A 57,236-nucleotide genomic window follows, 5' to 3' on the forward strand; every position below is an offset into this window, starting at 1 on the left:
CGTTCAACTCATAACATTTCGCCGGGCAGATGTGGGTCAGCGCGAGCAAGTTCGCGCTTGGCCTCTCGTGCGGTCGCACTTTGATATGCGGACGGCCGGAATCCACCAAGTAGCGGTTCTGGTAAAGCTTGTCCTCGACACGTGACTTCGTCACTGCGATCGTCATTTCGTCTCCCCTCAGCGCCACGCCAATGCGAGGCGGACCGCGTCGCTGACCAGCCCCCAGCGCGCGCGCGCCTTGATGAAGGCCGCCGTGGTCGCCTTTTCCTTCTCGATCTTCGGCGTGCCGTCGACACGCATGAAGTTCTGCGCGGCTTGCGACATCAACCGCGGATAAGTCGTGAAGTAATTGCAGGAATTGGTGTGGAGCAAGGCCGGCATGTCTTTGTATTTCCTTAGGTCCTTGACCACGAAGGACTTGTCCAGCATGGCTTTGTAAAGGGCGAGATTCCGTTTGGTCATAGGACCGTTGCGGCTCCTGACCTCGATGATTGCCTCAGCCGCGATGCGGCCGGAGGTCATGGCGAGGTTCGAACCCTCGCGGTGAATGGCGTTGTTCAGTTGCGCGGCATCGCCGACCACGACCCAACCGTCGCCAAAGAGCTGCGGAATAGCCTTGTAGCCGCCTTCGGGAATGAGATGCGCGGAATATTCTTTCACTTCCGAGCCGGCGATCAGCGGCCGGATCGAAGGATGGCTTTTTAGGGCGTCGAGGAGGACGTAAGGGCTCTCGACCATCGCGGCGAAATCGGAGACGAGGCAGCCAATGCCCAGTGAGATAGACTCCTTGTTGGTGTAGAGGAAGCCGAGCCCGGCCATGCTGCGGGAGGTCGTGCCCACCGCCTCGATCACGCAGCCTTCATCGCCTTTGAGGCCGAACCGCTGCTCAATGACCTCTTCGGGCAGGAAATGCATTTCCTTGACGGCGAGCGCCACGGTTTGCGGCTTCGGCATCTCGCGCAGGCCGGCCCGGGTGCCAAGCAGTCCGCAGACACCTTCTGCGAGGACGACCACGTCCGCGTAGATGGCTCCGCCGGCCCGGTCTGTGCGGACGCCGATCACCCTGTCCTTGGCGTCACGGATGAGTTCCGTCACGGTCGTCTCGCACAGAACCGTCGCGCCGGCCTCGCGCACCTTACGCGAAAACCATTTATCGAACTGGGCACGGATGATCGTGTAGCGGTTGGGCTTCGCCTCATTGAAGTCGTCCGACCGATAGTGAATCCCGGTATGGGATGTGTCGTCCATCACCCAAAGCCGCTGTTCAACCAAATGCCGCTCGAGAGGCGCATCGTCCCGGAAATCCGGGATGATCTTCTCCAGCATGTTCGCGTACATGATGGCACCCTGGACATTCTTGGAGCCCGGATATTCACCCCGCTCCAACTGCAGCACCTTCAGGCCGTGGCTGGCCATGGTGTAAGCAGCTGCGTTTCCGGACATGCCGGCCCCAATAACAATGGCGTCGAATTGTTCCTCAATCATGTCCATCCCTTAACTCGCAAGCTTGTCGCGACTGTGGGGCGACAGCCGCCGGGTGAAGGCTTCCGTCAGTGCGGGCAGGAAGCGGATCGCGTCGGTGACGATCCCGAGGTGAGCGAAATCGAAAATCGGCGCGTTCGGGTCGGTGTTGATGGCCACGATGAGATCCGCCCCCTCGACGCCAACCCGATGCTGGACGGCGCCGGAAATCCCGGCCGCTATGTAAAGCTTCGGCCGGATGGTCTTGCCAGTTTGGCCGATCTGCCGATCAGCTGGCATCCAGCCCTTCTGGACCAACGGGCGCGAACAGCCGTGCTCGGCGCCGATTGCTCGCGCGAGATTCTTCACAAGCTGCAGGTTCTCCGCCGCGCCTAGACCGAGGCCTCCCGCAACCACGACGTCGGCATAGGCAAGATTTGCCTTTGCCGACTGACTATCCGGCAGGAAGCCGAGGATTTTGGTAACGATCTCGTCCTCGGCTACCGAGAGCTTGTGCCGGATGACACGCCCGACCGGTTTATCCGCCCGCTGCGGCATGGGCATGACCCTCGGTCGCACTGTCGCCATCTGGGGGCGGAAATTGAGCGTATAGATCGTGCACAACAAGGAACCGCCGAAAGTCGGACGGGTGGCGGCGAGCGAACCGTCGGTATCCACATCGAGTTCGGTGCAGTCGGCCGTGAGCCCTGTCTGCAAGGTCGTCGCCACGGAGCCGGCAAGATCCCTGCCGAGTGTGGTGGCACCGAGAAGAAGGATCTCGGGTTTGTGGGTATCGACCAGATCCGTCATCGCCTTGGTGAATGGCTCGTTCCGATAGTCGGCGAGCAGCGGCGCCTCGACGATGTAGACAAGGTCGGCGCCATAAGCGAACGCTTCGGCAACGGCGTTCCCGATGGCCTCTCCCGGCGGTCCAAGCACGACGCCCGCAAGCTGGACCTGAAGCTTGTCTGCTAACTTGCGGCCTTCGCCGAGCAGTTCGAATGATACGGGATGGACCTGGCCGCGTTCGAGCTCGATGAAAACCCAAACGTGCCGGTAGTCCTTGAAATGCGCGGGCAGCTCCTTCTTTATGCCGGCACGGCCGGCGGCAGGGCGAGGGGTTTCTCGGTTCGCGGTCGACATCGTCTGCTCCTTGCCCTCTCACGCGCCGCCGTTGAAGGCGAGCTCATGTTCCAATGCCGGCTGGCGGGTGAAAATTGCCGTGATGAGTTCGTCAGCGACATCGCGCAAGGCCATCTCGGCGGTGTCGATTTTTGCCGCCTTTTCCGCTCGCGCAGGAGGCGCGAAAACGCGCTTGACGACCGTTGGTGAACCGCGCAGGCCGCATTTGGTGAGATCCTCAATGCCGGCGTCGGCCGCACTCCATTTCAAGACCAGGCTGCGCGCGGCGCACAGGGCGTCCTGGATCGAGCCCCGGCGGATCTCGTTTGTGCCTTCCAGCATGGTGATGAGGCAAGGGAGCCTGCTCTTCAGCATCTGTGTGCCGCCTTCGGAGCGGCGCTCGACCTTGATCTCGCGTGCAGCAAGGTCAATAGAGGCGATCTTCGCGACATAGGTCAGTTGCAGGAGTCCGAGGCGCTTGGCGATGCCGGGCCCGACCTGGGCGGTGTCGCCATCGATCGTCTGCTTGCCAGTGAAGACGAGGTCTGGCGTGCCGAACGTCTCGCCAACCTTCGCGATTGCCTGGGAAAGGGCGAACGAGGTCGCCAGCGTGTCGGAGCCGGCAAAATAGCGGTCGGTCAAGAGCACCGCTCGGTCGGCGCCGTAACCGAGCGCCTTGCGCAGCGCGTCCTCTGCCATGGGCGGACCCATAGTGAGCACGGTGACTTCGCCACCATAGGCGTCGCGCAGCCTGAGGGCTTCTTCGAGGGCGAACAGGTCGTAAGGGTTGATGATAGTCGGAACACCCTGGCGCATGATCGTGTTCGTCACCGGATGGACCCTTATCTGTGCCGAGTCCGGCACCTGCTTGATGCAGATTACAATGTGCATTGGCGGTTTCTCTAGGCTCCTGTCCGGATGCGGGCTTGGCGGTTATCTCTTTGGAGCGCATCATTCGTGCCAACTGTTTTGCGCTGCCCCCTATTCCTAGAACTTCGCTTGGTTGCTTCCGAGGGCGCCGTGGTGCTGACGGATTTGTCGGCTTCTCGACATTGTCGCGTCGCAACCCGTGGCGCGGTCATTCCTGTCCGAACCGCTTCAGTACGGAGTCGAACGGGACAAAGGTGCGGCCCGGCGTGGCAGGTTTGTTCGGATCGTGGTCTTTGAGCACCTTGAAGACCCGATGCGAGAGCGGCGAGGAAATCGCGAAGTCTTCGTAAGCGCGTTCGAGCGTCGCGCGCACCCGCGCGGCAATCACCTGGTCGGGCAGACCGGAGAAATCTTCTTCGGCAAGGTATTGGCCCACGCGCTTCATGATATGGAGCCGCGAGACATTCAGCACCTTCGGATCATAGGAGACGCCAAGGACTGCGAAGAACTCCTCCGCAGCCGACAGGCGCTTCAGTCGTGCGAGGATGTCGGTGACATCGATAGGGCGGCTGTCAGCGGAACAATTCATTGCATTCTCCCTGGTCGGAAACCTGTGGTGTCGGTGCGCTCGCGCACGGCTGACCTGGACCCGCACAGCTCCGCGAGGGATGCCTCGCTGCACATTCCATCGTAGAGCTCGACCAGTTGAGTTGCAGTGACGGTCGATTTGGTCTCGGCCGCCTCGCGCCGGACGCGGGCCACCATCGCGGCTGCCAGATCCGGGTCGAGATCGCGACCGCTTTCGCTCAGCACATGGGCAATCGCAGTGGCGCCGGAATGCTTGCCGATGACGATACGCCGGCAGCGGCCCACGAGAGCCGGATCGAGCCCTTGATAAGTACGCGAGTCCTTTAGCAGCCCTGCGACGTGAATGCCGGATTCGTGGGTGAAAACATCGGCGCCGACGACCGGCTTAATGGCCGCGGTCTGCCGGCGGGCGGCCCAAGCCACCTGGGCGGCGAGGTCGGGCAATGCGGTCAGCTCGATGCCGGTATCCGCGCAGTCGAAGACCGCCATCGCGGCGGCCACCTCTTCCAGCGCGGCATTGCCCGCACGCTCGCCGAGCCCCAGGACGGTGACGGACGCATGGCGCGCGCCTGCGCGGATTGCGGCCAGCGTGTTGGCGGCAGCAAGTCCGAGATCGTTGTGCGCATGAAATTCAAGGTCGATTGGAGACTGCGCCACGAGCTGGGCGACAAGTTCGAAGGTCGAAAACGCGTCGAGAACGCCGACTGTGTCGGCTAGCCTGACGCGGCTTGCGCCGGCGCGTGCAGCCGTCTCGATGACGCGGGCGAGATGATCCCGATTGGCCCGCGAGGCATCCTCGCAGCCCACCGCGACGAAGAAGCCGGCGGCGGCTGCGCGCCTGACCATATGTTCGATGACCTGGAGCGCTCCCGCCTTATCGAGGCCGAGCTTGGCGGCAAGTTGGATGTCCGACGCAGGCAGCGATAGATTGACGGCGTGGACGCCGCTCTCGATCGCTGCATCGAGATCCAGCGACGTCATCCGGCACCAGGCCATGAGCCGAACCGGGAGACACCGCGCGACCACGGCGCGAATTGTTTCGATCTCGTCGGCGCCCATGACCGGCGTGCCGATCTCGATCTCTGTGACGCCGGCCGCCGCAAGAGACTCGGCGATCTCCAGCTTTTCCGTCGTGGTAAAGGCGACGCCGGGCGCCTGCTCGCCATCGCGCAAGGTCGTATCGTTGAGAAAGACATGACGGGTCATGAACGGTAGCCTGTTCTGCTGCCGCTCAGGCATAGACCGGATTGAACGTCTTCGGAGCTTCGCTTACCCGGCCCAGAACTGGGAAAGCCACGCAGCTTCTCCACGATTGCCGGCATGACCTCGAGCACCCGGTCGACGTCCGCTTCGCCGTTGTCCCGCGCCAAGGAGAAGCGGACTGCCGCGTGTGGCGTTTTCATCGCGCTCAGGACATGGCTCGGTTCCAGAGAGCCGGAGGTGCAGGCGGAGCCGGAGGAACACGCGATGCCCACGCGGCTGAGGAGGAGTGGAATTCCATCACTTTCGACATGTTCGAAGGAGATGTTTGCGGTGTTGGGCAACCGTTCCAGGGGATCACCAGTGACACAGGTGCTTGGGATGCGCTGGAGAATTCCGTCCTCTAAACGGTCGCGGAGCGACTTTACCCGTGTGGTCTCGTCGTCCATGAATTTCAACGCGAGTTCGGCCGCCGTGCCGAGCCCGGCGATGCCGGGCGTATTCTCGGTGCCAGCACGCCGGTTGTGTTCTTGGTGGCCCCCCTTGATCAGCGAATGGAAGTTGACGCCACGTTTTACGAAAAGCGCACCGATCCCTTTCGGCCCGTGCAGCTTGTGGCCGGAGAGCGACAGCATGTCGATTGCGGTCGACTTGAGGTCCATCGGAAGCTTGCCGACCGCCTGCACAGCATCGGTATGGAATAGGGCGCCCACTTCCTTGGCCAACTCCGAAAGGCTGGCCACGGGGAAGATCACACCAGTTTCGTTGTTCGCCCACATTATCGATACGATTGCCACCTGTGGGGTGAGGGCGGCCATATAGGCGTCGAGGTCGAGCCGGCCACGGCAATCCACCGGGATCCTGTGCACCTTGACGCGGCGGGTCTTCTCAAGATGCGCGCAGAGCGTCAGCACGGCGGGATGCTCGACCGCGGACGTCACGATCTCTGTTCGGTTGGGCGCCGCCTCGAGCGCTGAAAGAAGCGCTGAATTGTCGCTTTCTGTCCCACCCGAGGTGAAGGTGATCTCATCCTCGAACTCCGCGCCGATCAGCGCTTGCAACTGCCTCCGCGCCTTTCTCACCGCCGCACTGACTGAGGCGCCAAGAGCGTGTGCCGACGAAGGGTTGCCGAATTGATCCCTAAAGAACGGCAACATCGCTTGTACGACCTCAGGATCGACCCGTGTGGTTGCGTTGTTGTCGAGGTAGACAGGCTTCATAGGTGCGATCCTCAGTTAACCAGAATGACGCGAGCGCGAGACCGACTCGTTGAGCCTCTGGCGCATGCCGTTGATGATAATGGGCCTGAACTGGCAGCCGCGCAGACGCCCGGAGTGTTTGACGCAGACCGGATCTCCGTCCACATGAACAAGTTCGCAGTGGCCGCCGTCAGCCCGCAGGTAAGGACGCCCGAACGCGACAACGTTATCGATAAGCCGAATTTGGCGTAGCGGCGCGATTGGTCCGCAAGCAGCTCGGGTGCCACCAGGAACCGAGCTGTTTCGGGAGGCGACGTTCTTTGCATCCTACCGGAAGCGAATGGCGGTCCCGAGATCCGTTTTCCTTGTTCTTTAGGACGGGGACATCTGTCGTGCCGGCCATATAAGTCTCCTCTGCCGCAAAATGAGTCCGTCGGCCGCATAGGCGCTTCGAGCGTTTAACTGAAGGACTTGCCGCAGCCGCACTTCTCGCGCGCATTGGGGTTATCGAAGACAAAGCCGGAAGATTCGAGCCCGGTGAGGAAGTCAACGGTCATGCCGGCGACATGTGGTTGGGAGCCCGCGTCCACGAACAGCTTGATCCCATCTGTGTCAGTGATCGCGTCGCCCTCGCGCGACACGCTCTCCAGGCCCATTGAGTATTTGAAGCCGGCGCAGCCGCCGGCCTCGACCATGATGCGAAAGCCTTCCGCCGGCTCGCTGGCGCGGGAAAGAGCAGTCTTGAAGGCGGCAACAGCGTTGTCGGTGAGCGTAATCATGGCTCCATTCTCCTCAGTCCGGGACCTGCTTGCGCATCACGTCGCATGCACCGTGCCAAAGCGAAAAAACGTTTCAACACAGCGCGGCATCTCTGACACTGCCGTGCTTCTTGTGAGTGCATTGCTGCGAAGGTGTCGGCCAACGGACACGTACTGTCGGGTTTGTCGGGTCCGCCACGAGGGATGTTGGGCCTGAGTTCTTGGTTGAACTCACATCACCAAATACAGAACTTCTTCTGAGCTTGCTTCGGCGCAATTGGCACGGTTTTTGAAGCTCCGTTTGGCGAGGCGGCAAGAGCATGCCGATCCACAATCATGCCGTGGGTGCCCTCGCGATGGATGGGGCGAAGCAAGGGAGCAACATGTCAGGACTGGGTCAGATACGCCTTGCTTGGCAAAGCAGCGCCGCCCGTGGCATCCGAATGCCCGCTTGGCCGATTGCGACAACACCCACACTCGCTCACCACCGCCCAGTAGCCGCCGACCGGCTCGATGGGATGCTGCCATCGGCATGTGCCTGCTCGCCGGTTTTCGCGCGGGTGCGACGCCGTGCGCACGCTGTCCAGCGACACTTTGTTCACGGGCCAGCAGCAGATCAGGATCGAGCATTTCGGCGCGCCTTATCGGCTGAAGATTCCCGGGCAGGGCAGCTGATCCTCACACGTAGGTGGAAGCAGGGGTAAGACATGGACCAGCGCGAGAAACCGTCGCCCGACGAAATCCGGCGGGCGTGCAAAGACAATCCGAAAATCCGGGAGCATGATCTCGCCGCTCGATTGGGCATTTCGGAAGTCGAGTTGGTCGCGGCGCATTGTGGTCACGGCGCGGTGCGCATCGAGCCGCGCATCGATGATCTGCTGACCGGCCTCGAAGCGGTCGGCGAGGTGATGGCGGTCACCAGCAACGAAAGTGCCGTGCACCAAAAGATCGGCGTCTACGGCAAAGTGGTCACCGGCAACCAGCATGCCATATTGCTCGGCGACGAGATCGACCTGCGCATCTTCCCGAAAGCGTGGGCGTATGGCTTCGCCGTCGAGAAGCGCGAGGGAGCCGAGATCCGTCGCAGCCTGCAATTCTTTGATGCCACCGGCGAGGCGATGCACAAAGCTCATCTCAGGCCCGCCTCGAACCTGCAGGCCTATCAGGATCTGACGGCAGAGCTTGTATCCTCCGACCAGGAGCCGATCATATCGGTCGAGGCGAGCGGGGCGCGCGATAACGCATTGAGTCCAGACCACGCCGCCACGGTCGACGACCTACGCGAGCACTGGGGCCGCCTAAGCGACGTGCATCAGTTCTATCATATGTTGAAGACACTGAAGCTCAGCCGCTGCCAGGCGATGCGTATGGCCGACGAGGATAACGCCTGGCTGCTCGACAATGATGCCGTTGGCGCCCTGTTCCAACAGGCCGCCGAAGACGAGATGCCGATCATGTGCTTTGTCGGCAATCGTGGTTGCATCCAGATCCATTCCGGCCCGATCAGATCGGTCAAGCAGATCGGGCCGCGGATCAATGTGCTCGACGAGACCTTCCATCTGCATCTTAGGACCCATTTCATCCGCGAGGTCTGGGCCGTGCGCAAGCCGACGAGGGACGGTCACGTTACGTCCATTGAAGCCTATGGCGCGGACGGCAAGATGATCATCCAGTTCTTCGGCAGGCGCAAGGAAGGCGAACGCGAGGGCAGCGACTGGCGGTTTCTGGCCGAGAGTCTGCCACGTGTTCCCGGTCCGACCTACAGGGATGTGTAGAGTGCCGACAGGCCCTCGGATTGAACCGGCCGCCATAGGACTCGGCACCACGTTGCGACAGCGGCTGCGAGGTCGTAGCGCATACGGACGGTTAGGTGTGCACGCCGGAATTGACCGCATCGATACAGTCAAGCTCGTCGCTGGCCGGACTGCTGCGCACGAGTGCATCGCCGTCTGACCGAAAATCCTTGCAGCGCCTGCGAGCGATAAAACGCATACGCCATCAGCGCCGAACCGAAGCGCGGCTGGACCTTGTTGATATTTCCGATCATCGCGCGCAAGCGCCGACGGGTATTGTCGGACCGCACCCGATCCTTGCGCTGGATCGCGTCGTTGCTCAATCCGGGCCGTGCGAGCGATCTCCTCGCTCGTCGACCGGAAGGCTGTGCAGCAGCAGCCAAGCCGAACAGCCCGATGTCGCGGACACGACAAAACCGACCACGGATGTCGGTTGTCGGACGTTGTCCTAAGAATGATGGACAGGTGATCATCAGCGGCGGGGGCCCAGGCTGGCATTGATTGGTGCAGCGCCATGGGTACGCCTATCCGGCACGCGACTTGCTTCGACAATTTGATCAGCAGGGCATCAGCAGTGCGTCACGGTGCTCAGAGGTGATTGACCAGCCTCTCAACCCTAACGGGGATAAGCGGCGGCTTTGCTTCATGACCGCAGCGCGGCGGAGATGCCCCTTCTGATCGACTTCGCAACCGATCTCATCCGCGCTGGTGTAGGTGGGCTGTATCAGGCGACAGAATCTAGAAGGCGCCCGACAAGAGACGTGCCCATGCTGGAAATCGACTTTATGAACAGTGGTGCAATCTCAATCGAGCCATGAACGCCAATGTAGAGAAAACAAAATGGCGACCAACCCCGTTCCAGATCATGTCCCGCCCGAAATGGTGAGGGACTTCAGCCTGTTTACATCGCCAGGGATGCCACCAACACCCAACGGGGATCCACACGCAGCTGTCGCTTGCGTACATGAGGGGCCTCCGATCTTTTACTCCCGCTACAACACGCAAGATGGCCGGGGTACCTGGGTCATCACCCGTGCCGCGGACCAGCGGAAGGTGCTGCAGGACGCAGAGACTTTTTCCAGCCATCGCAGCATCTTCTCCTCCATACTGGGTGAAAACTGGCCGACGATCCCGCTTGAGCTCGATCCACCGGCCCATGGCGTCTTTCGCTCACTGCTCAATCCGCTGCTTTCGCCAAAGCGGGTGTTGGCTTTGGAACCGGCTGTCCGCGAACGGGCGGTCGAGCTGATCGAAAGGATCGCCGCGTCGGGCACAAGCTGCGACGTGATGAAGGATTTTGCCTTTCCTTTCGCGGTGAGCACCTTTCTTCGCTTTCTGGGGTTGCCCGATGACCGACTCGATACATTCGTCGGCTGGGGGAAAGATCTGCTCCACGGCGACGATAAGGAACGACCTGTGGCTGCCCGGACGATCGTGGCATTCATCGACGAACTTGCAGCCATGCGCCGCCAGGAGGCGGTTGACGATTTCATGACCTTTATCGTGCAGGCACAGGTCGAGGGCCGCCGGCTGACGGACACCCAAGTCCGCGGCATCGGCGTGCTTGTCTTCGTCGCTGGGCTCGACACGGTCGCAGCAGCTATAGGCTTTGACTTGGTGTACCTCGCGCGCAACCTCAAAGATCAGCAATTGCTGCGGAGCGAACCGGACCGCATCCCGCTCGCAACCGAAGAATTGCTGCGGGCCTATCCGCCCATTCAGTTGATCCGCGTGGCTACGAAAGATATCGACTTCGAAGGCGCGCCGATCCGGAAGGGGGACTATGTTTCCTGCGCCACGATGATTGCCAATCGTGACCCGGCGGAATTCGAATACCCCAACACGATCGATTTGGAGCGGGAGGACAACCGCCACGCAGCGTTTGGCTATGGTCCCCACCGTTGCCTTGGCTCACACCTTGCCCGGCGGGAGATTGTCATTGGCCTGGAGGAGTGGCTGGCGCGCATCCCGGCTTTCAGGATCAAGCAGGGTACGGCACCGATAACCTCTGGCGGCCATGTGTTCGGGATCGAAAATTTGATCCTGGACTGGTCTTAGGCCTGCCCCGAGTCGGGGCACAGACAATGGAGGCAGCGCCATGCGCATCATCGTCCAAAAGGCCAAATGCCAGGGTCACGCGCGATGTGCGGCGCAAGCGCCGGACATCTTCAAGCTTGATGACGAGGGCTACATCCTGCCTGGTGACATTGAAGTTGCGGAAGGGGAGGAGTTGCCTGCATCCCGAGGCGCGCGATCCTGTCCTGAACGTGCGCTGGAACTCACCCGCTGCGCGCTTTGAGGACTCATTCAACCGAGCTTCTGGCGGCCGTGAATGGGGCCGACCATGTGGCCGCACTCAGCACGCGACGTTTGTCCTGCACGGTCCACCTCCAACTCTGCGAGGGCATTTCCGGCGCCAGTGTTCCCCATAGGCGCAAACGGCAGGGCGGGGGCTCGCGAAACGCCTCTTCCAATCACAGAATTTGCGACAGAGCCGATGGACCAGACGAAAATTGCCGAACTACTCGAGCGCGAGGCGCTCCGCGACTGCGGATACCCGAAGAACTGCCCGACCCATGTTGCGGCAGGCCGGGTCTCTGTATGATTTGATAGGACAAACCAGGAGAACGCACCATATTTGCCCTACATTATGACCGGCTCAGCACCGGCCAATGGCCGCAGATCGAGCTGGAGAGGAGGTTCGACCAGCATGTGCTTGCCTGTGTGCTTTCACGTGCGCTCGAGGAGATCGAGGCCGGCGAGGTGACGGCGACGGAGGCAACCGGCCTTTCGCGCGCCGAGCTGCGCGATGTCCTGGTCCGCTGTTTCCCTGCTTTTCCTATCAACGCGTTTGCCTTGAAAGAGGTGAGCGAGCCCGAGCCCGACCTGGAGGAAGAACTTCTGCGCGGACTGCTGCTGGCGCACGCCCGGCCGGGCGACCCGGCGAGCGCCCGCTTCGCCAAGATCATCGCCCGGCGTGCCATGCGCAATGACCATCTCTGGCAGGACCTTGGCCTTTTTAATCGAAGCGACCTCGGCCGCCTGCTCGCCTCGCATTTTCCGACGCTGGCGGCCGGCAACACCCAAAACATGAAATGGAAGAAATACTTTTACCGCAAGCTCTGCGAGGCCGAAGGTTTTTCGCTGTGCAGCGCGCCCAGTTGCCGGGAATGCAATGATGTCGAAAGCTGCTTCGGCCCGGAGGAAGGCGAAAGCCGCCTCACATGGATTAAGAACGGCATCGCCTCGGATTGAGAACCGCTTTCGTCTGTCGTACAGCCGCAGCGCTCGCGCCGCGCCATGTGTCTCTTGTCGAATGTCGACTGACGCCTTCGGGGATTGAATGCTGTGCCTGCTGTCCGATTACTCGCCATGCTCGCTTCGGCGGGCGCCGTCATGATGGCGGTGCAGGATGCGACCCGCACCATCGCCGCCGAGCAACTGGTGTTCTCCGGGCCGTTGCTGCTCGCCTGCCTGGCGGTTGCGGCGCCTGGGCGGCCGCGGTTCACCGCCGTCATTGTTCGCGCTGGTGCACAGTTTCGCCTCGATCACCCGTTGGGGCGGCCAGATTGTCTCCGGCGTTGCCATCAATTTCGTTGCTGCCGGCTCCGCCATCATTCTCGGCCAGTTCCGGCAGGGCGCGCGCTGGGGTTCCTGGAAGCTTTTCGAACTTTCTGGATCCCGCCTCAACCCGAATTGCGTGTGCTTGTTGGACAAATTAGGTCACTAGATTCGGATTTAGGATAGATTCAGGAGGCTTCGAATTTCTAACGCTCGCGACCTCGCGGGTCGTTCACGTCAGCACGAAGGCGTTTAACTCTACGTGTCGTATTGGGGCAGCTATGCGCCTCAAGTAGGACGTTCAGGCAACCTTGTCTTCGCCCAGAAGCGGACATTACGGCTGATACCAGCGAGCGGTGGGAATGCGCCCTCTATCGGTCGTTGAATAGTCTTGTCGTCCCCCAAACCTGCAGATCGGTTGGCACGACGACTATCCTTATAAGGATAAATTTAACGAGCACTCATCAAGAGCCGCTTGAACGTTTAGCCCATTCGCAAGCTGATGACTCATCCCAATCGTGCTCGACGTCATGCAGGTTCTGTTTCCCGCCGTTTTGTCACCAGGGGATCGCCGAAGACGGTCAGCGCAAGGCGGTTTGCGGGGGACTTTCCGAGGGCGCGTTCGACGGCCTTGTTGCCTTCGAAGTTCGCCTCGATCACAGTCGCTCCGGCGGATCACGCGTCCATAAATGCAGGCAGCCAGTAGGCGGGGACGCTCGCGTTGAGCGGCCACGGTGATGCGACTACCGCCGAACAGCCCTGATCGAGCAGTTCCTTTGCAAGCCCAGTCGTTGTGTCGGCCATGGGGTGTTTATCAAACCTGCCGGCGCTGCAGACAAAAAGAACGACAACGCCTGCGTTGCACACAGCGCTCGATATTACGTCGGGGGTAAACCTCATACCGGCATCATCTGCGACAACCTGAAAGAACCGGCCTTCCGGAATGACGCTTCCGTGCGCCGTGACTATTGCCAACTCGGCACCCTTCAAGCGGTCCGGAACCGCAAGCCCTGTGTCGAGGTCGATCGAGTGGTCGCGAAGCGTGCCGCTGAGCCGGTCGGCCAGCATTCCGAGAGTCTGAACAGCTCCCGGGTCGTCCGAGATGGGAATCCATGCGAACGGTGCACCAGTCCTTGCAGGGCGGTTTCTTGCCTCCTTGAGCCAAGAAAGGGACGGTGCGGCCGCCACGGGGACCTGCAGGCCGAGCAATTCGCCGGATGCCATGAGCAGGTTCGCAGGGAGTTGCTGCAGCGCAACGTCGGCAACAAGAAGAGCGGGCGTCGTCGGGGCGGCGCTGATCCCAAGTTCGCGCATGCTGTTGTAGAACACGTTCGGATCGTCTGAATCGAAGGCGTATTGGTACGGGTACTGTTCCCCCCACTTGTCGAACGCTGCCTTGGAAAAAACCTCCGCCGGTTCAACTATCGTAGCCGACAACTCGCCACCTTCTGCGGTAACGCGCACCACACGGGTTGTATCCGCCAAACCGAGCAAAGTGACGCTGATACCGGCGCGCGAGATTTCTTTCGCGATTTCTGCAGGCTCCTCGATCGAGCATGGAAGGGCAGAACCGCTGTCGGCGGATTGGCGTTTGATTGCCTGGTCGGCGAGAAGCTCGATTGCGAACGCCGCAACTTTTGCATCGTCCCCCGCCTCCTTAGAGTCCAGCAGCCTCCGTGCCGCCATTGCCACGGGACGAACATCGTATGCCGTATCTTCCGAATGCCGTGCGGGCTCGAGGCGCTTCGCGAAAGACAATACATCTTTTGCCGCCGGTCCCCCTACAGAAAGAGTCCGGACCATCGAAGCGTTCGGCTCGCCGAGTGCTGCCAGGGCCGCCTCCAGCAGTTCCCGCGTCCTCTCCGGTACGGCAATTCCATTGACCTCCGCCATCCGGATCGCCTGTGCCAGCAAAATCGAGACGGGGGCGAGTTCGTCATGAAGGTCGATTACGGTCTGGCAGTTATCGGCAAGATCGGCAAGGAACTCAGCCATGTTTTCCCGAGCGGGGATGGTCATCAGCAATTCGCGGAAGCGAAGGCCAAGTTCGATCGTTTGGAGGCGATGCCCCTGAGATTGCTCGACCCCCATGGTCCGGAAGAGTTGCTTTGCAACGGGCAGAAGCGAGCGCGCGAAGGCGGTCATGTTCAGGTCACGCATCAGCCGGATCAGGCCATGAGTTTCATACCATGCTTCTTCGGGGCCGACTGGCGCTTCGCATGAAAGTGCGCACGCCATTCCGACAAGCGATTCGGTCAGGTTGTGGAGGCGATGATAAATGTCGGCAAAGCCGTACCATGCGATACGCGACCGCAGCGGATCATCTCCTGCGACCTGAAGGCCATGTTCTGCAAGGTTGCGAGCATGCTGGACTCGTCCGGCAGTCACATACGCGCCGCCAACCAGCCTTATCAGCAGGAGATCGATGTTCGGCGCGCTTGTGTGCGGCGCGGTTGCCACGGCGATCGCCAGAAGCTTTTGGATATAGCCGATATCCGAATCATCGCGCAGGCCTTGGCTTACATGCTCGATCAATCCTGAAAGCCCGTTCATGAGCGTATCCGGCTGCCTATTGAGAAGGGCTGCGGGCAGCGTCGTGCGGCCCAAAACAACGACCCGCTGGTCAGCTAGCCATTGCAGCGCCGATTTCAGGAAGGGCATGAGGCTTTCTTCGTAATCCGCCTGCCCCCTTGCCCGCAGGCTTGGCGCGTTGCCCGTCTGTTGCACCGAATATCGATACGGCCCCGGCTGGACGATTAACCCATCCGTCGGCAAAGTCCTGACTTTCGGTCATGCGGGTCAGCAACCGGCTGCCGACCCTGGACCACTCGGCTAATTCACCGTCGGCGGTACTGCTCTCGAACGCGTCGCGCTGCGTTGGCAGCATGGCTTCGAACGGCAGGGCATATGCCTGAGTTTCCTCCCGCACTGTTCTTACGTAGGCAGCTTGCGTTCTCGATTTGTTCTGATATCATTTCTTAACCTACTTAGAATAATTTACCTCGATATTTTCGCAGGGGTTTCAGTTTTGTTTGTAGAGAATCTTTCTATCGGCCGAGTTGTTATGCATGAGGTATTCCAGAGGAAAGACGGGCCAAATATAGTGCCGCCATTCTACGGCAAGGAGCTCGAAATACTGGATGCCAAGGCTGTCAGTCATTTTGGGATGCGTATCACCGACGCGCTGTCCGCACAGTCCAAAAGCATAGAGATGCGGATAGTGAAGACCGAGGACGCGAGCGTGGTTGGAACCGCTCGACGTCTTGTTCTGGCAACCGACACCGATTTTCCCAACGTCTCCAATCACATGGCCGATGCCCTGGCTGACGCACAGAAATCACGAGGCATTCCCGGGGGAATGCTTCTAGTCTTCGATGGGAAAGTCGGTGGCGACGGAAAGCCCTTCGTCGGGGTGATCAAAGCGGAGATGCAGTCCGGCTTTCAACGCCGACTGGCTGCGGCAAAAGTTGTGACCGAATTCCTCGAGAACATCTTCCTGACGCCAGCCACGAGGCTCTACAAGCTTGCCCTGTTCATCTCTGAAGACGTCGCTGTCACGGCGAGCACAAGTTGGCGATGCTTCGTGTTTGACAGCAACATTACCGCGACCCGCCGAGAGAACGCGGCCGTATATTTCTACGACGGCTTTCTTGGCTGCGCCTTTCCTGAGAGCGGGAAATATGAAACCGCGAAGTTCTTCGATCTCACAAAGGAATTCGTTCGCACATCGGTAAATGACCGAGATCTCCGAAAGGACCTGGGGGACGCGCTATTCGCCTTCGTTAAGGTAGATCAGGCACCCACGTTCACCTCGCAGCAGTTCGGCGACACGTATCTGCCACCCGAATTGCGTGACCCGTTCAACAAGTTCCTCGAAGCCAGGAAATTCCCCACCAATAGGGCCGTGGTTCGGGACATCAGCGAGATGGGTGGCAGGCTGCGGCGCCGGAAGTACAAGTTCGGTCCAGACATCGAATTATCGGCGTCCCCGGACGCGATACGGAATCGCACCGTGACAATCGAGGATGTGCCGCCGGGTGATGATGCCGAAGGCGAGGCTGCAAGCTGGACCAGGATCACGGTCCGCAGGCCAGTCACCGAACAGCTATGACCACCGAGCTCGAGATCCTGCGACGCTGGGAGGCGGAGCAGCAGTACTACGATGCCTGGGGCAGGTTCGTCATCCACGCGGTCATCGACGGGCTCTCGACCCAAGTGGAGGCGCCGGACCTGTTCTTGCGCCTTCCGGTTAAGCACAGGCTGAAGGAAAGCAAGTCGCTCATCCAGAAGGCACTCTATCGCGGCAAGGGCTACCCAAGCCCGTATGACGACATCGAGGACAAGGTGGGCATCCGCTTCGTCGTGCTCACCTCCGACGAAATACCCATCGTCGAGAAGGCGATCGCCGAATTCGGCGACAAATACTGGTTCTGGGAAAAGGCTCGGGACTTCGCCGAGGAGCGAGCCCGGAAGCCTTGGGAGTTCGGGTACCAGTCGGTCCACTACGTGGTTCGGGCAAAGGCGGGGGTCGTCTTCGAAGGGGTCCCTATACCGCTGGACATTCCGTGCGAGATCCAGGTCCGCACGCTGCTTCAGCATGCCTTCAGCGAAGTTACCCACGACACAATCTACAAGCCAAGCGTCAAATCGACGCCTGAGATGATGCGGGCTGCGGCAAAGGCCATGGCGTTGATCGAAGCGACTGACGACTACTTCCGCCAAGTTGGCAACCTCATCGACGCATCGGTCAAGAGCGTCAAGGCATTGATCGGCGCCTTGTCGGTGTACTACCGAGATAAGATCGGCTTGGACGCGACTGTCACCACTCTCGACGGCGAGCTGATGGACGCCTACCTCCCACTGGCCGGCGAGAGCTCAATCGAAGACATCCTCCTTTGGCTGAACACCAAGGATTTCATATGGGAACGCATCAAGGGCCGGCGAGAGGACCAGGCCCTGTTCGCCTTGCCCTCGATCTTGTTGCTCTACTTCGTGGTGGGCAATTTTCCTAGCATCGCCACCTCGCCAGGTTTGCTGACGGACGAGGAACTCGGGCCGATATACTCCGACCTTGGCTTGGCCCTTCCGCAGTAGGCCACAAAGCCCCAAGACGTCGACGCCCAAGTCAATGGGAGGTGGGCCTTGCGAAATGAATGGTCGCTCAGAAGGGGACCTGCGCTGAAGCAGCGGCTTATCAGTCGCCCATGTCCCCCTGAGAGACGCTCGACCGAAGTAGTTGTGCCGACAGGGGCCACTATCTTGGTTCTCGAATTTGACGGCGAGTAACCGCAATGAGTTCGCCGTCCAGGACGGCAGCTTATCGCAAATCCTAGCCGAAGCCCGCCAGGCCGGCAACGGCCCTACAGCAGCCGGGCTGCAATGCGCCTCATGCACGAACCCGCTTCGCGGGAGGGGCGCCTCGGTCTGAGATGGCGCGACTGCCATTTGACTTGAGCGGGTAGAGGCGTCGATCTGACCATGGAGGTCCCTTCAACGAGAGGAACTCGCCATGGCTACCCTGTCGACCGATGCACCAATCTCTCCGCTTCGCCAGCGCATGCAGCACGACATGCTCATGCGTGGCCTGGGCTCTCATACCCAGCAAAAAACTACGTTCGTCACGTCCGGCGCTTCGCTGTGTTCCTTGGCCGCTGCCCGACACGGCGACGGCTGAGGACATCCGTCGAGTCCAGCTGCATCAGCATGAGAGCGGCGTCGGCCCTGCGACGATCAATGGCGCCGTCTCGGCACTGCGGTTCCTGTTCCTCGTGACGCTGAAGCGTCGGGATCTGGCGCGTGCGCTGGTGATCATGAGGGTAGTCTTTAGCCGAAAGAGAGTGAGGTCAGCCGGCGCGTGCGGCCTTTGGGCGATTACGTCCACCTGCCGCTCTTTTAACGCTACGCACGGAGACGGCTTTGGGAGCCACGACGTCGCCGAGCCGCTCTATACGGAGGGGCGCGCGCGAGGGAAGGCGAACGACGAGTTCGAGTTGCCCCCCGATCGCCTCGACGTAGCTTTTAAGAGTAGACAAGTACATGTCGGCTTGTTTCTCGATCTTCGAGACCGAAGGCTGCTTGATCTTGAGGACCGAAGCGATTTCGGCCTGGGCCTTTCCAGCGGCACGCCGCAAATCGCCGAGACTCTCGACTTCTCCCCTTAACTCTTCGAAACGCGCGTCGACCCGCTCCCGACGATCCTCGGGGAGCGCAGCGATTAGGTCGTCAAGCTTGCGTCCCATCACTTCTTCTCCTTCTTCGCCGCCGCCAAACGGTCGAGATGCCCTTGATAGCGCTTGTCCGCCTTGGCGATCAGACTTTTATAGAAGCGCTTCTCACTCACGCCCGACTTATCGCCGGCGACGAGCAGGATCGCCTTCCGCTTCCGGTCGAATGCGAACGCAACCCGCCAGACACCATCATCAGCGTCGAAGCGAAGTTCTTTCATGTTCGCGAACGACGAGTCATTCAAGGTATCCGCATGCGGTCGCCCCAGCTGGGGCCCGAACACACCGAGCAGCTTAGCCGAGGCCAATAGCTCATCTTGGACTGTCTGGGGCAACGCCTCGAACTCCCCATCGAACTCATCGCCAAAAACGACTTCCCAAGTCATATATAGCTCCTAGGCTATGCAGTCAACATCATCAAGCTGCCGAACGATAGTCTGCGGCCGAAACAAGGTACGCGCGGTCGACGATAATCCGGCCGCCGTTGACACGACTGGCAATTCGCGACCTGTCTGCGCTATCGAGCGGCATCGTCACCGGCGTTCTGACGGGCATGGCCGGCGCGTAGCTGTCGCTCGCCCAGAATGCCGGCTTGTCGTGAAGGATATGACCGCCAGCAAGGGTTCCATCGCGCCGGCAGCGCTCACTGTCGCCAAATGGAAACCGGTGCCGGCGAGGTTCGCGTGTCTGGCGGCGAAGGTCGCGTGGCCCGGAGGTGAAGCCGGCGAGGCGCTTGCGCTGGTCCATGCGTAATCGTGCGGAGGACCGCGCCGCGCCGTGCATCGCATCTCTCGTCCCGCTTGCGCTGCTGAGACCTCTTCTGTCAGGCGGTCTAGGTTTCGCGCTTCGGGCCGAGCAGGAACACTGTCAGGGCGGCGGCGAACGTGGCAACAGCACTGTAGGCAAAGGCACTGGTAATCCCGGCATTGTCCACCAATACTCCGCCGAAAATCGCGCCGGCTGCGATTGCCACTTGGAATGCTACGACCATCAGCACACCGGCGCTTTCGGCCTGCTCGGGAACGGCCCGCCGCACCATCCACGTCTGTAATCCCACCGGCACGGCGCCGAAGGCAAAGCCCCACCCGGCAACCGCAATCGCCGAGGCGAAGGCCGATGCTCCCGCCATCAGCAGCGAAACAGCGGCTATCGCTATGAGCAGCGGTGCAAGGGCCGCGACTGCCTTGAGACTGTACTCGGCCAGAAGCCCGCCGGCCAAATTGCCGAAGAATCCCCCGATACCAAAAACAAGCAACACAAGCGAAATCGTCTCGACGTCCAGAGCGGGAATCTTCTCGAGGAAGGCGCGGATATAAGTGATTCCGGCGAAGTGGCCGGAAGCGACAAGCAGGACGACCACAAGCGCGACCTTGACCATCGGAATCTTAGCCACATCCAGCAGGCTGCGGAAGCTAGCCACTCCAATCGGAGGCAGTCTCGGAATGGTTATGAGTTGCACCAGCAGTGTAGCCGCGCCGCCGACTGCGGCGAGCATGAAGGCACTTCGCCATCCCCAGATATCGCCGACATAAGCGCCGATTGGAGCTGCGCAAACGGTAGCCACGGAAACGCCGGTGAGGATGATGGCCATAGCGCGCGGCAGGAGGTGGCTTGGAACGAGCCGCATCGCCAGTGCTGCCGACATCGACCAGAAGCCTCCGAGCGCTATGCCGAGCACGACGCGTGCAGTCAGGAGAACCGCCAGCGACCACGCGCCGGCCGCCAGAACGTCCGACAGGATCAGCAGCAGCGTCATCGCCCACATGACGAGCCTGCGGTCCAGGCGCTTTGTGATGATAGCCACCGTCGGCGCCGAGATCGCCCCGACGATAGCGGTCGCCGTCATCGCCTGTCCAGCCGCTCCCTCGGTGATGCCGAGATCATGTGCGAGCGGCGTGAGCAGGCTAACAGGCAGAAACTCTGCGGTCACCAGCCCGAAGGTGCCCAAGGAAAGCGAAATGACCGCACCCCATGCGGGACCAGACGGTGGGACGGGCTTTTCTGAGTCGTGCAGAACAGCGTCCACGACGCCTGCCGCGGATTGGGTCATGAACGAAGTCTCCACTTTGATGCAATGCAACCTGATGTTGGCTGCCTTGACCCAAATTTAAAAACACAAGCGCATTTCCCGGCGGCGTTGCACGGAGGAGGGGATGTTCATTGCTTCGCGATATTTTGTGACGGTGCGGCGCGCAACATCGATGCCGGTTTCCTTCAGCCGGGCAGCGATGTCCTCGTCGGACAGCACGTCACCGTGAGATTCTGCGGCAATCATCGCTTTGATCCGATGGCGGACAGCTTCGGCGGAGTGCGCATCGCCGCCTTGGCAGGACGCGATTGCGACGGTGAAAAAATACTTCAGTTCAAAGACGCCGCGCGGGGTAAGCATGTACTTGTTCGAGGTCACCCGGCTTACCGTCGACTCGTGCACGCCGATCGCGTCAGCGACGGTTCTGAGATTGAGAGGCCGCAGGTGGGCGACGCCATGTTCCAAAAAGGCATCCTGCTGACGCACGATTTCAGCCGCAACCTTAACAATGGTCTTGGCGCGCTGATCGAGGCTGCGGATTAGCCAGGTCGCGTTTTGCAAGCATTCGTCGAGAAATGCTTTATCTTTCGAATTTTGGGGAGTTTGACGCGAGACTTCGGCATAGTAGCTTTGGTTGATCAGCAGCTTTGGCAGCGTGGCAGGATCAAGTTCGATCTGCCACCCGCCTTGCGGCGAGGGCGTGACCCAGACGTCGGGTATGATTGATTCAGACGCACCGGATTGGAACCGGTTCCCAGGCTTGGGATCGAGCGCCCGAATCTCATGCATCATGTCGAGAAGGTCTTCTTCATCGACGCCGCAATGCTGCTTCAGTGCCTGAAAATCACGTCGCGCAAGCATTTCAAGATTGGCAACCAAAGCTGCCATTGCCGGGTCGAACCGGTCTCGCTGGCGCAACTGGATTTCGAGGCATTCTCCGAGAGTTCGCGCAAAAATTCCCGGTGGATCAAAGTGCTGCAAGGCTCCGAGAACCCGTTCCACATCAGCCTCCCGGACATTCAGGCTCTCGGCCAGCTCCAAAAGGTTTGCCCGAAGATAGCCAGTGTCTTCCAGATCGGCGGCAAGCTGGCCAGCGATCAGCCGCTCCTGTGGTGTGAACGCGGTGAGGGCGATCTGACGAGCGACATGGTCGTGCAATGTTTCGGGGAGGGTGGCAAACTCGTCGAGGGAAGGGCCATTACCCGGCGGGTTGTTGGTCGTGTTGCGAAGTGATTTCCATTGCCCGAGCCGTTCAGGCGGCCCGGCCCCGGTCGGTCCGTCAACGGCGTTTGCGCGTGGGCCGACAGGCTGATCCGCTCCCGAAATCGAAACATCGCCAAAAGGCCCGCCATCGTTTGACGCAGATTCCAAGAGCGGATTCTTCTCGATTTCCCGCTCCACGAACTGATGCAGTTCAGTATGCGCCAGTTGCAGCAAGCGAATCGACTCAATGAGTTGAGGCGATGCGACCATGGATTGCTTCTGGCGCTGAAGCAGGCTTGCTGAGGATTGCATGGTGAGCGCGATAATCCTGTCGAGGAGCCTCTTGGGGCGGGCAATGGCACCAGTGAGACGTTTTCTAGGTCATGCGGCGGCTTTCAGCGTTTCGAGAACGTTTTGCGGGGATGAGACGCCATAGGGGTCGGCCTCGCAGTTGTCGGAGAAACCTTCCTCCTCGAACCACTGCTCCACCACGCCATTGTTGATCAGGGCGGCGTAGCGCCAGGAGCGCATCCCGAAGCCGAGATTGTCCTTGGCCACCAGCATGCCCATCTTGCGTGTGAACTCGCCTGAGCCATCGGGAATGAGCTCGACCTTCTGCAGGCCCAAGGACTTCCCCCACGCATTCATGACGAAGGCATCGTTGACGGAGACGCAGTAAATCGCGTCAATTCCCTCCTTCTCAAACTCATCATAGAGCTCTTCGAAATTGGGCAGTTGGTAGGTCGAGCAGGTCGGAGTGAAGGCGCCAGGCAGCGAGAACAGGATGACGCGCTTGCCGGCAAAGTAGTCGTCAGATGTCTTTTCTTCCCAGCGATATGGATTTGGGCCCTGGACTGACTCATCGCGAACACGCGTGAGAAAGGTGACGAAGGGAACCTTCTTTTGAATGGTCATCAACTTGCTCCTCAGGAAAAAACTGGCGCGCCGGATTCTGGCAGAGGCTGGCGCAATACCGAGCAAAGGCTCGTATGCCCGGCACGGAATGAGGACCTCGCGGCTCGCAACCTCCTTTTTCCCTCCCGACGTATGGGAACGTCTTGGCGGCTGGTCTTGGCCACCCGAACGCAATCGATCTGAGCGAGCTGGACACCGTCGAGCCGCTTGGTTCCCACGGCTATGGCGCCCGAAGCGGGATCGGTCACTCGCGATCGTGCGTTTGGAAAAGGGATAGCGGCCGGAAGTAGCCAATATCGCAAGCATGTGGGGGCCTGAAATGTCACTTCACGCAGACTCGGGTCACTGGACTGGTTCAGCGTGTTGTCGATATGTGGCAGTGACCCGCCGGCCTTGGCTTGGGTGACCCTTTGACGGGGCTCTTGGGCACTCACATGCTGAACAGAACCGGTAAACGGCATTTGCGCGAGCGGCCCGTGTTGGCGTGCCGGCATCGGACCAGCCATGCGCAAAGCGGCCACCGAGAACGGCCTTCCGGAGGAGACGATGTCCCGATGTTCAGCGGGAACGGGCATCGTCTCCTCAGGCCACTGTCTAGAGCTTCGCGCGTCGGGCATGGTGCAGTTCGCTTTCATCGTGATTTGATGGTGCTCTAACCAGGAGCAGCAAGCGGCGTGCCATTTCAAATAGAGGTGCTGTTGGACCGCCCCCTTCTTCTCGGAGGCCGTGTCTTAGAAGATCGGGCGCGCGCTATACCGCCTCGTCACACAGGCAACAACGATGCTGTAGGGTGCGGATATTCGGCGCTTCAGCCCCGGCTGGGCAAAGAAGAACCGGAAGCGGAGCCGATGCGCTACCTGAGGCTGGCGGGCACTCCAGTCATTGCGTAGCGTGTGCCGCTAGCGTTCATGGGTGCGCAGGCCCGGCTATCGCGAACACGCGCCTGTCGCAGCAACATGAGCGCGCTCTTGGGCAAGCGCCCTGGCGCCGTGAGGATCGAATTCCCAATCGTGTCTGTTTGCCGCCCTCTTATGTTCGAAACTGGACCAGAATGTCGCAAGCCCGACCGAAAGGTCGCCGAGGCGTACTATCCGACACTGTTCTGTCGCCTTTGTTGGGCCGCGACACCGGCCTATTTCGCCGAGCTCTTGTCTGGCCTCAGGCTAACCCGATGAAAAGCAATCACAATTTTTTTCTTCTGCTGGGTCCGCCAAATTGGCACGAGTTTTGAAGCTCCTTCGTTGCGGGCCGGGAGCTGCCGACCGACCTTCCTTTCGTGGATAGCACCGCGATCGATGGAACGAAGAAAGAAAAGCAAAATGTCAAATCCGCGTCGGATAGCGTCTATGGGCAGGGGGTCCTCGGCGAAACCGCCCTTACCCAACAGCTCGCCGCCCTTGTCGACCCTTGCGCAGGAAATCTTGGCCGGCGGCGGCTCAAAGGCCCACCACACCGACCTTATCCTGAAATCGATGGTCCAGGATAAAGTTCTGCATCTCGCCGCGCGGTGTGCTTAGACAGTTACACGTTGGCCGGTCTTGATAATCAGGCCGGCCGTAGGAGGACGTCATCTGTATGCCGTCTTAGGTCATTCGCTGCCGCAGCGCCCGCCGGTCACCTTCCGCCCTTCCATCGCTATAGAGTGAAGTGCCACCATGCCCGAACAACCTTTGCCGACGCTGCCGATGTGGCGCGTCGATCACATTGAGCCCTCGCCCGAGATGTTGGCACTACGCGCCAACGGTCCGATCCACCGCGTGCGCTTCCCGTCCGGGCACGAAGGCTGGTGGGTCACAGGCTACGACGAGGCCAAGGCGGTGTTGTCCGACGCGGCGTTCCGGCCCTCCGGAATGCCGCCGGCGGCATTCACCCCGGATTCGGTGATTCTCGGTTCGCCGGGGTGGCTGGTCTCGCACGAGGGGGGCGAGCATGCGCGGTTACGTGCGATCGTGGCGCCGGCCTTCAGCAACGGCAGGGTGAAGCTGCTCGCGCAGCAGGTCGAGGTGATCGCCGCGCAGTTGTTCGAGACACTGGCGGCCCAGCCCCAGCCCGCCGACCTGCGGCGCCACCTCTCCTTTCCACTTCCGGCCATGGTCATCAGCGCGCTGATGGGCGTGCTCTACGAGGATCACGCCTTTTTCGCCGGGCTGTCCGACGAGGTGATGACGCACCAGCATGAAAGCGGCCCGCGCAGCGCGTCGCGCTTGGCCTGGGAAGAACTGCGCGCCTACATTCGCGGCAAGATGCGGGACAAGCGCCAGGATCCTGGCGACAACCTGCTGACGGATCTGCTCGCGGCGGTCGACCAGGGCAAGGCGACCGAGGAAGAGGGGATCGGCCTGGCGGCGGGAATGCTGGTGGCGGGGCACGAGAGCACCGTCGCGCAGATCGAATTCGGCCTGCTGGCCATGTTCCGCCATCCGCAACAGCGCGAACGCCTGGTCGGCGATCCATCCCTGGTGGACAAGGCGGTGGAGGAAATCCTGCGCATGTACCCGCCGGGCGCGGGCTGGGACGGCATCATGCGCTATCCGAGTACCGACGTGACCATCGCGGGCGTGGAAATTCCTGCGGAGAGCAAGGTGCTTGTCGGCCTGCCGGCGACATCGTTCGATGCGCGCCATTTCGACGACCCGGAAATCTTCGACATCGGACGCGACGAAAACCCGCACCTGGCATTCTCCTATGGGCCGCACAACTGCATCGGCGCGGCGCTGGCCAGGCTGGAACTCAAGGTAGTGTTCGGTTCGATCTTCCAGCGCTTTCCCGCGCTGCGCCTGGCGGTGGCGCCCGAAGAACTGAAGTTGCGCAAGGAGATCATCACTGGAGGGTTCGAGGAGTTCCCGGTGCTCTGGTGATGCGCGGACGCCGCCGGGAATCGCGATCTTCTCCGCAATTTGCCGGCGCGCCTGGCGCGCGCCGGTCGGATCAGCCAGCCAACAGGTAACCAATATGGATGTGCAAGAAACCACGGCAGCATGCCGGGACGCCTTCGCCGAACTGGCGTCGCCAGCGTGCATCCACGACCCGTATCCGTTCATGCGGTGGTTGCGCGAGCACGATCCGGTGCATCGCGCGGCGTCGGGCCTCTTTCTGTTGAGCCGCCACGCCGACATCTACTGGGCGCTCAAGGCCACGGGCGATGCTTTTCGGGGACCGGCGCCGGGCGAACTGGCGCGCTATTTCCCGCGTGCGGCGACCAGCCTGTCACTCAATCTGCTGGCGTCCACGCTAGCGATGAAGGATCCACCGACGCATACGCGTCTGCGCCGGCTGATCTCGCGCGATTTCACCATCGGCCAGATCGACAACCTGAGGCCGACCATCGCTCGCATTGTCGCAGCGCGCCTGGACGGCATGGCGCCCGCACTGGAGCGCGGGGAGGCAGTGGACCTGCATCAGGAATTCGCGCTGGCCTTGCCCATGCTGGTTTTCGGCGAACTGTTCGGCATGCCCCGGGACGACATGTTCGGGCTCGTCGCCGGCATCAGCGCCATTCTGGAAGGCCTGAGTCCGCACGCCAGCGATCCCCAGCTCGCCGCGGCGGACGCGGCCAGCGCCAGGGTGCAGGCCTACTTCGGCGACCTCATACAGCGCAAGCGCACCGATTCCAGCCACGACATCGTGTCAATGCTGGTCGGCGCACACGACGGCGATGCCGAGATGCTGTCGGATGCGGAATTGATCAGCATGCTCTGGGGCATGCTGCTGGGCGGCTTCGCCACTACTGCCGCGGCCATCGGCCATGCGATCCTGGCGATGCTGGCGTATCCCGAACAGCGGCACTGGCTGCAGGGAGATGCCGTGGGGGTGAAGGCATTCGTCGAAGAAGCCCTGCGCTACGACGCGCCTGCCATGTTCAGCTCCATTCCGCGTATCGCCCAGCGCGACATCGAACTGGGCGGCGTGGTGATCCCGAAGAACGCAGACGTGCGCGTTCTGATCGCGGCCGGCAATCGCGACCCGGACGCCTTCGCCGATCCCGACCGCTTCGATCCCGTGCGGTTCTACGGCACCAGTCCTGGCATGTCGATCGACGGGAAGATCATGCTGACCTTCGGCCACGGCATCCACTTCTGCCTGGGTGCGCAACTGGCCCGAGTGCAGTTGGCCGAGAGCCTGCCGCGGATCCAGGCGCGCTTCCCCACGCTGGCATTGGCCGAGCAGCCGACCCGGGAGCCCTCCGCGTTCCTTAGGACGTTCCGCGCGCTGCCGGTGCGGCTGCATGGGCAGGAGGGCTGAGATGCGCGTCCTGGTCGATCAGGATCTGTGCGGAACTACCGGGCAGTGCGTGCTGACGCTGCCGGGCACCTTTCGCCAGCGCGAACCGGACGGCGTGGCCGAAGTGTGCGTGGCGACGGTCCCGCAGGCGCTGCACGCCGCCGTGCGGCTTGCGGCCAACCAGTGCCCGGTCGCCGCCATTCGGGTCATCGAAAGCGACGCTGGCCATGACCAGCGCGCCAGCGCCGACCCTGCGCCTTCTCCGGCGCAGGCCCAGCGGCATGCTGCGAAAGACCAATACAATTCAGGAGACACGATGGGACGGTTTGAAGGCAAGGTGGCCGTGGTGACCGGCGCCGGCGCCGGCATCGGCAAGGCATGCGCTCTCGCCATCGCGCGCGGGGGCGGCAGAGTGGTGGTGGCCGACATTGATGGCTCGGCGGCCCTCGCCTGCACCGCGCAGATCGCGGCCGAAGCAGGCCACGCGCTGCCCATAGCCATGGATATCGCCGATGCGCAGGCGGTGGCAGCGCTGTTCGAGACGGCGGAGCGGCACTTCGGTGGGGTCGACCTGCTGGTGAACAATGCGAGCGCCATGCATCTGACCCCGCGCGACCGCGCGATCCTCGACCTGGACCTGGCAGTCTGGGACCAGACCATGGCGACCAATCTGCGCGGCACGCTGCTCTGCTGCCGGCAGGCCATCCCACGGATGATCGCCCGCGGCGGTGGCGCGATCGTCAACATGTCGTCGTGCCAGGGGCTCAGCGGGGACACCGCGCAGACGTCCTACGCCGCGTCGAAGGCGGCGATGAACATGCTCTCGGCTTCGCTCGCCACCCAATACGGTCATGCGCAGATCCGCTGCAACGCGGTTGCGCCGGGTCTCGTCATGACCGAGCGTCTCCTCGCCAAGCTGGACGAGTGCATGCAACGGCATCTGCGCCGGCACCAGCTCCTGCCGCGCGTCGGCCGCCCCGAGGACGTGGCGGCGCTGGTGGCGTTCCTGCTCTCCGACGATGCTGCGTTTATCACAGGCCAGGTCGTGTGCATCGATGGCGGCATGCTGGCGCATGTGCCGACATACGCCGACGGTGGCAACAGCTGCGCCGCGCGCCCTGCCGACGACACCGAATCGGCGGCGGCGGCGCGCTGCTGATGGACATGCTGCTCAACCCACTCAACCGTCGGCACCGGCTGCGATGCGACATCCCGGTCATGCCTGGCGCTTTCCCCCTGGTCGGGCATCTTCCCGCCATTGTCTGCGACCTGCCGCGCCTGCTGCAGCGCGCAGAACGGACGCTGGGCAGCCACTTCTGGCTGGATTTCGGCCCTGCCGGACACCTGATGACCTGCGTGGATCCGGAAGCGTTCGCACTGCTCCGGCACAAGGACGTGTCCTCGGCGCTGATCGAAGAGATCGCGCCCGAATTGCTTGGCGGAACGTTGGTTGCCCAGGACGGCGGCGCGCACCGGCAGGCGCGCGATGCGATCAAGGCGGCGTTCCTGCCCAAGGGGCTGACCCAGGCCGGCATCGGCGACCTGTTCGCGCCCGTCATCCGGGCGCGGGTGCAGGCGTGGCGCGACCGCGGCGAGGCAACCATCCTGCGCGAAACCGGCGACCTGATGCTCAAGCTCATCTTCAGCCTCATGGGCATCCCCGCGCAGGACCTGCCGGGATGGCATCGCAAGTACCGGCAACTGCTGCAGTTGATCGTCGCGCCCCCGGTCGACCTCCCCGGACTGCCCTTGCGGCGCGGCCGCGCCGCCCGCGACTGGATCGACGCGCAGTTGCGCCAGTTCGTCCGCGACGCGCGCGCGCACGCCGCGCGCACCGGGTTGATCAACGACATGGTGAGCGTCTTCGACCGCAGCGACGATAGGCTCTCCGATGACGTCCTGGTCGCCAATATCCGCTTGCTGCTGCTTGCCGGTCACGACACCACTGCCTCGACGATGGCCTGGATGGTGATCGAACTGGCGCGGCAGCCTGTGCTGTGGGACGCCCTGGTCGAGGAGGCGCAACGCGTGGGCGCGGTGCCGACCCGGCACGCGGACCTGGCGCAGTGTCCGGTCGCCGAGGCGCTGTTCCGCGAGACGCTGCGCCTGCATCCGGCGACCACGCTCCTGCCTCGTCGCGCGCTGCAGGAATTGCAACTCGGCCAACGGCGCATTCCCGCGGGCACCCATCTGTGCATCCCGCTGCTGCATTTCTCGACCTCGGCGCTGCTGCACGAGGCGCCTGATCAGTTCCGTCTGGCGCGGTGGCTGCAACGCACGGAGCCGATCCGGCCGGTGGACATGCTGCAGTTCGGTACCGGCCCACACGTCTGCATCGGCTACCACCTGGTATGGCTGGAAATGGTGCAGTTCTGCATCGCCTTGGCGCTGACCATGCACCAGGCCGGGGTGCGGCCGCGGTTGCTGAGCGGCGTCGAAAAAGGCCGGCGCTATTACCCGACCGCACATCCGTCCATGGCAATCCGCATAGGCTTCTCATGAGCTGGCATCGCATGCCCCGTGTGGCGAGGCAGCCGCGCCGGCGAGGCGCGGCATTGCTGCGCTCAGCGCACGCGCTCGGTGCGGCGCCGGCAACACCGCTGCGGCTTGGCGCTCGCCGTGGCCATCTCGTGTCAGGTACAAGGACATGAACAACATGCAGACCGGTTCCACGCTACACGACGACCGAACTGGCGTTTCCGCGCTCGGCGGATTGGGTGCGCAGGCGCGCGGCGCATCCGGCAGGCTGGTGCCGGAGATCTGGATGCAGGACGGCGCAAAGCGGGTCGAACAGGCGCTGGCGCGTCTTCTCTGCGCCGAAGACGACGGTGAGACCGAGCTGATGGCGGCGATGCGCTACGCCACCTTGCATGGCGGGAAGCGCACCCGCGCCTTGCTCTGTCTAGCGGCCGGCGCACTGGCCGACACGCCGGCGCACATGCTCGACGACGTCGGCGCCGCCATCGAGATGATGCACGCCTGTACCCTGGTTCACGACGACCTGCCCGCGATGGACGACGACGTGCTTCGCCGCGGCCTTCCGACCGTGCACGTCAAGTTTGGCGAAGCCACTGCGATCCTGGTCGGCGATGCGCTGCAGGCGCACGCCTTCCTGACCCTGGCGAGCCTGGATGCGCCGGGCGACAACCGAATCGCGCTCGTGCGCGAACTGGCGCAGGCCGTGTCCGCCGAGGGTGCCGCAGGCGGGCAGGCCATGGATCTGTCGCTGGTCGGAAAGCACGCCGAGCTGGACAGGATCGTGGCGATGCACCGGAAGAAGAGCGGAGCGCTAGTGCGCGCGTCCGTTCGCATGGGCGCGCTATGCTCCATCGCGGAGGATGCCGCGCACGCTGCGCTGTACTGTGCGCTCGATCGGTACACCGCCTGTTTCGGCCTGGCGTTGCAGGTGGTCGACGACATTCTCGACGCGACAGCGGATACCGCAACGCTGGGCAAGACCCCCGGCAAGGACGCGGCGGCGCAGAAGCCGACCTGCACGTCGATCATGGGGCTGCAGGCAGCGCGCCAGTTCGCGCTGGATTTGTTGCGCGACGCCGGGGAAGCCATCGTCCCGCTGGGGCCGCGTGCGGAACGGTTGGCGCAGATGCTGCAGCGGGCCAACGTGTATCTGTCCGCGCCATGCGCATGAGCACGCCCGTCCACATGGAGTCGCCCCTGGGCCGGTGCGATCGGCCGGCGGCAGCGGTGCATGCTGCACTGTGCCCAAGTCCGCGGCGATGTGCGCGGCGTCTGCCGACCCTGGTTCTCGTCAACCGTCTGCAGAAGGAACATCCCGCGTGAACGCGCTGTCCGAACAGATCCTTTCCGAATTGCGCCACCTGCTGAGCGAGATGAGCGACGGCGGGAGCGTCGGTCCGTCCGTCTACGACACGGCGCGAGCTCTGCAGTTCCACGGCAACGTCACCGGTCGGCAGGACGCATACGCGTGGCTCATCGCGCAGCAACAGGCCGATGGCGGATGGGGAAGTGCGGACTTCCCGCTGTTCCGCCATGCGCCCACGTGGGCGGCGTTGCTGGCATTGCAGCGTGCCGATCCTCTTCCCGGCGCTGCCGACGCAGTCCAGGCTGCAACCCGGTTCCTCGAGCGCCAGCCCGATCCCTACGCGCATGCGGTGCCGGAAGACGCGCCGATCGGCGCGGAGCTGATCCTGCCGCAGTTGTGCGGCGAGGCCGCATCCTTGCTGGGCGGCGTGGCGTTTCCGGGCCACCCGGCGCTGTTGCCGTTGCGGCAAGCGTGCCTGGTCAAGCTGGGGGCGGTGGCGACGTTGCCGAGCGGCCATCCATTGCTGCACTCCTGGGAAGCCTGGGGGACGTCGCCGACCACCGCATGCCCGGATGACGACGGCAGCATCGGCATCAGTCCGGCGGCCACCGCCGCGTGGCGTGCGCACGCCGTGACACAGGGAAGCACGCCGCAGGTCGGGCGCGCCGACGCGTATCTGCAGGCGGCATCGCGGGCGACGCGCAGCGGCATCGAAGGTGTCTTTCCCAACGTCTGGCCGATCAATGTATTCGAGCCATGCTGGTCGCTGTACACCCTGCATCTGGCCGGTCTGTTCGCGCATCCCGCGCTCGCCGAGGCGGTGCAAGTGATCGTCGCGCAGCTCGACGCCCGCCTGGGCGTGCGCGGTCTGGGCCCGGCCTTGCACTTCGCGGCCGATGCGGACGATACCGCCGTTGCGATGTGCGTCCTGCGCCTTGCAGGCCGCGACCCGGCGGTCGATGCGTTGCGCCATTTCGAAATCGGCGAGCTGTTCGTCACCTTCCCCGGCGAGCGCAATGCCTCGGTGTCGACCAACATCCATGCCCTGCATGCGTTGCGACTGTTGGGAAAGCCCGCCGCCGGCACCAGCGCCTACGTCGAGGCCAATCGCAATCCGCATGGTCTATGGGACAACGAAAAATGGCACGTTTCGTGGCTGTATCCCACCGCGCATGCGGTCGCTGCGCTGGCGCAAGGCAAGCCCCAGTGGCGCGACGAGCGCGCGCTGGCGGCGCTGCTGCAGGCGCAGCGCGACGACGGCGGCTGGGGCGCCGGTGGCGCGTCCACATTCGAGGAAACCGCCTATGCGCTGTTCGCGTTGCACGTAATGGACGGGAGCGAAGAGCCGGCAGGGCGCCAACGCATCGCGCAGGCGGTGGCGCGTGCGCTGGAGTGGATGCTCGCCCGCCATGCGGCGCATGCATTGCCGCAGACGCCGCTGTGGATCGGCAAGGAACTGTATTGCCCCACCCGGGTGGTGCGCGTGGCCGAACTCGCCGGGTTGTGGCTGGCGCTTCGTTGGGGGCGGCGCGTCTCGGCCGAGGGAGCAGGAGCGGCGCCATGATCCAGACCGAACGCGCGCTGCAGCAGGTGCTGGAGTGGGGGCGTTCCCTGACCGGGTTTGCCGACGAGCATGCCGTGGAAGCGGTCAGGGGCGGCCAGTACATCCTACAGCGCATCCACCCGAGCCTGCGCGAAACCAGCGCCCGCACCGGCCGCGATCCGCAGGACGAAACGCTGATCGTGGCGTTCTATCGCGAACTGGCGCTGCTGTTCTGGCTCGACGATTGCAACGACCTTGGCCTGATCTCGCCGGAGCAGCTCGCCGCGGTGGAGCAGGCGCTGGGGCAGGGCGGGCCGTGCACGCTCCCCGGATTCGAGGGCTGCGCTGTGCTGCGCGCTTCGCTGGCCGCGCTCGCCTTCGATCGTCGCGACTACGCTCAGCTTCTCGACGATACCCGGTGCTACTGCGCGGCGCTGCGCGCTGGACACGCGCAGGCGGCAGGGGCGGAACGCTGGTCCTACGCCGAGTACCTGCACAACGGCATCGATTCGATCGCCTACACGAACGTGTTCTGTTGCCTGTCGTTGCTGTGGGGGCTGGACATCGCGACCTTGCGCGCGCGTCCGGCGTTTCGTCAGGTCCTGCGGCTCATCTCCGCGATAGGGCGCCTGCAGAACGATCTGCATGGACGCGACAAGGACAGGTCGGCCGGCGAGGCCGACAACGCGGCGATCCTGCTGCTGCAGCGCTATCCGGCTATGCCTGTGGAGGAGTTCCTCAACGACGAGCTGGCCGGCCATACGCGCATGCTGCACCGGATGATGGCGGAAGAACGCTTTCCCGCGCCGTGGGGACCATTGATCGAGGCCATGGCGGCCATCCGCGCGCAGTACTACCAGACCTCGACTAGCCGCTACCGCAGCGACGCTGCGGGGGGAGGCCAGCGTGCGCCGGCCTGAACGCACGGGAGGCGGCGGCCTGCGCGCGCTGCCGTCGGTCCGATCCGACGCAACGCCGCCGCCCGATGCGACGGATGGAGCGAGCATGAGCGACACCGCCCTGAGCCGGCGCAAGGACGACCATCTGGACATCGTGCTGGATCGGCGAACGGCGCCGGCCACGGTCGCCGCCGGCTGGGAGTACATCCGTTTCGAACACTGCGCATTGCCCGAGTTGGACCTGACGCAGATCGACCTGCACGCCTCGCTGCTGGGCAAGACCATGCGCGCGCCGCTGCTGATCAGCTCCATGACCGGCGGCATGCCACGCGCCGAGCCCATCAACCGGCATCTGAGCGAGGCAGCGCAAGCCTTGGGGATCGCCATGTGCGTCGGTTCGCAGCGCGTGAGCCTGCAATCCCGCAACTCCCAGGGGCTGACGCGCGCGCTGCGCCGCCTGGCCCCAGACATTCCCTTGCTGGCCAATATCGGCGCCGCGCAACTGCGCGAGGCCGACGGCCTGGACCTGGCGCGCCGGGCGGTGGATGCGCTGGAGGCCGATGGCCTCATCGTCCATCTCAATCCGCTGCAGGAAGCGGTACAGCCGCAGGGCGACCGCGACTGGCGCGGCGTCCTGGCGCAGATCGCTCGCGCCGCGCGCAGCGTGGGCGTGCCGATCGTGGCCAAGGAAGTGGGGTCGGGCCTGTCCGCCTCGGTGGCCTGTGCGCTCGTCGAGGCGGGCGTGGCGGTGATCGATGTCGCCGGCGCCGGCGGCACCAGTTGGGCCGCGGTCGAGGGCGAGCGCGCCCGCGATGCCGCCGACCGTGCAGTGGCCATGGCGTTCGCCGATTGGGGGATTCCGACCCCGGCCAGCGTGCAGGCGGTACGTCGGGCGCTGCCAAAGGTGAAGCTGATCGCGTCGGGCGGGATCCGCGACGGCGTCGACGTGGCCAAGGCCATCCGCCTGGGCGCGGACATCGCCGGGCAGGCGGCCGGCGTGCTGCGCGCGGCTACGGTATCCACCGAGGCGGTTGTCGCGCATTTCGAGATCGTCATCCGCCAGTTGGCCGTCGCCTGCTTCTGCACCGGCTCGGCTGATCTGGCGGCGTTGCGTCAGGCGCGCTTGTTGCCCTCGGCGCATCTGCCCGCCGGTTGATGCCGGCGTCGCCCGCACGTGGCGGCGGGCGACTAGTCTTACTGAGTCAGAAAGTCGCGGCTGCGGGGGGATTCGCGCTGGTCGCGGATTTGTTAGGGTGCTGCTTCCTGATCAGGGAAGCGCCCCGCCATGCCCGACTGGACAGCCGAGAGTGAAGCCGCGTTCGACGCCTATGTCGATGCTTTGATCGGGGTGATCGGTCACGCCGACCGAGCTGAGCCCCTGAAGGGTCGGAACTAGGTGCCCCGGGAGACCGGCAAGGAGTAGATGGTGCAAATCCATTGCAATGAAGGAGTAGCGATCCACATTGACCCTGCGGCGCGGCGATCAGGATGAGATTCGTATTGCCTCACCGTGGAATGCTCCCGACCGACATTGTCCGTTGCCTCATCATAATGTTCCCCACGACTGGGATCCGGATCAATTACACCGTAAGTGGGAGCTGACGATCCTGAATCTGGTAGACGTAGTCATTATAGCGGGGATGATCAAACAAATGTAGAATGAAAATTCCTTCAATCCACTTTCCGGTTATTGGCGCTAGCTTTTGCTGGAGGCCGTTGAGTTTGGCGATTTTCCGTTGAGTGTTGGCAGCGTTAAACTCCCGTATTGCAAGCAGCTCCCCAGTATATTCGGAGTGCATTTCGCTATGCGGGCCAACCGTATCGTCGAAGTAACAGACAACGCGCGGGAGAAATTTGTCTGGCGAAGCGTACAATAATGTCGAAAAGGCTGCGGTTGTTGACGAATAAAAATCGAGATCAAACGAAATGAAACCGATCGGCCTCTCGACTTCAGCGATGAATGATTTACCTGTCTCCCTGATGTCGCCCAAGATCACTCGCGCCGCGGAAAGCTTCTCCATCAGACGATTGAGGTCCATTTTATAGAATCCCTCTTTCCAGATGTTCGGCATATCTCGATAATCAAGCGGAGCTGGCATGCCGCTACCCAGGTCAAACCCTGATATGGCAACGTCAAGAGCTCTTTCTGGATTATAGGTGGCGGCCAATCGCTCCATCGCAACAAGTCCATTGCCCCCTGCGACCCCGAGCTCTAGCAGTGATAGTCCGCTTTCTGCCAACGCCAGCGCTTGGGAGAATGCGAGAACGATGCCATAGCCATATTGTGGAAAATCGGGATCCCGTGCTGCTCGCATGACCAAGTCACGGAATTCTTCCTCAGTTTGATAAGCTGACATCTTGGTCATATTTGAACTCCGTCGTTTGAGGTGCGCACTTCAAGTGGCGTGGTATCTACCGGTCGATGAAACGCGATCCTGACCCAAGCTCGGAGGTATGTAGACAGCTTGGCGTCACCATTGTCTAAGCTGATCGCCGCTTTCAGACTACTGGACGGCGATGCTCCCAATAGTGTGGTCAGCTGCAAACCAGCCAGCATGATTGCGCGAGCAGCTCCAACTACAGTCACCAACACACAGAAGCAGAAATATTCAACGGAGGAACGATGCTTCTTGTAGAATCGCTTGTGTCCCCAGAACCGTAGCTGCAATCGGACACCGACGCTGCTGCTGCCCACCGCAGGCTTAACTATCACCGGCAGTCCGATCTCCGCGGCAGAACCCTCTACCTCCGCTGCATTGGCCGCCAAGCGATAAGCAGGTATCGGAACGCCTGCGGCCGCGAGAAGTTGACGCTGGGTGTACTTATCGCAGCATTGTTCAATAGCTCCCGGGTTCGGCCCCGGAAGATCGAAATGACGGCAGAGCTTGCCAACTGTCGCATACACAGAGTCCAGAAGGCCCGTAATGCCAGCGATTTCATAGGTCGCTCGGATTTGGGAACATTCGCGGATCAGCGCATCGAGATCGTCTGCATCAACACGGATTGTCTCAGCCTCTTTCGCCCCAAAATGGTCATACCGAGTTGGATCATCTGAAAGGGTAATTGGCTGGAGGCCAAGACGCTGAGCGGCCTGGACGTAGAGCCCATTCTCGTGCCTCCAACTAAGATCAACGCTCTTGCCATTGCTGTGGACCTCTTCTGTGCGTGCCGTGCGGCGGTCTGAAGGATTGGGGGCATCTTTGTAGCCTCGCTGGACCTCAGACCTTGCCCCCGAGGCTACCATCGTCGACGATTTTGCGGCGTTAAGAGTCTGCGAACTTTTAGTTCGAGCTTTGTTGCAACGGCTGCCGTTCAAACTTTTGTGTGCGTCTTTGCAAAGCCGGACAGAGTTGTCACGTTGTTTGAAATGTGCCCGCGTGGGTTTTGTTGCAACGGCTGAATGGGAGTGCAGATAGATCTGACACGAGGCCAATCACGCGGCAAGGATTTGGAACTGCTCGGCCAGGGATGGATTCGGATTGAAGGCGAACCTCGCCTGTTGCTTGAGCTATGGCGGAAACTGGGTGATGACGGTTTGAGGAAGGCGGCGTATCGAGGCGGGTGACAAAGCCTGCCAGAACCTCACGAAGGAGCGATACGCCATGATGCGGCGCGGCGATCAGGATGAGATTCGTATTGCCTCGCCCACGAGTGTTCCCAAAGAACAATGCCGTTGGCTCACTCGGATGTTCTCGATTGCCTCACTGGTTGTTCCGAGATTTAGCCTCTGCCGATCCCGTCTTGCTCGGGGATGATCTCACCGCACGACCTCTACAATTTCCATCCGCGCGGCATCGGCGAATGGCCCGAACACCAACGCATCGGCTTGCGTACTGCGCCAGATTTTCATTCGACGCTGCACGGTCCGAATGAGGCCGTCGGGATACACGCCGGGATATTTGACCTGCAAGCGCTCAAGCAACTCTCGTGACGTTCGCCATGGCTCGGCAGTGACGGCAAGGAGAGGATCGGGTCTGCGCCGGAGCTGATGGAACTGACGGCGCGGCTAGGAAGCATGCTGCCCTACTGGCAGGCGGCGAAGGTGCTGGCCGATTTCCTGCCCACTTGACCTGCCACTGAACATTCATCCAGCGGCGATTAGAGCCTTGGCCGTTTCTGTTACGCCTCTTGGCGCGGGTTGAGCAACCGGCGGAGGCGCGGAGCCTTCGATCAGCACAGCGTCGGAGCCGGTTGCGGTGATGTCCTCGGCGTATGCCGCCGGGGTCTGGTAGCCGAGCGAGGAATGAGGCCTGGCGGTGTTGAAGTCCTCCCGCCATTCGGCGATGGCGCTGCGGGCGTGGTCGAGGCCGAAGAACAGGCTCTCGTTCAAGAGCTCGTCGCGCATGCGACCGTTGAAGGATTCGACATAGCCGTTCTGCATCGGCTTGCCCGGCGCGATGTAGTGCCATTCGATCCCGTGATCCTTCGACCATGCGAGGATGGCGTTCGACGTGAACTCCGTGCCGTGGTCGGAGACGATCATGCCTGGCTTGCCGCGCTGGGCGATCAGTTCCGTCAGTTCACGGGCAACCCGACGGCCGGAGATCGAGGTGTCCGGAATCGCGGCCAGACATTCGCGTGTCACGTCGTCGACGATGTTGAGCACACGGAACCGCCGGCCACAGGCGAACTGGTCATGGACGAAATCCAGCGACCAGCGCGCATTCGGCTTTGCCTCGACCAGGATCGGCGCCCGCGTGCCGACTGCTCGCCGTCTTGCCCGGCGCTTGCGCACTGTCAGACCTTCCTCGCGATAGAGACGGTAGATACGGTTGACCCCAGATGCCTCGCCCTCGCGCCTGAGCAGGATGAACAGCCGCCGGTAGCCGAAGCGTCGGCGCTCGTTCGCGAGGTCACGCAGCCGACCACGCAGCTCCGTCTCTGGCGGTCGGCGAGACTGGTAGCGGATCATCTTGCGATCGGCGCAGACGAAGGAACAGGCCCGACGCTCCGATAGACCCATGACGGCCTGCAGATGCGCGACGGCTTCGCGCTTGGCGGCGGGCCCTACCATTTTTTTGACAGAAGCTCGCGCAATGCCGAGGCTTCGAGCATCTGGTCGGCGAGCAGCTTCTTCAGCTTGGCGTTCTCGTCTTCCAGAGCCTTCAGCCGCTTGGCGTCAGAGACGTCCATCCCGCCATACTTGGCCTTCCAGTTATACAGCGTCGCCTCCGAGACCCCGTGCTTGCGGGCAAGATCGCCCGCCTTCGCACCCGCCTCATGCTCGCGCAGAACCGCGATGATCTGCTCTTCCGTAAACCGCTTTCTCTTCATCAGTCCGTCCTTCAATCAAGGCCCGGACTCTAATCTCAGATGGAGGAAATTCTCAGTGGCAGGTCAGACTGAACCGACTGAGACGCATGCGACCGTGCGCAAGCGTACCATCAGGATCGGCAAGCGGCTCGACGATCAGGTCATACAGGAAACTTGGCGCGCGAGGTCCCAAACGGATGACCGATGCCAGCTTGAGATGCAGCTTCCCGGAGATCGGCGCAAAGAGTTCGTCATCAGCATCGATACGGCGCACGTTCGTAGCGCTGATCAACATTCGGCGCGAAATTTCGAACTCGTCGTGGCCAGATGCGGCAGCGGGGGACGGGCGAAAGGGGCGGTCGCTATTTCGTCACCGGCAGCACCGACCAGCAGGCAATCCGCGATCGTGCTCTTCACTGTCTCCAGGAAGTCGGATATCGCGGCTTTGGGGATGTGACGGTGATCTCGGACGAGGCCGAAATTCTAAAGCGGCTGCCCCGCGCCATGCCCAACCGACGACCCACATCATCGACTGGTTTCTTATTGCCATGAAGATCCAGCCATGCAGCAGGTCGCCGATCACATCGTGCGATCCCGATCCGGCCCCTTTGAAGCGCTTCCAACCGTCCACAGGGACATCAGAGCCGTGAAGTGGCGTCTGTGGCATGGGCGGGTCGGTCGTGCGATCCGCGACCTGCAGCAACTTCTAGTAAGACTTAAGGAAGGCGAGTTCTCGATCGCACGACTTCACAGCCTCGGAGCGCAGCTCCTGACCTATGTCCGTTCGAACCGCGGCGCGATCGTCAACTATGGAAAGCGCTACCGGGCTGGGCTTCGCGTCGCCACCACTCTCGCCGAGTCGGCGGTGAACTCAGTCGTCGGTAACGTATGGTCAAGAAGCAGCAGATGCGCTGGTCGCTTCTCGGTGCGCATATGCTCGTGCAGGTCCGGGCGGCGGAGATCAATGGCGAACTTCGCAACCGGCTGCGGGCGCGTTTCCCACAGCCAGAACTGAACGGATCTCCAATAGCCTACGGGCTTACCGCTATCTCCGCCGCCAGGGCATCGATATTCCCGCCGAGTTGCTCTCCCAGGTCGCACCGCTTCCTTGGGCTCATATCGCACTCACCGGAGACTATCTCTGGAACGAAATTGACCGACCCCTCGAACGCTTCAGGCCGATCCGCGCTAACCGCTTCAATGCAAACAATTTGGAATTCCCTTAGCGGGTATTATTGTAGAAATGCCCACGGAGCCCCGGTGACAGGCGGCCCGCGAACGCGGGCGAAAGGGTGGACGCCGTCCGAAACTAACGCCCGATCAGCGCTTCGAAATCATCGGCATGTTAAATGAATTCAGTCCGGCAACTGAAATCGCTCGGCTCTTTCGCGTTTATAGGGCCACCGTCGGGCGCATCGGCGCCGAGGCCAAAATAGCCGTACGCTGAATGTTCTTTCAGTTGGCCGTTTTCGCTGCGACGTACGCACCGGGCTCATTCGGTAGAATCCCGGTGGGCGGTGGGCGTAGCAGCTGTTCTTGGAGGAACGCCATTCGCTGTGCCGCCCTTGGGTTGGTGATATGGCGGAATTACCCGCCCGTGGCCCCGGATGGATGGCCGTGGATCGATGGTATGCCAGCGTGGCGTGCAAGACTCCGCGCAGTGTCCACGAGGACACGCGTGAGCAAGCACGTCAGCTCGCCGGAACAGAAGCGTTCGCGCCATCCCGCAAGTATCGCAAGAGGGTCGAGATCCTGTTCGCCCACCTCAACACAACGATGCGGTTCGAACGAATGCGGTGACTGAGGATCGCAATCCGACGCTTTGTGTCGCCATTGTCGGGTCCGCTACAGGGCTTGTTCCGACGATCCTTTCTTTGGCCTCAACCTAAATCTCTGAAAAGCAATCATAAAATTATTCTTCGGTTCCATCAGCCAAATTGGCACGAGTCTTGAGATCCTTGGGTGCGAGGCGGCGACAGCTGCCCGACCGGCATTCATGTCGCGGCAGCCGCGATGAATGGAACGAAGGAAGGAAAGCTACATGTCAGGTTTGCGTCAGATCGCCTTTTACGGCAAGGGCGGCATCGGCAAGTCCACCACCTCCCAAAATACGCTCGCCGCCCTTGTCGACCTCGGGCAGAGAATCCTCATCGTCGGCTGCGACCCCAAAGCCGACTCCACCCGCCTGATCCTGAACGCGAAGGCGCAGGATACGGTCCTGCACCTCGCGGCTCAGGAAGGTTCGGTGGAAGACCTGGAACTCGCGGACGTGCTCAAGGTCGGCTACAAAGGCATCAAATGCGTGGAGTCGGGCGGCCCTGAGCCGGGTGTCGGCTGCGCCGGCCGCGGCGTGATCACCTCGATCAACTTCCTCGAGGAGAACGGTGCCTACGACGATGTCGACTATGTCTCCTACGACGTGCTCGGGGATGTGGTGTGCGGCGGTTTCGCGATGCCGATCCGCGAGAACAAGGCCCAGGAAATCTATATCGTCATGTCCGGCGAGATGATGGCGCTCTATGCCGCCAACAACATCGCCAAAGGCATCCTGAAATACGCCCATTCGGGCGGCGTGCGGCTCGGCGGCCTGATCTGCAACGAGCGCCAAACCGATCGCGAGCTCGACCTCGCCGAAGCGCTGGCTTCCAGGCTCAATTCCAAGCTCATCCACTTCGTGCCGCGCGATAACATCGTCCAGCACGCCGAACTCAGGAAGATGTCTGTCATTCAATATGCGCCGGACTCCAAGCAGGCCGGGGAATACCGGGCGCTGGCCGAGAAGATCCATGCCAATTCGGGCCAGGGCACCATCCCCACCCCTATCACCATGGAGGAGCTCGAGGACATGCTGCTCGACTTCGGCATCATGAAGACTGACGAGCAGATGCTTGCCGAGCTTCAGGTCAAGGAAGCGGCCAAGGCGGCCGCACAGTAACGACCGCTGCCGAACGAGGCGCGGCCTTGACCTGGCGCGCCTTTCAAAGAACGGCGCCTCGTTGGTGAGGCGTCACCCTGAACCTTGAAAGGGGTCCCATGAGCCTGGAATACGAGAATGACGGCGCCCTCCATGCGAAGCTTATCGAGGAGGTGCTGTCGCAATATCCTGACAAGGCGGCGAAGCGCCGCAAAAAGCACCTCAGCGTCGCAAAGAGCGGCGACGAGGCTGGCGAGGAAAGCGAGGTCCTTTCCGAATGCGAGGTCAAATCGAACATCAAGTCCATCCCCGGGGTGATGACGATTCGCGGCTGCGCCTATGCCGGCTCGAAAGGTGTGGTGTGGGGTCCAGTCAAGGATATGGTCCACATCTCGCACGGCCCGGTCGGCTGCGGGCAATATTCCTGGTCTCAACGCCGCAACTACTACGTCGGAACAACGGGCATCGACACGTTCGTCACGATGCAGTTCACGTCCGATTTCCAGGAGAAGGACATTGTTTTCGGCGGCGACAAGAAGCTGGAACGGATCATCGACGAGATCGAGGAACTGTTTCCGCTGAACAAGGGCATGACCGTGCAATCCGAATGTCCGATCGGCCTGATTGGCGACGACACCGAAGCGGTGTCCCGCAACAAGGCCAAGGAGCACGAAAAGACGATCGTGCCGGTGCGCTGCGAGGGCTTCCGCGGCGTCTCGCAATCACTCGGCCACCACATCGCCAACGACGCGATCCGCGACTGGGTGTTCGAGAAGAAGGACGTCGAGTTCGAGGCCAGCCCGTACGATGTTAATGTGATCGGCGACTACAATATCGGCGGCGACGCCTGGGCTTCGCGCATCCTGCTCGAGGAGATGGGCCTGCGCGTGGTCGGCAACTGGTCGGGCGACGCTACGCTGGCTGAAATAGAGCGAGCGCCAAAGGCCAAGCTCAATCTCATCCATTGCTACAGGTCGATGAACTACATCTGCCGGCATATGGAGGAAAAGTATGGCATCGACTGGATGGAGTATAATTTCTTCGGCCCCTCCCAGACCGAAGCCTCTCTGCGCAAGATAGCCAAGCATTTCGGACCAGAAATCGAGGCCAAGGCCGAGGCGGTCATCGCCAAATACCGGCCGTTGGTCGATGCCGTCATCGCCAAGTACCGGCCGCGCCTGGAAGGCAGGACGGTGATGCTCTATGTCGGCGGGCTGCGCCCTCGTCACGTCATCACGGCATATGAGGATCTGGGCATGGTGATCGTCGGCACTGGCTATGAATTTGGCCATAACGACGACTATCAGCGCACCGGCCATTACGTGAAGAAGGGCACGCTGATCTATGACGACGTGACTGGTTACGAGCTGGAGAAGTTCATCGAGGGGATCCGTCCTGATCTCGTTGGCTCCGGCATCAAAGAAAAGTACCCGGTCCAGAAGATGGGCATACCGTTCCGTCAAATGCATTCCTGGGATTATTCCGGCCCGTATCACGGCTACGACGGCTTCGCCATCTTCGCCCGCGACATGGATCTGGCCATCAACAACCCGGTCTGGACCCTCTACGACGCCCCCTGGAAGAAAAAAGCCGAGCCGTCGGCGGCGATCGCAGCCGAATGAAAAAGCCTGGCCTCCCGGAAGCCGGGAGGCCGTTGAACGCCTTGTGGCCCTTTGTCCACGGGAGACCTGAAACGTTTCGACGTCCCTGTGCCGCCGTATGGCGGGCCAGATAGAAAGAGGTAACCACCCATGCCGCAGTCGGCTGAAAAAGTTCTCGACCACGCTCCCCTGTTCCGCGAGCCGGAATACAGGCAGATGCTCGCCGAGAAGAGGCTGAATTTCGAATGTCCTCACCCGGACCAGGTCGTTACCGACCAAGGCGAATTCACCAAGACGTGGGAATACCGCGAAAAGAACCTTGCTCGCGAAGCGCTTGTCGTGAACCCCGCCAAGGCCTGCCAGCCGCTCGGCGCGGTGTTCGCGGCCGCGGGCTTCGAGCGAACCATGTCCTTCGTCCACGGCAGCCAGGGCTGCGTGGCCTATTACCGCTCGCACCTGTCGCGCCATTTCAAGGAGCCCGCGTCGGCAGTTTCCTCCTCGATGACCGAGGACGCGGCAGTGTTCGGTGGCCTGAAGAACATGGTCGACGGGCTCGCCAACACGTACCAACTCTACGACCCGAAGATGATCGCCGTCTCGACCACTTGTATGGCGGAGGTCATTGGCGACGACCTGCACAGCTTCATCGAGAACGCCAAGGACGAAGGCTCGGTCCCGCGTGACTTCGACGTGCCTTTCGCCCACACGCCGGCCTTCGTCGGTAGTCATGTCGACGGCTATGACGTAACGGTCAAGGGCATTTTGGAGCATTTCTGGAAAGGCGAGGAGCGAACGGAAGCCGAGGGAACCATCAACGTCATTCCGGGTTTCGACGGCTTCTGCGTCGGCAACAACCGGGAACTCAAGCGCCTGCTCGATCTGACAGGCGTGTCCTATACCTTCATCCAAGACGCCTCTGACCAGTTCGACACGCCGTCGGACGGCGAATACCGCATGTACGACGGCGGCACGAAGATCGAAGACGTGAGGAAGGCACTCAACGCCGAGGCGACACTTTCGCTACAGCATTACAACACCCGAAAAACACTGGAGTATTGCGAGGGGGTGGGGCAGGCGACTGCCTCGTTCCATTACCCGCTCGGCGTCCAGGCCACCGACGACTTCCTGATGGAGGTCTCCGCGATTTCCGGCAAGCAAATCCCCGAGGCAATCAGCCTGGAGCGCGGCCGACTTGTTGACGCCATGGCGGACAGCCAATCCTGGCTGCACGGGAAGAAATACGCCATCTACGGTGATCCGGACTTTGTCTACGCCATGGCCCGCTTCATCATGGAGACGGGCGGCGAGCCGACCCATTGCCTCGCCACCAACGGCACCTCGGCATGGGAAGCGGAGTTGAAGGAACTGCTTGCATCATCGCCCTTCGGCAAGGATGCTCAAGTCTGGGCGGGCAAGGACCTCTGGGCGATGCGCTCGCTGCTCTTCACCGAGCCGGTGGACCTGCTGATCGGCAACTCCTATGGCAAGTATCTGGAGCGCGACACCGGCACGCCGCTGATCCGGCTGACGTTTCCGATCTTCGACCGCCACCATCACCATCGGTTTGCGCTTATGGGCTACCAAGGCGGGTTGCGCGTCCTGACGACGATCCTCGACAAGATCTTCGACAAGCTCGATCGCGAGACAAGCGAGACGGGCGTGACTGACTATTCGTATGACCTCACCCGCTAAGCGTGACGGTCGGCTTTGGCCGGTCGTCTTCCCGAGGGACTTTGGAGACCGACGCAATGTCCTTGCTCAGAGCCAAAACCCAGGATGTCTTCAACGAGCCTGCCTGCGAGAAGAACCGCGGCAAGGATGCCAAGGCACGCAAGGAAGGCTGTTCGAAGCCACTGACCCCCGGGGCGGCGGCCGGCGGCTGTGCCTTCGATGGCGCCAAGATCGTGCTGCAGCCGATCACCGACGTTGCGCATTTGATCCATGGGCCACTCGCCTGCGAGGGCAATTCCTGGGACAACCGCGGTGCGGCTTCGTCCGGGCCAACGCTGTGGCGCACAAGCTTCACGACCGACCTCACCGAACTCGATGTTGTGATGGGGCAGGGCGAGCGGAAGCTCTTCAAAGCGATCCGCGAGATCAAGGAAGCGTATGGGCCGCCGGCTATCTTCGTCTATCCGACCTGCGTGACGGCGCTGATCGGCGACGACATCGAGGCCGTCTGCAAGCGCGCGGCGGAAAAGTTCGGCCTACCGGTGGTGCCGGTCAATGCGCCGGGCTTCGTCGGCTCCAAGAATCTCGGCAACAAGCTTGCCGGCGAGGCGTTGCTCGAGCATGTCATCGGCACGGTGGAGCCCGACGATGCCGGCCCTTACGACATCAACATTCTTGGCGAATTCAACCTCTCGGGAGAATTTTGGCTGGTGAAGCCGCTGCTGGATCGGCTCGGGATCCGGGTGCGCGCCTGCATTCCGGGCGACGCGCGTTACCTCGACATTGCCTGCGCGCACCGCGCCCGGGCGGCTATGGTGGTGTGCTCGACCGCGCTCATCAATCTCGCCCGCAAGATGGAGCAGCGCTGGGACATCCCGTTCTTCGAGGGCTCCTTCTACGGCATCACCGACACCTCGGAAGCGCTCCGACAGATCTCTCAGCTGCTCGTGAAGAAGGGTGCCGATCCGGAGATCCTCGGCCGCACCGAGGCATTGATTGCAGAGGAGGAGGCGATCGCTTGGAAGAAGCTCGCGGCCTACCGGCCGAGGCTCGAGGGCAAGCGCGTGCTGCTCAACACCGGCGGTGTGAAGTCCTGGTCGGTCGTCCATGCGCTGATGGAGATCGGCATCGAGATCGTCGGCACCTCTGTCAAGAAGTCGACCGTCGAAGACAAGGAGCGCATCAAGCAGATACTCAAGGACGACAACCACATGTTGGAGCAGATGGCAGCCCGCGAGCTTTACGCCATGCTCTCAGAATGCAAGGCCGACATCATGCTGTCGGGCGGGCGCACGCAGTTCATCGCGCTGAAGGCCAAGACTCCCTGGCTCGATATCAACCAGGAGCGCCAACACCCTTACGCCGGCTATGACGGCATGGTGGAACTCGTACGCCAGATCGACCTTGCCATTCATAACCCGATCTGGCGCCAGGTGCGGGAGCCGGCACCATGGGATTGCCAGCCTGCGGTGAGGGAGGAACTGCCGAGCACGAAAAGCGAGACCGCGACCTTGCATGCTGTCCAGGAATTCGCCGGCACGACGGCCGACGATTTCGGCGAGTGTTGAGGAAAGCTGATGGTCCGCATCCTTCCCCAGACCAAAGCGGCGGCGGTCAATCCGCTGAAGTCATCGCAGCCGCTGGGTGCCGCGTTGGCCTTTCTTGGCGTCGACGGCGCGATGCCGTTGTTCCACGGCAGCCAGGGGTGCACCAGCTTCGCGCTCGTGCTGTTCGTGCGCCATTTCAAGGAAGCCATCCCCCTGCAGACAACGGCGATGGACGAGGTGGCGACGATCCTCGGCGGGGCAGACCATCTGGAAGAGGCGATCCTCAACCTCAAGGCCCGCACAAAGCCAACGCTTATCGGGGTCTGCACGACGGCGCTGGTGGAAACCCGGGGCGAAGACTGCGCAGGAGATATCGCCAATATCAGGCTGAAGTGCATGGAAGAACTCGCGGGTACGGAGGTGGTGCTAGCCAACACACCGGATTTCGACGGCGCGATCGAAGAGGGCTGGGCCAAGGCTGTCACCGCCATGATTGAAAGGATTACGCGTCCCGGCGAGCGGGCGCGGCAGTCGAAGAAGATCGTGATCCTGCCTGGCTGGAACCTCACTGTGGCTGATATCGAGCATTTGCGTGAGATGGTTGAAAGCTTTGGAGTCAAGCCGGTGATTCTGCCGGACGTCTCCGGCTCGCTCGACGGTACGGTGCCCGACCGCTGGGTCACGACCACCTATGGCGGCACCAGTGTCGAGGATATCCGTGAGCTTGGCACGGCCGAGCAATGCATCGTCATCGGTGAGCATATGCGCCGCCCGGCCGAGCTGCTGCAGAGGTTGACCGGCGTGCCTTACGTGCTGTTCCGGTCGCTGACTGGATTGAAGGACGCCGACCGGTTCGTCTCGCTCATGTCCGCGGTTTCGGGCGCGGCGGCGCCGGCTGGGGTGCGCTGTCGCCGGGCGCAGTTGCAGGACGCGTTGCTCGACGGACATTTCCATTTTGGAGGCAAGAAAATTGCGATCGCTGCTGAACCAGACCAACTCTACCAACTCGCGAGCTTCTTCGTCGGAATGGGCTCCGAAATCGCGGCGGCGGTCACCACGACCGACATGTCGAAAATTTTGGAGGAAGTACCGGCGCAGTCGGTTCAAATCGGCGATCTCGGCGATTTGGAAGCTCTTGGCCCCGGCGCTGATCTTCTCGTCACCCATTCCCACGGCCGCCAGGCGGCGCAGCGCCTCGGCATTCCGCTCATGCGGGTCGGCTTCCCTGTCTTCGACCGGCTCGGCAGCCAGCACAAGCTCACAATCCTCTATCAGGGGACCCGCGACCTGATCTTCGAGGTCGCCAACATTTTTGAAGCCAACCGGCACGCGCCGACGCCCGAGGCGCTTGATCCACTCCGTAAGCGAGAAATCCCAGATGAGCTCCGTTCGTCGCCTCTCGCTCGTCACTGACGAGGTTCACGCACCGACGCCGGAACGCCAAGCCGGGGCATTGCGGGTGGCGATCGCCACGCAGGACATGAAGAACCTCAACGCCCATTTCGGATCGGCCAGGCGTTTTGCTGTCTACGATGTGATGCGCGAGGAGTGGAATCTCGTGGAAGCCGTGGCCTTCGATGACGTTTCCGACGAGAGCGGGAAGCATCGAACTGAGGGCGACGACCGCATCACCCCGAAGGTGGACGCGCTGAAGGGCTGTCATCTTCTGTTTTGTCTGGCGATCGGGGGGCCTTCGGCAGCCAAGGTTGTTTCGGCAAAAATTCATCCGATCAAAGTGCCGCAGCCCCAAACCATCCAAGAGGTGCTGTTGCGCACGCAGATGATGCTCAGGACGTGTCCTCCCCCTTGGCTGCGCAAGGTGCTGGCGCAGGCAGGTGTCGCCGTACAGAAACCGTCCTTCGAGGACGAGGACTGAAATGAGGAGTAGGCGAAATGTCTGACGCCGTGGTTAGCACTGCTGTCGCCGAAGACGAGGCGGCCCTTGCCACCCCGTTCGTCAAATGCCTCGTGCGCCTGGTCCGGGCTCATGATTCCCACGGGTCTTGGGAAGGCAAATCGGACGCCGAGCTGCTGGGCGACTTCATCATCACCAGGGAACAGCGCCGTGCCATCCCGATCATCGGCGATCCCGATCCGGACGTGCTGTGGAGGCTCGAGATGTTTTACGCCGCCGTCGGGCTAGCGATCGAGGAGCGCTCCGGCCTGATGGCGTCGCCGATGATGGAGATGAGCCATGAGGGCTTTGGGCGCGTACTTCTCACGGCCGGGCGGTTGGTCGTTCTGTCGAAGACCCTGCGCGACGTCCACCGGTTCGGCTTCGAGACGTTCTGGAAACTCGCCGCGGCCGGTACCAAACTGGCCGGCGATGCGACCGCAGCCATTGAGGCTCATCCCGAGGTGGCGCGGGCGTGATGGAACCGATTTTCGATCAAGGGGATCATGTCAGGCCTTGAGGACATGCGATGGCCAGCCCTCTCAATCGAGGCGGTCGAGGCCGATGTGGTTCTTGGGGTAGCGCTGATGAAGCCACTGGTCCTGATCTGTTCGCAGGATCCGGAGTTCTATCTGGTCCACAGCCACATTCTGGAGGTGGATGGCTTCACGATTCAACTGGCCGGCGGCGTGGAGGAGGCGCTTGCATTGGCCAGTGAACGGGAGCCGAAGGCCGTGGTGCTGGACTGCCAGCCAACAATCGCGACAGGCTCCACAATCTGCGCCCGGCTCAAGGGGGAGCCCCGGACCGGCGGCCTGCCCGTAATTGCGCTGATCGCGCCCGGCGCCGAGAACCAGCACCTCGATCTCTTGAAGGCTGGTATTGACGAGAGCTTTGTGCGGCCCTTCGCGCCGGCCAAGCTGCTTGACTGTCTACGGATGAAGCTGGCGCTGCCAAAGCCGGGTTCGAACGGGATTGAAAACGGCGGCTGGATCTCCTGTGGCGACCTTGAGATAAGGCTCGATGCCCACCGCGTTCGGGGTAATGGCCACGAAGTCCACCTTGGGCCGATCGAGTTCAACCTGCTGCGGCTTTTGCTTGAGACTCCCGGCAAGGTCTTCACCAGAGACGAGCTGATCAGCGCGGCCTGGCCGCCCAATATCCATGTCGGTGTACGCACCGTGGATGTCCATATCAGCCGGCTCAGAAGGGCTCTGAAGGCGGCCTCCCCCTCCAGCGTCATTCGTACCGTCAGGTCGGCCGGCTACTCGCTCGAGTGGCCGGACGGCTGAATAGATGACCGATGTGGTGCCACTCCGCATTTCCGCCGTGCTGAGGGCAAGTCTTGCGGCTTCGAAACGCGCCGGCAGGTACGACATATTCAGAAAGAAGCAGTCAAATGGCTTTCAGAAGCGTACTCATTGTGACGGGAGCTGACCACTCCGATCAGGATATAAGAATAGCAGCCGGCCTGTGTGCCGAGGTCGGCGCGTATCTTTCCGTACTGATTATGTCGCCTCCGCGGCTCGTTATGTCGCCTCCGCTGCTGGGCGATGGCATCCCCGCATGGCCTACGCAACGCGCACAGGCCATTCCCAGACTGGAAAAACGATATAGGCAAATCGAGAGATTTTCACACGACATGGTCAGACTGGAAACGACATTCAGGGAAATTCACAAACTGCTGAGAGCCACGTGGCGGTGCTATGATGTCGATATCGCCAACTGCGATCAGGCCAGCGTCGGTGACGCGGTGCGACAGCGGGCGCTCTGCAACGACCTGACAATCGTCGGCCCCGCACTTCTCAACGACATTAATCTCGGACCCCTTGTTATCAACGGCAGCCTGTTCGATACCGGAAAGCCGGTGCTTGTCGTGCCGGAGGGCGCTGAGGCGACTCTATCGCCACGGCGCGTGCTGGTCGGCTGGGATTCGCGAGTCGAGGCGTCCCGTTCGGTTCGGGAAGCGCTGGATCTGCTAGCCGGTGCTGAGGAAGTTCGTGTCGCATTAGTCGATCCGGAGGCGACCTGCACCGGAAACGGTACCGAGCCGGGAGCCGACATCGCCGCCTATCTCACTCGGCACGGTGCTTGGGTGTCGATTGACCGGCTGGCGAGCGCCGGCAAACCAGTGGCCACGGTGCTCGCGCAGCACGCAATCGACACGTCTGCCGACATGATAGTCATGGGGGCTTATGGCAACCGCAGGCTACGTGAGCGACTCTTCGGCGGTGTGACGAGATGGATAGTTGGGAAGCCGTCATTGCCGTTGTTTTTGGCTCGCTGACGGTTCCAAGCAAGCACCGACGCTGTTCGAAGCTCTACCCCCCCTTGGGTCACCTATCCTGATGCCAAGTCGGAGGAAGATCGCGCAAAGCGCAAATTTCGCGAGGCTCGAATCTGCAAGCGCCGTCGCCGAGACATCCCGGACGTCTCTAACGCGCGCTCGGGGGTTCTCCTCGCCCGAGATGATCCGTAACGCGGAGCCCAAAGGCCGCGCAGAGGTACAGGCGCTCCTCAATGCACTCAAAACCACCGCTTCAGGTCGGCGTCAGGTCGAGAAAGAGAGTCGCTTCAGCGCGGCAGGCCGCGTTCGGACCGTAGCCGCATCGTATTGGCGTTATCACGATTTCCCTCACCACTGGCCGGGAGCTGACCACCGCAACGACGGTGCAGTGGCCAAGGCACCGACCTTCGAGTCGGGACGGTCGGGCTCTTGCCGGCGTCGGCGCGAACGATGGCATGAATCGCCTTGTCATCTCTGGGATGGTAGCCCGGGTTAGTGGCGGACAGCCGCCTCTCCAGCGTTTCCCGTTGGTCCGGCCCAGCCTGCGTGGCGACCGAGCGGTCTTTGGGTTTGCAATTCCGCCAACGCTCACGTCGCACCGCGAGGTCCCGTTGCACCTGAGCACCGGGAACACAGAAGATAAACACAAAGCAGGGATCCCGCAGAGTTCACCGGCCGGCACTCATCCTGGCCTTTTCGCCATGATCATCATCGTCGTTCTGAGGAGCGGTATTGGCGAGCTACAGCTGGACCGGCTTCGGTCGTGAAGAACTCCCATGACGCCAGCCCAGGAATTCAATCGCAAGGCGGGCGAGGGGGCACAGGCTGCGCTCGGATGGAGCGGCCCCTTACAATCGCAAATGGCGAGATAGCTACCGCCTCCGGACCGGAACGGCAAGACGCTCAAGCCGGTGGCGTGAAGCGGACGATGGTGACGGGGCCTGACGATAGCCAACGCTGTCATGATGGCCATCGGCCTCGTCCCTCGGCCCGAATGCATATTGAGTCGTCCGGGCCACGCTTTTCTGCCGACGCGAAGCGCGTGATGCTTGTCGAAAACCTGACAGCGGCAGAAAACATGTCGGCTTCAATACAACCGGCCATCATGGCATTTGAAGGTTTTTCTAGCGATTGATGCGCTTACTGCCCGCCGAGCGCGCTGGCACGGCCTTTGCGGATTGTGATGCGGCAACACTGCGTGAAAGCTGACTGCACACAGACGCGCGAGACGAGCGATGCTCTCCTTTTCCTGCCCGTGTGCCCCCTCTCTAAAGAGGGAAACAAGCTTGCCCGTAAAGTCGCGCAACCTGTGGCAACAGCTTTGGATAGCAGCATGGTATTGCAGATGAAGTCACCGGCTCCTTCGATCAAAGTGGACACCTGGCTGCGTGGCAAGCCCCTGACGAATTTCGAACCCGGCAAAGTGTATATCGTCGAATTTTGGGCAACTTGGTGCGAACTATGTGTGGCGGAGATGCTCCAGCTGATGCGGCTCCAGGAAAAATACAGGGACAGCGGACTTGAGGTCGTCGGAGTCGCGGCTAATGAAGACGCTCCAACGGCCGTTGAGGCTCGCACCAAGTTGGACGCGTGGTTGACCGAAAAGTGCTCGCATCTGAGCTATCGGATCGCGTTCGACCACACAGGTGAAATGAACAAGCTTTGGATGAAACCCAGCTTTTCCGCCGGGATTCCGACTTCGTACGTGGTCGACCGAGACGGCCACATCGCCTTTATCGGTCATCCCAGCCAACTCGATGAGGTTTTGCCGAAGGTGCTCAACGGCAGCTGGCGCATCAGCGATAAAGCTAAAGCCGCCGATACGGAGCGGATCGCCACAAGCGAACCCTTGGCGCGCGAACAAGCGTTGAAGCAGCCGATCGATGACAGATTCTGGGCGGCCGTGAAGTTAGAAGATTGGAAGACGGCGCTCTGGGCGATCGAAGAGGGCATCGCCTTGATGCCCGACGACATCAATTTCCGCCTGGCTCATGCGCACCTGTTGCTTCACAAAATACAAGATATGTGGACCGGCCTGCCCGTTATGCGCGAATTCGTGCGCGACGCGATCGACAAGAACTCCCAGGATTGGATGGTTTCGGCGCTAGACCAGCTTTTCCATCCGGCCAATGACCATTCGCGCCTTCCCCCCGCTGAGCGCTTTGCGATGGGCAAGGAGCTGTCCGAACACATTCTGGCACTGAATCCCCCGCAAGGCGACAGCCCTAAGTTCCGGTCTTATCCCGCGGTCGCCCGGTACTATTACGAGAACGGCAACACCGATCGTGCGATCGAGTTGGTCGAACTGGCACTGCAGTCGCTGGACGGTCCGGAGCCTGTCCCGGACGAATTGAAAGAGCAGCATCTGCCGGATTTGCTGCTGGCCCTCGCCAACTACAGGGGTGGGAAGGTTTGTTACGGCGCTCTCTGTGCGGCTCCGCAAAACAATTTCCCAAAGGTGCCAAAGCGCGGTCGGCCGAGGAGAAAACATAGAAAGGGATGATTGGTCGAAATGGCTTACTGGCCAATTCGTCCATTTCCTTGGCGTGGCCGCAGCAAGGAGGGTCCATGCAGCACTTGGTCGATCGTTTGCAGCAGGATCGAGGCGCGAATCTTCATGACCTCCGGCCGCATTGCGGCGGAAGTGATGTTCCACGCGAATCAGCGTGGAGGACTTCGCAGTCGAGGAGGTGTTCAAGGTCGGCCACGGGGACATCAATTGCGTGGAATCGGCCGGCCCGAGCCGGGCGTCGGCTGCGCAAGTGTGCCCGAAGTAGGCGTCTCCGAAAACAGACATCGTGCTTCGAGGAAGAGGACTGAAGTGAGGAGAAGGCGAAATGTCTGATGCCGCGGTCAGCCATCCGGTCAACGAGGACGAGGCGGCCCATGCCATGCCTTTTGTCAGATGCCTCGTGCGGCTGATCCGTGCTCAAGACTCCTGCGGCTCATGGGAAAGGCAAATCGGACTCCACGCGGCTGGCCGACTTCATCGTCACCAGAAAACAGCGCCGTGCGATCCCTGTCATCGAAGATCCCGATGCGGACGTGCTGTGGAGGCTCGACATGTTTTACACCGCCGTGGGGCTTGCGATCGAGGAGCGCTCCGGCCTGATGACATCGCAAACGATGCAGATGAAACCATGGGGGCTTCGGACGATTGCTTTTCACGGCCGGGCGGTTGGTCGCTCTGTCGAGACATCCACCGGTTCGGCTTCGAGACGTTCAGAAAGCTCGCGGAGGCCGGTTCGAAACTGGTCGACGATGCGACTGCAGTCATCGAAGCCTATCCCGACGTGGCACGGGCGTGAAGAAACGAGTTCGAGGAAGGATTTATGTCAAAGCTAGATGAGATGGGGAGAAAGTCCGAAAGCTTCAGCTGCGCGCAGCAGTTGCCAAGATGAAATTGCGTGACCTTGCTGAGAATCTCCCGGGAAAATGGACGGAGATAGAGGAAGTTGCCAAGGAAACGTCGGTCGTTTTTGCCGAGTTGGATGGTGCCAAGAGAGAGCTCGCTGCAATGAAGAAGTTACGATGACGAGCACATTCACCACCCGCGACGGCTCCGGATGGGTGCCGGAATATCTCACCGCTATAGACGGCACGACCTGCATCGGCTGCGGCCGCTGTTTCAAAGTCTGCTCGCGCGAGGTCATGCATCTTTACGGCGTCGATGACGCGGGTGAAATCCTCGGCGCCTGCGACGGCGAAGACGACGATTTCGACGGCGAGCTCAATCGCATGATCATGGTCGTCGACCATGCCGGCCGCTGCATTGGCTGCGGAGCCTGCGCCCGCATCTGCCCGAAGAACTGCCAGACCCATGTTGCGGCCGACCAGGTCGCAGCATGATCTGAGGAGACAAAACCAGGAGAACGGCTTTGCCCTTTAGAATGTTTTGCCGCGTCCTGGAGCTGGTGCTGTGCAGCACCGCACTGACTGTCTACTTCGCTTCTCATTCCATCGGCACAGTAGTCGTCACGACGCTGGCTTGTTCGCTGCTCCTTCAGCTGGCGTATTTCGGTAGCGTGCTCTTTCTGATCTGGCGGTCTGGCTATGTTAGCCGAGCTGGCCAAAGGGCTGAGCATTTTGGCAGTTGCAAGGACCTTGGATCCCAGCCGCCAGACCATGATGAGGTGACGAGTGAATCTGCAGATTTGCTCCAAAATCAAATGCTAGCTATATCGCTGCTGCTCCCTTGAGGCGCGGCCGTGACAAGATCAGAGCTCGGATTCCCGCCACTTTCGATGAACCACGGACCTTGGGCTGATCGTTGAAGAATAGGTGTGCTTGACATGGGCAGAGGTGACCGCATTCCGGGACGTCTAATGGCGCGAGATGCAGCTATTTAGGTTCCGTAGGCATGAGAGCCGTCGCAGCACGCCGGCATGCGGGCTGCTTCGTCGCCGTGCGAGGCGCTGGAATGATCATGAGGCTCTTCTCCAAATCTCATAGCACAGCTGTCGTCAAATCAAACACGCCTCTTGGACTGGCTGGGTGCATAGCTCAATTCAACTCGATCACGTGTTGCCGGAAAACATGCTGCAAAATTTCGAACGCTACCCGCTCACCTTTGGATCCACGCCCATCGAGAAGCTCGACCGCCTCGGCAAGCATCTCGGGGAAAGGTGGACATCTACGCCAAGCGCGAGGACTGCAACTCTGGTCTCGCATTTGGCGGAAACAAGCTCCGCAAGCTCGAATAAATCATCCCCGATGCGATCGCGTCAAATGCCGATACGCTTGTCTCCATCGGCGGCGTGCAGTCCAACCATACGCGGATGGTCGCCGCCTCGCCGCCAAGATCGGCATGAAATGTCTCCTGGTTCAGGAGAGCTGGGTACCACATGAGGACGCCGTCTACGACCGGGTCGGCAACATTCTCTTGAGCCGGATCATGGGAGCGGAAGTGCGCCTTGTCGACAAGGGCTTCGATATCGGCATCCGCCGCAGTCGGGAACAGGCGCTCGATGAAGTCAAGTCAAGGGGCGGCAGGCCCTACGCGATACCGGCCGGGGCCTCAGTTCACAAATATGGCGGCCTTGGGTACGTAGGGTTCGCGGAGGAGGTGCGCGCCCAGCTTCGACTACATCGTCGTTTGCACAGTCACAGGTTCAACGCATGCCGGCATGCTCGTCGGATTTGCCAAGGACCGCCGACAGCGCAACGTGATCGGCATCGATGCCTCTGCCATCCCCACCCAAACCAAGGCGCAGGTGCTAAACGTTGCCCAAAACACAGCGAAGCTCGTCGATCTCGGAATGGAACTCGTCGAAGACGACGTGGTGTTGCTCGAGGAGTACGCGTACCCGTGTTATGGCATTCCGTCCGAGGAAACCAAGATGCCATCCGATTTCGTCGGGCTGCGTGTCCTGCAGGAGACGGATCACGCCATCCTGGCCGCCGCGGGCTTCAACTTCTTCCTCCTGCTCAGGTGGCTGAAGGCGCTTTTGTCGCTCTTATATACGGTCGCTGTTCGAGACAGCGGCACCCCGCTGTTCGAGACAGCGGCACCAACATCCCGCTTGCGGCGGACAAGGGCTCAGGAGGACGAGACCATTCTATGTACGGGCCTGTTGAGGCCATACCAGTAGTCGGTTCGTCCCACCTGGAACCGCCAGGATCGGGTCCTGGAAGATTTGCAGAATTCAGTTCGGCTAACGCGTCAGGCGGTCTTCATGACCGCGCCCTCGATGACGACGCCGGCGCTGACGTATTTCCACAGCGCGACGAGCAGCTTGCGGGCGAGCGCAACAATCGTCGCCTTCTTCAGATGGCCGCCCTTGTGTTTGACCCGGTCCTGGAACCACAAGGTGAGCGCCGATCGCGGTTGATGGCGCAGCCACAGCCAGGCCGTCTGGATCAGCGTCGTTCGTAGCCTTGGATTGCCGGCTTTCGATACCCCCTGGTCGTGATCGAACGAGCCGCTCTGCCACGGTGTCGGCGCGAGGCCCGCATAGGCGGCAACCTGTCGTCGGTTGTCGAAGTGACGTGACAGCCCCTCCGACCACAAGACGGCGGCAAACTCCGGCCCGATGCCCTTCAGGTCGAGCAGCATCGCCGGTGCCGGCGAGACGACCGGCACGTCAGCAAGCATGGCATCGCGCGCGGCCTCGACAGCTTTGATCTGCTCCAGCAGCAGTTCGAGCCTGTCGAGTTCCCGGCCGACCCTGCGCCTGCAGATGTGCCGGCAAGGGTCGGCCGTCGCCGGTCTTGAGTGCCTCCAGTCGCTTGCGCCGGTCGCGGCGCAGCGGCTCATAACCGGATACGCCCTGGGCGAACAGCAGGCCTTTGACGCGGTTGACATGGCGCACGCGCTCGTTCGTCAAGGCCTTGCGCTCACGCGTGATGCGGCGATGGTCCTCCTCCTCAGGCGCCGGCACCCGGAGCATCGCACACACCCGTGGCTCGCCTCGCTTGTAGGCCAGCAACGCCCGGACCAGCGCCTCACCGTCGATCTTGTCGGTCTTTGCGCGGCCCGCCGGCGCGAAGTCGCAATCGACGCCGGATCGACGACGTCACTTTCGATCCCTTCGGCCTCCAACACGCGATGGATCCAGAAGCCATCGAGCCCGGCCTCCTGGATCACGATGATCGGAAAGCACTGCCCGGTCCGGGCCTGCGCCTTCCTCTTGAGCTCGGCAAATCGCGCCAGCAGTCCGGCGACGTCGCCGGCCACCACCGAATGCTTCGACATCTTCT

General features: G+C 61.7%; 50 protein-coding genes and 8 pseudogenes (2 of these 58 running past the window's edge). 33 read left to right on the forward strand and 25 right to left on the reverse strand.

Going from position 1 to position 57,236, the window contains the following annotated elements; translation table 11 throughout:
- From NKH80_RS21780 to NKH80_RS21820, 9 genes are all read right to left on the reverse strand, one after another.
- On the reverse strand, positions 1–166 hold the 5' portion of the coding sequence (locus tag NKH80_RS21780) for a ferredoxin family protein (RefSeq protein WP_352639916.1). Its footprint begins 134 nt before the window's first position; 166 of the gene's 300 nt are visible here — the first part of the coding sequence; its start codon is at positions 164–166; its stop codon lies beyond the left edge, outside the window.
- An 11-nt stretch (positions 167–177) separates the two neighbouring features.
- Positions 178–1,485: an FAD-binding protein gene (locus tag NKH80_RS21785; RefSeq protein WP_352993390.1), complete on the reverse strand. Its 1,308-nt coding sequence runs from the start codon at positions 1,483–1,485 to the stop codon at positions 178–180.
- Between the two features lie 9 nt (positions 1,486–1,494).
- The gene (locus tag NKH80_RS21790) at positions 1,495–2,604 is read right to left on the reverse strand and encodes an electron transfer flavoprotein subunit alpha/FixB family protein (RefSeq protein WP_352457019.1); all 1,110 of its coding nucleotides are present in this window, start codon (positions 2,602–2,604) and stop codon (positions 1,495–1,497) included.
- 18 nt (positions 2,605–2,622) lie between these two features.
- On the reverse strand, positions 2,623–3,474 hold the full coding sequence (locus NKH80_RS21795) for an electron transfer flavoprotein subunit beta/FixA family protein (RefSeq protein ID WP_352639912.1): 852 nt from the start codon (positions 3,472–3,474) through the stop codon (positions 2,623–2,625).
- A 187-nt stretch (positions 3,475–3,661) separates the two neighbouring features.
- Positions 3,662–4,042 carry a nitrogenase stabilizing/protective protein NifW gene (nifW, locus tag NKH80_RS21800; protein ID WP_352480507.1) on the reverse strand — a complete coding sequence of 127 codons (381 nt, stop codon included), beginning with the start codon at positions 4,040–4,042 and terminating at the stop codon, positions 3,662–3,664.
- Complete coding sequence (gene nifV / locus NKH80_RS21805) at positions 4,039–5,247, reverse strand: homocitrate synthase (protein ID WP_352993393.1); 1,209 nt, start codon at positions 5,245–5,247, stop codon at positions 4,039–4,041. The genes nifW and nifV overlap by 4 nt, the downstream gene beginning before the upstream one ends.
- A complete protein-coding gene (gene nifS / locus NKH80_RS21810; RefSeq protein WP_352993395.1) occupies positions 5,244–6,461 on the reverse strand; it encodes a cysteine desulfurase NifS in 1,218 nt (405 codons plus the stop codon). The genes nifV and nifS overlap by 4 nt, the downstream gene beginning before the upstream one ends.
- A 15-nt stretch (positions 6,462–6,476) precedes the next feature.
- Positions 6,477–6,701 carry a NifU family protein gene (locus NKH80_RS21815; RefSeq protein ID WP_352993480.1) on the reverse strand — a complete coding sequence of 75 codons (225 nt, stop codon included), beginning with the start codon at positions 6,699–6,701 and terminating at the stop codon, positions 6,477–6,479.
- 197 nt (positions 6,702–6,898) lie between these two features.
- On the reverse strand, positions 6,899–7,219 hold the full coding sequence (locus NKH80_RS21820) for a HesB/IscA family protein (protein ID WP_352993397.1): 321 nt from the start codon (positions 7,217–7,219) through the stop codon (positions 6,899–6,901).
- Positions 7,220–7,768: 549 nt separating this feature from the next.
- Here NKH80_RS21820 and hemP point away from each other — a divergent pair.
- Together hemP and NKH80_RS21830 are read left to right on the forward strand one after the other, a co-directional pair.
- A complete protein-coding gene (gene hemP / locus NKH80_RS21825; RefSeq protein WP_352993399.1) occupies positions 7,769–7,873 on the forward strand; it encodes a hemin uptake protein HemP in 105 nt (34 codons plus the stop codon).
- Between the two features lie 32 nt (positions 7,874–7,905).
- Positions 7,906–8,973, forward strand: coding sequence for a hemin-degrading factor (locus NKH80_RS21830; RefSeq protein WP_352993401.1), 1,068 nt, complete (start codon positions 7,906–7,908; stop codon positions 8,971–8,973).
- Between the two features lie 128 nt (positions 8,974–9,101).
- Here NKH80_RS21830 and NKH80_RS21835 read toward each other — a convergent pair whose 3' ends face one another.
- Positions 9,102–9,314 (reverse strand): hypothetical protein, encoded by a 213-nt coding sequence (locus tag NKH80_RS21835; protein WP_352993403.1) that lies wholly within the window; start codon positions 9,312–9,314, stop codon positions 9,102–9,104.
- Positions 9,315–9,831: 517 nt separating this feature from the next.
- Here NKH80_RS21835 and NKH80_RS21840 point away from each other — a divergent pair.
- The 4 genes and pseudogenes from NKH80_RS21840 to NKH80_RS21855 form a co-directional block, all read left to right on the forward strand.
- On the forward strand, positions 9,832–11,049 hold the full coding sequence (locus NKH80_RS21840; protein WP_352993405.1) for a cytochrome P450: 1,218 nt from the start codon (positions 9,832–9,834) through the stop codon (positions 11,047–11,049).
- A gap of 40 nt (positions 11,050–11,089) precedes the next feature.
- On the forward strand, positions 11,090–11,290 hold the full coding sequence (locus tag NKH80_RS21845; RefSeq protein ID WP_352491466.1) for a ferredoxin: 201 nt from the start codon (positions 11,090–11,092) through the stop codon (positions 11,288–11,290).
- A 335-nt stretch (positions 11,291–11,625) separates the two neighbouring features.
- Positions 11,626–12,246: a nitrogen fixation protein NifQ gene (locus NKH80_RS21850; RefSeq protein WP_502900982.1), complete on the forward strand. Its 621-nt coding sequence runs from the start codon at positions 11,626–11,628 to the stop codon at positions 12,244–12,246.
- A gap of 265 nt (positions 12,247–12,511) precedes the next feature.
- Positions 12,512–12,637 (forward strand): annotated as a pseudogene (locus NKH80_RS21855) (ABC transporter permease); the annotation flags it as partial.
- 443 nt (positions 12,638–13,080) lie between these two features.
- On the opposite strand, the gene NKH80_RS21860 reads toward NKH80_RS21855, so the two are convergent.
- Complete coding sequence (locus NKH80_RS21860; protein ID WP_352993407.1) at positions 13,081–13,212, reverse strand: hypothetical protein; 132 nt, start codon at positions 13,210–13,212, stop codon at positions 13,081–13,083.
- A gap of 15 nt (positions 13,213–13,227) precedes the next feature.
- On the reverse strand, positions 13,228–15,213 hold the full coding sequence (locus NKH80_RS21865) for a hypothetical protein (protein ID WP_352993409.1): 1,986 nt from the start codon (positions 15,211–15,213) through the stop codon (positions 13,228–13,230).
- 403 nt (positions 15,214–15,616) lie between these two features.
- Between NKH80_RS21865 and NKH80_RS21870 the strand changes: the two genes are divergently transcribed.
- The 3 genes from NKH80_RS21870 to NKH80_RS21880 all read left to right on the forward strand — a co-directional run bounded on the left by NKH80_RS21870 (position 15,617) and on the right by NKH80_RS21880 (position 18,226).
- Positions 15,617–16,663, forward strand: a complete 1,047-nt coding sequence (locus NKH80_RS21870; protein ID WP_352700546.1) for a nucleoid-associated protein — start codon at positions 15,617–15,619, stop codon at positions 16,661–16,663.
- Positions 16,660–17,646 (forward strand): GTP pyrophosphokinase, encoded by a 987-nt coding sequence (locus NKH80_RS21875; RefSeq protein WP_352700547.1) that lies wholly within the window; start codon positions 16,660–16,662, stop codon positions 17,644–17,646. The genes NKH80_RS21870 and NKH80_RS21875 overlap by 4 nt, the downstream gene beginning before the upstream one ends.
- A 415-nt stretch (positions 17,647–18,061) precedes the next feature.
- On the forward strand, positions 18,062–18,226 hold the full coding sequence (locus NKH80_RS21880; RefSeq protein WP_352993412.1) for a hypothetical protein: 165 nt from the start codon (positions 18,062–18,064) through the stop codon (positions 18,224–18,226).
- 169 nt (positions 18,227–18,395) lie between these two features.
- Here the strand turns inward: NKH80_RS21880 and NKH80_RS21885 are convergent, their stop codons facing one another.
- From NKH80_RS21885 to NKH80_RS21915, 7 genes are all read right to left on the reverse strand, one after another.
- Positions 18,396–18,791 carry an XRE family transcriptional regulator gene (locus NKH80_RS21885; RefSeq protein WP_352993414.1) on the reverse strand — a complete coding sequence of 132 codons (396 nt, stop codon included), beginning with the start codon at positions 18,789–18,791 and terminating at the stop codon, positions 18,396–18,398.
- Positions 18,791–19,162, reverse strand: a complete 372-nt coding sequence (locus NKH80_RS21890; protein WP_352554126.1) for a type II toxin-antitoxin system RelE/ParE family toxin — start codon at positions 19,160–19,162, stop codon at positions 18,791–18,793. The genes NKH80_RS21885 and NKH80_RS21890 overlap by 1 nt, the downstream gene beginning before the upstream one ends.
- Positions 19,163–19,193: 31 nt before the next feature.
- Positions 19,194–19,559 carry a hypothetical protein gene (locus NKH80_RS30150; protein WP_502897824.1) on the reverse strand — a complete coding sequence of 122 codons (366 nt, stop codon included), beginning with the start codon at positions 19,557–19,559 and terminating at the stop codon, positions 19,194–19,196.
- A gap of 49 nt (positions 19,560–19,608) precedes the next feature.
- Positions 19,609–20,826, reverse strand: coding sequence for an MFS transporter (locus tag NKH80_RS21900; protein ID WP_352993417.1), 1,218 nt, complete (start codon positions 20,824–20,826; stop codon positions 19,609–19,611).
- 57 nt (positions 20,827–20,883) lie between these two features.
- Positions 20,884–22,320 carry an RNA polymerase factor sigma-54 gene (gene rpoN, locus NKH80_RS21905; RefSeq protein ID WP_352993419.1) on the reverse strand — a complete coding sequence of 479 codons (1,437 nt, stop codon included), beginning with the start codon at positions 22,318–22,320 and terminating at the stop codon, positions 20,884–20,886.
- A gap of 69 nt (positions 22,321–22,389) precedes the next feature.
- On the reverse strand, positions 22,390–22,923 hold the full coding sequence (locus tag NKH80_RS21910) for a peroxiredoxin (protein WP_352993421.1): 534 nt from the start codon (positions 22,921–22,923) through the stop codon (positions 22,390–22,392).
- A 1,132-nt stretch (positions 22,924–24,055) separates the two neighbouring features.
- The gene (locus tag NKH80_RS21915) at positions 24,056–24,376 is read right to left on the reverse strand and encodes a hypothetical protein (RefSeq protein WP_352993423.1); all 321 of its coding nucleotides are present in this window, start codon (positions 24,374–24,376) and stop codon (positions 24,056–24,058) included.
- A 202-nt stretch (positions 24,377–24,578) separates the two neighbouring features.
- On the opposite strand from NKH80_RS21915, the gene NKH80_RS21920 reads away from it, so the two are divergent.
- The 9 genes and pseudogenes from NKH80_RS21920 to fni all read left to right on the forward strand — a co-directional run bounded on the left by NKH80_RS21920 (position 24,579) and on the right by fni (position 34,526).
- Positions 24,579–25,781, forward strand: a complete 1,203-nt coding sequence (locus tag NKH80_RS21920; RefSeq protein WP_352993425.1) for a cytochrome P450 — start codon at positions 24,579–24,581, stop codon at positions 25,779–25,781.
- Positions 25,782–25,875: 94 nt separating this feature from the next.
- On the forward strand, positions 25,876–27,165 hold the full coding sequence (locus NKH80_RS21925; protein WP_352993427.1) for a cytochrome P450: 1,290 nt from the start codon (positions 25,876–25,878) through the stop codon (positions 27,163–27,165).
- A gap of 1 nt (position 27,166) precedes the next feature.
- Positions 27,167–27,292: pseudogene (locus NKH80_RS21930) on the forward strand (ferredoxin); the annotation flags it as partial.
- 168 nt (positions 27,293–27,460) lie between these two features.
- Entirely contained in the window at positions 27,461–28,303 is an 843-nt protein-coding gene (locus NKH80_RS21935; protein WP_352993484.1) for an SDR family oxidoreductase, read from the forward strand.
- Positions 28,303–29,646, forward strand: coding sequence for a cytochrome P450 (locus NKH80_RS21940; RefSeq protein ID WP_352808255.1), 1,344 nt, complete (start codon positions 28,303–28,305; stop codon positions 29,644–29,646). The genes NKH80_RS21935 and NKH80_RS21940 overlap by 1 nt, the downstream gene beginning before the upstream one ends.
- A gap of 154 nt (positions 29,647–29,800) precedes the next feature.
- Complete coding sequence (locus NKH80_RS21945; RefSeq protein ID WP_352993486.1) at positions 29,801–30,793, forward strand: polyprenyl synthetase family protein; 993 nt, start codon at positions 29,801–29,803, stop codon at positions 30,791–30,793.
- 148 nt (positions 30,794–30,941) lie between these two features.
- The gene (locus tag NKH80_RS21950) at positions 30,942–32,492 is read left to right on the forward strand and encodes a hypothetical protein (protein WP_352993429.1); all 1,551 of its coding nucleotides are present in this window, start codon (positions 30,942–30,944) and stop codon (positions 32,490–32,492) included.
- Complete coding sequence (locus NKH80_RS21955) at positions 32,489–33,391, forward strand: terpene synthase family protein (protein WP_352993431.1); 903 nt, start codon at positions 32,489–32,491, stop codon at positions 33,389–33,391. The genes NKH80_RS21950 and NKH80_RS21955 overlap by 4 nt, the downstream gene beginning before the upstream one ends.
- Positions 33,392–33,476: 85 nt before the next feature.
- On the forward strand, positions 33,477–34,526 hold the full coding sequence (fni, locus tag NKH80_RS21960; RefSeq protein WP_352993433.1) for a type 2 isopentenyl-diphosphate Delta-isomerase: 1,050 nt from the start codon (positions 33,477–33,479) through the stop codon (positions 34,524–34,526).
- Positions 34,527–34,950: 424 nt separating this feature from the next.
- Here fni and NKH80_RS21965 read toward each other — a convergent pair whose 3' ends face one another.
- The 5 genes and pseudogenes from NKH80_RS21965 to NKH80_RS21985 form a co-directional block, all read right to left on the reverse strand.
- Entirely contained in the window at positions 34,951–35,736 is a 786-nt protein-coding gene (locus tag NKH80_RS21965; protein WP_352993435.1) for a hypothetical protein, read from the reverse strand.
- Between the two features lie 299 nt (positions 35,737–36,035).
- A pseudogene (locus NKH80_RS21970) lies at positions 36,036–36,514 on the reverse strand (ATP-grasp domain-containing protein); the annotation flags it as partial.
- Between the two features lie 613 nt (positions 36,515–37,127).
- Positions 37,128–37,352: pseudogene (locus NKH80_RS21975) on the reverse strand (transposase); the annotation flags it as partial.
- A 102-nt stretch (positions 37,353–37,454) separates the two neighbouring features.
- Positions 37,455–38,644, reverse strand: a protein-coding gene (locus tag NKH80_RS21980; RefSeq protein ID WP_352993437.1) for an IS3 family transposase whose coding sequence is annotated in 2 segments (ribosomal slippage) — positions 37,455–38,392 and positions 38,392–38,644 — 1,191 coding nt in all. Because the reading frame shifts where the segments join, the coding sequence is not laid out codon by codon here.
- A 52-nt stretch (positions 38,645–38,696) separates the two neighbouring features.
- Positions 38,697–38,918 carry a hypothetical protein gene (locus NKH80_RS21985; protein WP_352993439.1) on the reverse strand — a complete coding sequence of 74 codons (222 nt, stop codon included), beginning with the start codon at positions 38,916–38,918 and terminating at the stop codon, positions 38,697–38,699.
- A gap of 1,746 nt (positions 38,919–40,664) precedes the next feature.
- On the opposite strand from NKH80_RS21985, the gene nifH reads away from it, so the two are divergent.
- The 15 genes and pseudogenes from nifH to NKH80_RS22065 all read left to right on the forward strand — a co-directional run.
- The gene (gene nifH, locus NKH80_RS21990; RefSeq protein ID WP_352952588.1) at positions 40,665–41,558 is read left to right on the forward strand and encodes a nitrogenase iron protein; all 894 of its coding nucleotides are present in this window, start codon (positions 40,665–40,667) and stop codon (positions 41,556–41,558) included.
- A 98-nt stretch (positions 41,559–41,656) separates the two neighbouring features.
- On the forward strand, positions 41,657–43,159 hold the full coding sequence (gene nifD, locus NKH80_RS21995) for a nitrogenase molybdenum-iron protein alpha chain (RefSeq protein ID WP_352993442.1): 1,503 nt from the start codon (positions 41,657–41,659) through the stop codon (positions 43,157–43,159).
- 129 nt (positions 43,160–43,288) lie between these two features.
- Positions 43,289–44,830, forward strand: coding sequence for a nitrogenase molybdenum-iron protein subunit beta (gene nifK / locus NKH80_RS22000; protein ID WP_352993444.1), 1,542 nt, complete (start codon positions 43,289–43,291; stop codon positions 44,828–44,830).
- A 56-nt stretch (positions 44,831–44,886) separates the two neighbouring features.
- The gene (gene nifE, locus NKH80_RS22005) at positions 44,887–46,377 is read left to right on the forward strand and encodes a nitrogenase iron-molybdenum cofactor biosynthesis protein NifE (protein WP_352993446.1); all 1,491 of its coding nucleotides are present in this window, start codon (positions 44,887–44,889) and stop codon (positions 46,375–46,377) included.
- Between the two features lie 9 nt (positions 46,378–46,386).
- Positions 46,387–47,769, forward strand: coding sequence for a nitrogenase iron-molybdenum cofactor biosynthesis protein NifN (gene nifN / locus NKH80_RS22010; RefSeq protein WP_352993448.1), 1,383 nt, complete (start codon positions 46,387–46,389; stop codon positions 47,767–47,769).
- On the forward strand, positions 47,735–48,232 hold the full coding sequence (gene nifX / locus NKH80_RS22015; RefSeq protein ID WP_352993450.1) for a nitrogen fixation protein NifX: 498 nt from the start codon (positions 47,735–47,737) through the stop codon (positions 48,230–48,232). Before nifN ends, nifX begins: the two co-directional genes overlap by 35 nt.
- Before the next feature lie 17 nt (positions 48,233–48,249).
- Entirely contained in the window at positions 48,250–48,729 is a 480-nt protein-coding gene (locus NKH80_RS22020; RefSeq protein WP_352993452.1) for a NifX-associated nitrogen fixation protein, read from the forward strand.
- 27 nt (positions 48,730–48,756) lie between these two features.
- Complete coding sequence (locus tag NKH80_RS22025; protein WP_352791826.1) at positions 48,757–49,542, forward strand: response regulator transcription factor; 786 nt, start codon at positions 48,757–48,759, stop codon at positions 49,540–49,542.
- A gap of 107 nt (positions 49,543–49,649) precedes the next feature.
- Positions 49,650–50,537, forward strand: coding sequence for a universal stress protein (locus NKH80_RS22030; protein ID WP_352993454.1), 888 nt, complete (start codon positions 49,650–49,652; stop codon positions 50,535–50,537).
- Between the two features lie 1,333 nt (positions 50,538–51,870).
- Entirely contained in the window at positions 51,871–53,040 is a 1,170-nt protein-coding gene (locus NKH80_RS22035; protein ID WP_352993456.1) for a TlpA disulfide reductase family protein, read from the forward strand.
- 334 nt (positions 53,041–53,374) lie between these two features.
- Positions 53,375–53,845 (forward strand): annotated as a pseudogene (locus tag NKH80_RS22045) (NifX-associated nitrogen fixation protein).
- Between the two features lie 24 nt (positions 53,846–53,869).
- Positions 53,870–54,072 (forward strand): annotated as a pseudogene (locus tag NKH80_RS22050) (CCE_0567 family metalloprotein).
- A complete protein-coding gene (gene fdxB / locus NKH80_RS22055; RefSeq protein ID WP_352993458.1) occupies positions 54,069–54,386 on the forward strand; it encodes a ferredoxin III, nif-specific in 318 nt (105 codons plus the stop codon). Before NKH80_RS22050 ends, fdxB begins: the two are co-directional and overlap by 4 nt.
- A gap of 41 nt (positions 54,387–54,427) precedes the next feature.
- Entirely contained in the window at positions 54,428–54,736 is a 309-nt protein-coding gene (locus tag NKH80_RS22060; protein ID WP_352993488.1) for an exopolysaccharide production repressor protein, read from the forward strand.
- A 337-nt stretch (positions 54,737–55,073) separates the two neighbouring features.
- Positions 55,074–55,876 (forward strand): annotated as a pseudogene (locus tag NKH80_RS22065) (1-aminocyclopropane-1-carboxylate deaminase); the annotation flags it as partial.
- 323 nt (positions 55,877–56,199) lie between these two features.
- Here the strand turns inward: NKH80_RS22065 and NKH80_RS22070 are convergent.
- A pseudogene (locus NKH80_RS22070) lies at positions 56,200–57,236 on the reverse strand (IS110 family RNA-guided transposase) (it continues 127 nt past the right edge of the window).

Origin of the sequence: Mesorhizobium sp. M0904, assembly GCF_040319475.1 — a bacterium.
Taxonomy (GTDB): Bacteria; Pseudomonadota; Alphaproteobacteria; order Rhizobiales; family Rhizobiaceae; genus Mesorhizobium.

What these genes read in the sequence shown, in the direction of transcription:
- NKH80_RS21785 (WP_352993390.1), bottom strand. Translation starts at nt 1,485, where the DNA reads ATGATTGAGGAACAATTCGACGCCATTGTTATTGGGGCCGGCATGTCC.
- NKH80_RS21790 (WP_352457019.1), bottom strand. Translation starts at nt 2,604, where the DNA reads ATGTCGACCGCGAACCGAGAAACCCCTCGCCCTGCCGCCGGCCGTGCC.
- NKH80_RS21795 (WP_352639912.1), bottom strand. Translation starts at nt 3,474, where the DNA reads ATGCACATTGTAATCTGCATCAAGCAGGTGCCGGACTCGGCACAGATA.
- nifW (WP_352480507.1), bottom strand. Translation starts at nt 4,042, where the DNA reads ATGAATTGTTCCGCTGACAGCCGCCCTATCGATGTCACCGACATCCTC.
- nifV (WP_352993393.1), bottom strand. Translation starts at nt 5,247, where the DNA reads ATGACCCGTCATGTCTTTCTCAACGATACGACCTTGCGCGATGGCGAG.
- nifS (WP_352993395.1), bottom strand. Translation starts at nt 6,461, where the DNA reads ATGAAGCCTGTCTACCTCGACAACAACGCAACCACACGGGTCGATCCT.
- NKH80_RS21820 (WP_352993397.1), bottom strand. Translation starts at nt 7,219, where the DNA reads ATGATTACGCTCACCGACAACGCTGTTGCCGCCTTCAAGACTGCTCTT.
- NKH80_RS21830 (WP_352993401.1), top strand. Translation starts at nt 7,906, where the DNA reads ATGGACCAGCGCGAGAAACCGTCGCCCGACGAAATCCGGCGGGCGTGC.
- NKH80_RS21840 (WP_352993405.1), top strand. Translation starts at nt 9,832, where the DNA reads ATGGCGACCAACCCCGTTCCAGATCATGTCCCGCCCGAAATGGTGAGG.
- NKH80_RS21845 (WP_352491466.1), top strand. Translation starts at nt 11,090, where the DNA reads ATGCGCATCATCGTCCAAAAGGCCAAATGCCAGGGTCACGCGCGATGT.
- NKH80_RS21865 (WP_352993409.1), bottom strand. Translation starts at nt 15,213, where the DNA reads ATGCCCTTCCTGAAATCGGCGCTGCAATGGCTAGCTGACCAGCGGGTC.
- NKH80_RS21870 (WP_352700546.1), top strand. Translation starts at nt 15,617, where the DNA reads ATGCATGAGGTATTCCAGAGGAAAGACGGGCCAAATATAGTGCCGCCA.
- NKH80_RS21875 (WP_352700547.1), top strand. Translation starts at nt 16,660, where the DNA reads ATGACCACCGAGCTCGAGATCCTGCGACGCTGGGAGGCGGAGCAGCAG.
- NKH80_RS21880 (WP_352993412.1), top strand. Translation starts at nt 18,062, where the DNA reads ATGGCTACCCTGTCGACCGATGCACCAATCTCTCCGCTTCGCCAGCGC.
- NKH80_RS21885 (WP_352993414.1), bottom strand. Translation starts at nt 18,791, where the DNA reads ATGGGACGCAAGCTTGACGACCTAATCGCTGCGCTCCCCGAGGATCGT.
- NKH80_RS21890 (WP_352554126.1), bottom strand. Translation starts at nt 19,162, where the DNA reads ATGACTTGGGAAGTCGTTTTTGGCGATGAGTTCGATGGGGAGTTCGAG.
- NKH80_RS30150 (WP_502897824.1), bottom strand. Translation starts at nt 19,559, where the DNA reads ATGCACGGCGCGGCGCGGTCCTCCGCACGATTACGCATGGACCAGCGC.
- NKH80_RS21900 (WP_352993417.1), bottom strand. Translation starts at nt 20,826, where the DNA reads ATGACCCAATCCGCGGCAGGCGTCGTGGACGCTGTTCTGCACGACTCA.
- rpoN (WP_352993419.1), bottom strand. Translation starts at nt 22,320, where the DNA reads ATGCAATCCTCAGCAAGCCTGCTTCAGCGCCAGAAGCAATCCATGGTC.
- NKH80_RS21910 (WP_352993421.1), bottom strand. Translation starts at nt 22,923, where the DNA reads ATGACCATTCAAAAGAAGGTTCCCTTCGTCACCTTTCTCACGCGTGTT.
- NKH80_RS21920 (WP_352993425.1), top strand. Translation starts at nt 24,579, where the DNA reads ATGCCCGAACAACCTTTGCCGACGCTGCCGATGTGGCGCGTCGATCAC.
- NKH80_RS21925 (WP_352993427.1), top strand. Translation starts at nt 25,876, where the DNA reads ATGGATGTGCAAGAAACCACGGCAGCATGCCGGGACGCCTTCGCCGAA.
- NKH80_RS21935 (WP_352993484.1), top strand. Translation starts at nt 27,461, where the DNA reads ATGGGACGGTTTGAAGGCAAGGTGGCCGTGGTGACCGGCGCCGGCGCC.
- NKH80_RS21940 (WP_352808255.1), top strand. Translation starts at nt 28,303, where the DNA reads ATGGACATGCTGCTCAACCCACTCAACCGTCGGCACCGGCTGCGATGC.
- NKH80_RS21945 (WP_352993486.1), top strand. Translation starts at nt 29,801, where the DNA reads ATGCAGACCGGTTCCACGCTACACGACGACCGAACTGGCGTTTCCGCG.
- NKH80_RS21955 (WP_352993431.1), top strand. Translation starts at nt 32,489, where the DNA reads ATGATCCAGACCGAACGCGCGCTGCAGCAGGTGCTGGAGTGGGGGCGT.
- fni (WP_352993433.1), top strand. Translation starts at nt 33,477, where the DNA reads ATGAGCGACACCGCCCTGAGCCGGCGCAAGGACGACCATCTGGACATC.
- NKH80_RS21965 (WP_352993435.1), bottom strand. Translation starts at nt 35,736, where the DNA reads ATGACCAAGATGTCAGCTTATCAAACTGAGGAAGAATTCCGTGACTTG.
- NKH80_RS21985 (WP_352993439.1), bottom strand. Translation starts at nt 38,918, where the DNA reads ATGTTGATCAGCGCTACGAACGTGCGCCGTATCGATGCTGATGACGAA.
- nifH (WP_352952588.1), top strand. Translation starts at nt 40,665, where the DNA reads ATGTCAGGTTTGCGTCAGATCGCCTTTTACGGCAAGGGCGGCATCGGC.
- nifD (WP_352993442.1), top strand. Translation starts at nt 41,657, where the DNA reads ATGAGCCTGGAATACGAGAATGACGGCGCCCTCCATGCGAAGCTTATC.
- nifK (WP_352993444.1), top strand. Translation starts at nt 43,289, where the DNA reads ATGCCGCAGTCGGCTGAAAAAGTTCTCGACCACGCTCCCCTGTTCCGC.
- nifE (WP_352993446.1), top strand. Translation starts at nt 44,887, where the DNA reads ATGTCCTTGCTCAGAGCCAAAACCCAGGATGTCTTCAACGAGCCTGCC.
- nifN (WP_352993448.1), top strand. Translation starts at nt 46,387, where the DNA reads ATGGTCCGCATCCTTCCCCAGACCAAAGCGGCGGCGGTCAATCCGCTG.
- nifX (WP_352993450.1), top strand. Translation starts at nt 47,735, where the DNA reads ATGAGCTCCGTTCGTCGCCTCTCGCTCGTCACTGACGAGGTTCACGCA.
- NKH80_RS22020 (WP_352993452.1), top strand. Translation starts at nt 48,250, where the DNA reads ATGTCTGACGCCGTGGTTAGCACTGCTGTCGCCGAAGACGAGGCGGCC.
- NKH80_RS22025 (WP_352791826.1), top strand. Translation starts at nt 48,757, where the DNA reads ATGTCAGGCCTTGAGGACATGCGATGGCCAGCCCTCTCAATCGAGGCG.
- NKH80_RS22030 (WP_352993454.1), top strand. Translation starts at nt 49,650, where the DNA reads ATGGCTTTCAGAAGCGTACTCATTGTGACGGGAGCTGACCACTCCGAT.
- NKH80_RS22035 (WP_352993456.1), top strand. Translation starts at nt 51,871, where the DNA reads ATGGTATTGCAGATGAAGTCACCGGCTCCTTCGATCAAAGTGGACACC.
- fdxB (WP_352993458.1), top strand. Translation starts at nt 54,069, where the DNA reads ATGACGAGCACATTCACCACCCGCGACGGCTCCGGATGGGTGCCGGAA.
- NKH80_RS22060 (WP_352993488.1), top strand. Translation starts at nt 54,428, where the DNA reads ATGTTTTGCCGCGTCCTGGAGCTGGTGCTGTGCAGCACCGCACTGACT.